Origin of the sequence: Paraglaciecola chathamensis S18K6, from assembly GCA_000314955.1 — a bacterium.
Taxonomy (GTDB): domain Bacteria; phylum Pseudomonadota; class Gammaproteobacteria; order Enterobacterales; family Alteromonadaceae; genus Paraglaciecola; species Paraglaciecola chathamensis.
The window spans coordinates 173015-230685 of the sequence record BAEM01000034.1; the positions used below are offsets into that span (position 1 = coordinate 173015).

Annotated in this window: 50 protein-coding genes (1 of these 50 cut by a window edge); 26 read left to right on the plus strand and 24 right to left on the minus strand. The window is 42.2% G+C overall.

Annotated elements, in window-relative coordinates; translation table 11 throughout:
- The 13 genes from GCHA_RS13355 to GCHA_RS13420 form a co-directional block, all read left to right on the plus strand.
- Positions 1-17 carry the 3' portion of a GNAT family N-acetyltransferase gene (locus GCHA_RS13355; protein WP_007989051.1) on the plus strand. The gene continues 1051 nt to the left of window position 1, outside the view, so the window shows 17 of its 1068 coding nt (coding positions 1052-1068); its start codon lies beyond the left edge, outside the window; it ends in the stop codon at positions 15-17.
- A 74-nt stretch (positions 18-91) separates the two neighbouring features.
- Positions 92-2005 carry an asparagine synthase (glutamine-hydrolyzing) gene (gene asnB / locus GCHA_RS13360; RefSeq protein WP_007989053.1) on the plus strand — a complete coding sequence of 638 codons (1914 nt, stop codon included), beginning with the start codon at positions 92-94 and terminating at the stop codon, positions 2003-2005.
- A 6-nt stretch (positions 2006-2011) separates the two neighbouring features.
- Positions 2012-3127: a glycosyltransferase gene (locus GCHA_RS13365; RefSeq protein ID WP_007989055.1), complete on the plus strand. Its 1116-nt coding sequence runs from the start codon at positions 2012-2014 to the stop codon at positions 3125-3127.
- 3 nt (positions 3128-3130) lie between these two features.
- A complete protein-coding gene (locus tag GCHA_RS13370; RefSeq protein WP_007989058.1) occupies positions 3131-4180 on the plus strand; it encodes a sulfotransferase in 1050 nt (349 codons plus the stop codon).
- Complete coding sequence (locus GCHA_RS13375; protein WP_007989060.1) at positions 4177-5331, plus strand: glycosyltransferase family 4 protein; 1155 nt, start codon at positions 4177-4179, stop codon at positions 5329-5331. Before GCHA_RS13370 ends, GCHA_RS13375 begins: the two co-directional genes overlap by 4 nt.
- A gap of 25 nt (positions 5332-5356) precedes the next feature.
- The gene (locus GCHA_RS13380) at positions 5357-6829 is read left to right on the plus strand and encodes an oligosaccharide flippase family protein (RefSeq protein ID WP_007989061.1); all 1473 of its coding nucleotides are present in this window, start codon (positions 5357-5359) and stop codon (positions 6827-6829) included.
- A 516-nt stretch (positions 6830-7345) separates the two neighbouring features.
- Entirely contained in the window at positions 7346-8428 is a 1083-nt protein-coding gene (locus GCHA_RS13390) for a glycosyltransferase (protein ID WP_007989064.1), read from the plus strand.
- Positions 8425-9891, plus strand: coding sequence for an oligosaccharide flippase family protein (locus GCHA_RS13395; RefSeq protein WP_039992480.1), 1467 nt, complete (start codon positions 8425-8427; stop codon positions 9889-9891). Before GCHA_RS13390 ends, GCHA_RS13395 begins: the two co-directional genes overlap by 4 nt.
- 2 nt (positions 9892-9893) lie before the next feature.
- Positions 9894-10811 carry a glycosyltransferase family 2 protein gene (locus GCHA_RS13400; RefSeq protein ID WP_007989066.1) on the plus strand — a complete coding sequence of 306 codons (918 nt, stop codon included), beginning with the start codon at positions 9894-9896 and terminating at the stop codon, positions 10809-10811.
- A gap of 140 nt (positions 10812-10951) precedes the next feature.
- Entirely contained in the window at positions 10952-12004 is a 1053-nt protein-coding gene (locus tag GCHA_RS13405; RefSeq protein ID WP_007989067.1) for an acyltransferase family protein, read from the plus strand.
- 57 nt (positions 12005-12061) lie between these two features.
- Positions 12062-13417 carry an O-antigen ligase family protein gene (locus GCHA_RS13410; RefSeq protein ID WP_007989068.1) on the plus strand — a complete coding sequence of 452 codons (1356 nt, stop codon included), beginning with the start codon at positions 12062-12064 and terminating at the stop codon, positions 13415-13417.
- Positions 13414-15006: a GMC oxidoreductase gene (locus GCHA_RS13415; protein ID WP_039992482.1), complete on the plus strand. Its 1593-nt coding sequence runs from the start codon at positions 13414-13416 to the stop codon at positions 15004-15006. Before GCHA_RS13410 ends, GCHA_RS13415 begins: the two co-directional genes overlap by 4 nt.
- Complete coding sequence (locus GCHA_RS13420) at positions 15003-15347, plus strand: hypothetical protein (protein WP_007989070.1); 345 nt, start codon at positions 15003-15005, stop codon at positions 15345-15347. The genes GCHA_RS13415 and GCHA_RS13420 overlap by 4 nt, the downstream gene beginning before the upstream one ends.
- Here GCHA_RS13420 and GCHA_RS13425 read toward each other — a convergent pair.
- The 3 genes from GCHA_RS13425 to GCHA_RS13435 form a co-directional block, all read right to left on the minus strand.
- Entirely contained in the window at positions 15340-16545 is a 1206-nt protein-coding gene (locus tag GCHA_RS13425; RefSeq protein ID WP_007989071.1) for a hypothetical protein, read from the minus strand. The two genes, GCHA_RS13420 and GCHA_RS13425, sit on opposite strands and share 8 nt — an antisense overlap.
- A 28-nt stretch (positions 16546-16573) precedes the next feature.
- Positions 16574-17389, minus strand: a complete 816-nt coding sequence (locus GCHA_RS13430; protein ID WP_007989072.1) for a sulfotransferase family protein — start codon at positions 17387-17389, stop codon at positions 16574-16576.
- A 132-nt stretch (positions 17390-17521) separates the two neighbouring features.
- Positions 17522-18448 carry a glycosyltransferase family 2 protein gene (locus tag GCHA_RS13435; RefSeq protein WP_007989073.1) on the minus strand — a complete coding sequence of 309 codons (927 nt, stop codon included), beginning with the start codon at positions 18446-18448 and terminating at the stop codon, positions 17522-17524.
- Between the two features lie 400 nt (positions 18449-18848).
- On the opposite strand from GCHA_RS13435, the gene GCHA_RS13440 reads away from it, so the two are divergent.
- The 3 genes from GCHA_RS13440 to GCHA_RS13450 are packed head-to-tail and all read left to right on the plus strand — an operon-like array spanning position 18849 to position 21830.
- Positions 18849-20090 (plus strand): TIGR03087 family PEP-CTERM/XrtA system glycosyltransferase, encoded by a 1242-nt coding sequence (locus GCHA_RS13440; protein WP_007989075.1) that lies wholly within the window; start codon positions 18849-18851, stop codon positions 20088-20090.
- On the plus strand, positions 20087-20668 hold the full coding sequence (locus tag GCHA_RS13445; RefSeq protein WP_007989077.1) for an acyltransferase: 582 nt from the start codon (positions 20087-20089) through the stop codon (positions 20666-20668). Before GCHA_RS13440 ends, GCHA_RS13445 begins: the two co-directional genes overlap by 4 nt.
- A gap of 28 nt (positions 20669-20696) precedes the next feature.
- On the plus strand, positions 20697-21830 hold the full coding sequence (locus GCHA_RS13450; protein WP_007989079.1) for a right-handed parallel beta-helix repeat-containing protein: 1134 nt from the start codon (positions 20697-20699) through the stop codon (positions 21828-21830).
- 35 nt (positions 21831-21865) lie between these two features.
- Here GCHA_RS13450 and GCHA_RS13455 read toward each other — a convergent pair whose 3' ends face one another.
- The 5 genes from GCHA_RS13455 to GCHA_RS13475 are packed head-to-tail and all read right to left on the minus strand — an operon-like array spanning position 21866 to position 27586.
- Positions 21866-22882, minus strand: a complete 1017-nt coding sequence (locus GCHA_RS13455; protein ID WP_007989081.1) for an acyltransferase family protein — start codon at positions 22880-22882, stop codon at positions 21866-21868.
- Between the two features lie 17 nt (positions 22883-22899).
- Entirely contained in the window at positions 22900-23799 is a 900-nt protein-coding gene (locus GCHA_RS13460) for an FkbM family methyltransferase (RefSeq protein WP_007989083.1), read from the minus strand.
- 11 nt (positions 23800-23810) lie between these two features.
- Positions 23811-25304: an exosortase A gene (gene xrtA / locus GCHA_RS13465; protein WP_007989085.1), complete on the minus strand. Its 1494-nt coding sequence runs from the start codon at positions 25302-25304 to the stop codon at positions 23811-23813.
- 21 nt (positions 25305-25325) lie between these two features.
- The gene (locus tag GCHA_RS13470; RefSeq protein WP_007989086.1) at positions 25326-26171 is read right to left on the minus strand and encodes an XrtA system polysaccharide deacetylase; all 846 of its coding nucleotides are present in this window, start codon (positions 26169-26171) and stop codon (positions 25326-25328) included.
- A gap of 2 nt (positions 26172-26173) precedes the next feature.
- The gene (locus GCHA_RS13475; RefSeq protein ID WP_007989088.1) at positions 26174-27586 is read right to left on the minus strand and encodes a TIGR03013 family XrtA/PEP-CTERM system glycosyltransferase; all 1413 of its coding nucleotides are present in this window, start codon (positions 27584-27586) and stop codon (positions 26174-26176) included.
- A gap of 171 nt (positions 27587-27757) precedes the next feature.
- Between GCHA_RS13475 and GCHA_RS13480 the strand changes: the two genes are divergently transcribed.
- The 4 genes from GCHA_RS13480 to GCHA_RS13495 are packed head-to-tail and all read left to right on the plus strand — an operon-like array spanning position 27758 to position 32512.
- A complete protein-coding gene (locus tag GCHA_RS13480; protein WP_007989091.1) occupies positions 27758-28393 on the plus strand; it encodes an XrtA/PEP-CTERM system exopolysaccharide export protein in 636 nt (211 codons plus the stop codon).
- A gap of 29 nt (positions 28394-28422) precedes the next feature.
- Complete coding sequence (locus tag GCHA_RS13485; protein ID WP_007989093.1) at positions 28423-30006, plus strand: XrtA system polysaccharide chain length determinant; 1584 nt, start codon at positions 28423-28425, stop codon at positions 30004-30006.
- A complete protein-coding gene (locus tag GCHA_RS13490; protein WP_007989095.1) occupies positions 30003-30902 on the plus strand; it encodes an XrtA-associated tyrosine autokinase in 900 nt (299 codons plus the stop codon). The genes GCHA_RS13485 and GCHA_RS13490 overlap by 4 nt, the downstream gene beginning before the upstream one ends.
- Complete coding sequence (locus GCHA_RS13495; RefSeq protein ID WP_007989097.1) at positions 30902-32512, plus strand: porin family protein; 1611 nt, start codon at positions 30902-30904, stop codon at positions 32510-32512. The genes GCHA_RS13490 and GCHA_RS13495 overlap by 1 nt, the downstream gene beginning before the upstream one ends.
- Here the strand turns inward: GCHA_RS13495 and GCHA_RS13500 are convergent, their stop codons facing one another.
- Positions 32513-34273, minus strand: coding sequence for a monovalent cation:proton antiporter-2 (CPA2) family protein (locus GCHA_RS13500; protein WP_007989099.1), 1761 nt, complete (start codon positions 34271-34273; stop codon positions 32513-32515). It abuts the gene before it with no gap.
- A gap of 159 nt (positions 34274-34432) precedes the next feature.
- On the opposite strand from GCHA_RS13500, the gene GCHA_RS13505 reads away from it, so the two are divergent.
- From GCHA_RS13505 to GCHA_RS13515, 3 genes are all read left to right on the plus strand, one after another.
- A complete protein-coding gene (locus GCHA_RS13505; RefSeq protein ID WP_007989100.1) occupies positions 34433-34990 on the plus strand; it encodes a hypothetical protein in 558 nt (185 codons plus the stop codon).
- 432 nt (positions 34991-35422) lie between these two features.
- Positions 35423-36049, plus strand: a complete 627-nt coding sequence (locus tag GCHA_RS13510; RefSeq protein ID WP_007989102.1) for a peptidylprolyl isomerase — start codon at positions 35423-35425, stop codon at positions 36047-36049.
- A 191-nt stretch (positions 36050-36240) separates the two neighbouring features.
- Entirely contained in the window at positions 36241-36420 is a 180-nt protein-coding gene (locus GCHA_RS13515; protein ID WP_007989104.1) for a DUF6435 family protein, read from the plus strand.
- Positions 36421-36994: 574 nt separating this feature from the next.
- On the opposite strand, the gene GCHA_RS13520 is transcribed toward GCHA_RS13515, so the two are convergent.
- A complete protein-coding gene (locus GCHA_RS13520; RefSeq protein WP_007989109.1) occupies positions 36995-37951 on the minus strand; it encodes a histone deacetylase family protein in 957 nt (318 codons plus the stop codon).
- Between the two features lie 66 nt (positions 37952-38017).
- On the opposite strand from GCHA_RS13520, the gene GCHA_RS13525 reads away from it, so the two are divergent.
- Positions 38018-38710 carry a YceH family protein gene (locus GCHA_RS13525; protein ID WP_007989110.1) on the plus strand — a complete coding sequence of 231 codons (693 nt, stop codon included), beginning with the start codon at positions 38018-38020 and terminating at the stop codon, positions 38708-38710.
- Positions 38711-38789: 79 nt separating this feature from the next.
- Here the strand turns inward: GCHA_RS13525 and GCHA_RS13530 are convergent, their stop codons facing one another.
- Both GCHA_RS13530 and GCHA_RS13535 read right to left on the minus strand, forming a co-directional pair.
- Positions 38790-39251: a GNAT family N-acetyltransferase gene (locus GCHA_RS13530; RefSeq protein ID WP_007989112.1), complete on the minus strand. Its 462-nt coding sequence runs from the start codon at positions 39249-39251 to the stop codon at positions 38790-38792.
- Positions 39252-39330: 79 nt separating this feature from the next.
- A complete protein-coding gene (locus GCHA_RS13535) occupies positions 39331-40167 on the minus strand; it encodes a helix-turn-helix domain-containing protein (protein ID WP_007989113.1) in 837 nt (278 codons plus the stop codon).
- A gap of 357 nt (positions 40168-40524) precedes the next feature.
- Here GCHA_RS13535 and GCHA_RS13540 point away from each other — a divergent pair, with 357 nt between their 5' ends.
- Positions 40525-41508 (plus strand): hypothetical protein, encoded by a 984-nt coding sequence (locus tag GCHA_RS13540; protein ID WP_007989117.1) that lies wholly within the window; start codon positions 40525-40527, stop codon positions 41506-41508.
- 481 nt (positions 41509-41989) lie between these two features.
- Here the strand turns inward: GCHA_RS13540 and GCHA_RS13545 are convergent, their stop codons facing one another.
- The 3 genes from GCHA_RS13545 to GCHA_RS13555 all read right to left on the minus strand — a co-directional run bounded on the left by GCHA_RS13545 (position 41990) and on the right by GCHA_RS13555 (position 45440).
- Positions 41990-42883, minus strand: coding sequence for a sugar phosphate isomerase/epimerase family protein (locus GCHA_RS13545; protein WP_007989119.1), 894 nt, complete (start codon positions 42881-42883; stop codon positions 41990-41992).
- Between the two features lie 87 nt (positions 42884-42970).
- The gene (locus tag GCHA_RS13550) at positions 42971-44698 is read right to left on the minus strand and encodes a GMC oxidoreductase (protein WP_007989120.1); all 1728 of its coding nucleotides are present in this window, start codon (positions 44696-44698) and stop codon (positions 42971-42973) included.
- Between the two features lie 73 nt (positions 44699-44771).
- Positions 44772-45440, minus strand: coding sequence for a gluconate 2-dehydrogenase subunit 3 family protein (locus tag GCHA_RS13555; protein WP_007989121.1), 669 nt, complete (start codon positions 45438-45440; stop codon positions 44772-44774).
- A gap of 403 nt (positions 45441-45843) precedes the next feature.
- Here GCHA_RS13555 and GCHA_RS13560 point away from each other — a divergent pair, with 403 nt between their 5' ends.
- Positions 45844-46590 (plus strand): AraC family transcriptional regulator, encoded by a 747-nt coding sequence (locus GCHA_RS13560; RefSeq protein ID WP_007989122.1) that lies wholly within the window; start codon positions 45844-45846, stop codon positions 46588-46590.
- Between the two features lie 70 nt (positions 46591-46660).
- Here the strand turns inward: GCHA_RS13560 and serA are convergent, their stop codons facing one another.
- From serA to GCHA_RS13605, 9 genes are all read right to left on the minus strand, one after another.
- The gene (gene serA / locus GCHA_RS13565) at positions 46661-47890 is read right to left on the minus strand and encodes a phosphoglycerate dehydrogenase (RefSeq protein ID WP_007989123.1); all 1230 of its coding nucleotides are present in this window, start codon (positions 47888-47890) and stop codon (positions 46661-46663) included.
- Between the two features lie 132 nt (positions 47891-48022).
- Positions 48023-48748, minus strand: a complete 726-nt coding sequence (locus tag GCHA_RS13570) for a TlpA family protein disulfide reductase (RefSeq protein WP_318248978.1) — start codon at positions 48746-48748, stop codon at positions 48023-48025.
- A gap of 116 nt (positions 48749-48864) precedes the next feature.
- Complete coding sequence (gene ruvX / locus GCHA_RS13575) at positions 48865-49296, minus strand: Holliday junction resolvase RuvX (RefSeq protein ID WP_039992509.1); 432 nt, start codon at positions 49294-49296, stop codon at positions 48865-48867.
- Positions 49297-49378: 82 nt separating this feature from the next.
- Positions 49379-49936, minus strand: a complete 558-nt coding sequence (locus GCHA_RS13580) for a YqgE/AlgH family protein (protein ID WP_007989126.1) — start codon at positions 49934-49936, stop codon at positions 49379-49381.
- A 30-nt stretch (positions 49937-49966) separates the two neighbouring features.
- Positions 49967-50929: a glutathione synthase gene (gene gshB, locus GCHA_RS13585; protein ID WP_007989128.1), complete on the minus strand. Its 963-nt coding sequence runs from the start codon at positions 50927-50929 to the stop codon at positions 49967-49969.
- Between the two features lie 294 nt (positions 50930-51223).
- Complete coding sequence (locus GCHA_RS13590; protein ID WP_007989129.1) at positions 51224-52060, minus strand: LytR/AlgR family response regulator transcription factor; 837 nt, start codon at positions 52058-52060, stop codon at positions 51224-51226.
- Positions 52057-53196 carry a sensor histidine kinase gene (locus GCHA_RS13595; RefSeq protein ID WP_007989131.1) on the minus strand — a complete coding sequence of 380 codons (1140 nt, stop codon included), beginning with the start codon at positions 53194-53196 and terminating at the stop codon, positions 52057-52059. The genes GCHA_RS13590 and GCHA_RS13595 overlap by 4 nt, the downstream gene beginning before the upstream one ends.
- 27 nt (positions 53197-53223) lie before the next feature.
- Positions 53224-53952, minus strand: coding sequence for a LytR/AlgR family response regulator transcription factor (locus GCHA_RS13600; protein WP_007989133.1), 729 nt, complete (start codon positions 53950-53952; stop codon positions 53224-53226).
- A 487-nt stretch (positions 53953-54439) separates the two neighbouring features.
- Positions 54440-57463, minus strand: coding sequence for a TonB-dependent receptor (locus GCHA_RS13605; RefSeq protein ID WP_007989135.1), 3024 nt, complete (start codon positions 57461-57463; stop codon positions 54440-54442).
- Positions 57464-57671 lie beyond the last annotated feature (208 nt).

The window sequence follows — 57671 nt, forward strand, 5'->3', positions numbered from 1 at the left end:
AACATATCAGTTTATAAGCGAGAGTATCCATTTGGTCATATCCATCTGGGGCCAAACAACAAAGAACATTAACAACAAGGCCTAACGATCTATGTGCGGTATTGCAGGGTTTACACAATTTAGTGGGTACATGGGTAACCAGCAAACCCTTAAGAAAATGGGTGACAGTATATATCACCGTGGCCCAGATGCCGGAGGTGAATACATAGACGATCACGTTGGTTTGGCGCACCGCCGCCTAGCCATAATTGACTTGTCAGAAGCGGGAGTGCAGCCCATGTATTCCCACGACGAACGCTATATCATTGCCTTTAACGGGGAAATATATAACTTTCAGGAGCTGCGTGACGCGCTTTCCAAAGAAGGCTACCCATTTAAAACCCACACAGACACCGAAGTTATTCTCGCTTTATACGCGGCTCATGGTGAAAGCATGCTTAGCATGCTAAATGGCATGTTCGCTTTCGCATTATGGGACACCACCACCAAGCGTTTGCTAGTTGCTCGGGATCGTATGGGCAAAAAACCGCTTTATTATCTTAAAACTGACAGCCAGTTTGCTTTTGCTTCTGAAATTAAAGCGTTGTTGACCCTTCCTGATGTATCAAGGAAAGTCAGGCTTGACGCAGTGCACGACTTCTTTGCTTACCAGTATGTGCCCGACCCGAAAACGATTTTTACCGATATCCATAAATTGCCCCCGGCTCACTACATGTGGGTATCACAAGAAGGCATTCAGATAGAACAATATTGGGATGTTTCTTTTAAACAAACCAGTGATAAATCCCAAGTTGAGCTGACAAAAGCACTGTACGATTTAGCAGCAGAAAAAACCTGTTCACGCATGGTCAGTGATGTACCTTTAGGGGCATTTCTAAGTGGCGGAATCGACTCTAGCGGCGTGGTCGCTATGATGGCACTCAACAGCGCGACTCCCGTTAAAACCTGCTCAATAGGCTTTGATGAAAAGCGATTCAATGAAACCGAGTTTGCGAAAATAGTCGCTGATAAATATAACACCGAACACCACGAATTTACCGTTCACCAGAATGTAAAAGATAACCTCGAAGAGATCGTTGGTTATTTCGATGAACCCTTTGCCGATCCATCCCTAGTACCTACCTATTTTGTGTCTCAATTAGCGCGCTCTCAAGTCACGGTAGCGATTGCCGGAGACGGGGGCGACGAAGTGTTCGCAGGCTATGAAAAATACACCACAGACGCACTAGAAAACAAATTACGTGAGCGTTTTCCTGAAGCCCTACGTAAAAAAGTGTTCCCTAAACTGGCAAATCTGTTTACTAAAAGTGAGCACCCACTTTTTAGAAAAGCAAAGTCACTGCTGACAAGCTTAAGCCTAGACCCCGCCATGGGTTTCTATATCACCAATTCGATGATTGATGATCGTCTTTGGCAGCGTTTGGCCACACCGGAGACGAAAACAAAACTAGGGGCCTATCATCCAAGCGAAGTGACGCTGGAAAATTATAATAAAGCCGATGGCAATGACCATCTATCGAAGATTCTGTACACCGACATGAAAACCTACTTACCAGGGGGGATTTTAGTCAAGGTCGATCGCATGAGTATGGCCCACTCATTAGAAGTACGTGCACCACTGCTAGATAAAGACGTGGTTGAATTTTCCGCAACCCTGCCGTCTGATTTAAAGTACCGAGATGGCGAGAAAAAGTTCATCCTCAAAGAAGCATTCAAGCCCGTGTTGCCAGACGATATCCTATATCGTAAGAAGATGGGCTTTTCCGTTCCCCTTGCCACCTGGCTTAGAGAAGAAATTAAAGAACTAACGGAAGACTACCTGTTCAGCAAAGCGCAAGGTATACAGCAATATTTTGATATGGATGTGGTTAAACAACTTTGGCAACAACACCAAGAAGAAAAAGCCGATCACAGTACCGTATTGTGGAGCATGTTAATGTTTCAAATGTGGTGGTTCCGCTATATTCAATCACAACAAGAAACCCCAAATCCGATGGTTAACTAGATTTTGATGAATATTCTTCACCTCACTTATGATATGCGTATAGGCGGCACCGAGCAGGTTATTAAAAACCTTATTTTAGGCACTGATGCCTCACGTTTCACTATGTCGGTTTTGTGTATCGAATCCCCTCTAGGTCCGTTTGCTGAAGACTTAGTTAATCAGGAGATTCACATAGAAGCCCTAAGCCGCAAACCCGGCTTTGATGCCAGCCTGATAAGTCAAATACGTCAACACATCAAAGCGCACAAGATTGATATTATCCATTGTCACCAATATACCCCGTACGTTTATGGTGCGTTAGGTGCGCTAATGACTCCAGCGAAAGTCATTTTCACCGAACATGGTCGCTTTTATCCTGATTCTACCACTTGGAAGCGTAAGGTAATTAACCCCCTCTTGCACCGATTCACTCATGCAACGACGGCAATATCAGCGGCAACACGAGACGCTCTGGTAGAATTCGAGTTTATACCCAAACGCGATATTGAAGTGGTATACAACGGCATTATCGGCGTGGAGCCAGAACCGTCGCAATTAGAAAGCTTGAAACAACAATATCCCATAGCAGAGCAATGCACTCTCTTCGGCACGATTGCGCGGCTAGACCCAATAAAAAACCACAGCATGATGCTGCGCGCTTTCAAACGTGTCATTGAAAATGGCATAAACGCCAAATTGATGATTGTAGGCGATGGTGATGAGCGAGCAAATACTGAAGCGCTGATAAACGAACTTGATTTATCCCAACACGTATTCATGACTGGGTATGAGCCAAAGCCCCATGGTCATTTGGCATTAATGGACATCTATTTACTGCCATCACTAAGTGAAGGCACTTCCATGACACTACTAGAAGCCATGTCTTTGGGTAAACCTTGTATTGTGACTCACGCAGGCGGCAATCCAGAAATCGTAATACAAAATGAAACAGGGTTCGTCACGCCAAATGACGACGAACAGGCATTTGCCGATGCAATGATAACGCTTGCACAAAACAAACCACTACAAGAAGCGTTTGGCCGCGCGTCTAAAGAGCGGTTTATAAATACATTCGGTATTAACAATATGACCCTCGAATATGAACGGCTTTATTTGCGATTACTTTCAGGTAGTCAGGAATAGACTATGAAGAAAACACTTAAAAAAGTAATGGTCAATGTGGCTGCAAAACTATTGCAACAACCCTCAATAGAAAAACAGCTTGAGGACAATGTGCTGCAATGTGCCCGATCCTTACCTTCACTAAATAACATAACCTCACCATATGCATTAGAGCCAACGACACCTATTAGTAGAGCCTCTGAGCGAGACGATATTATTTTTATCACCAGCCGCTTTAGAAGTGGTTCAACGCTTCTGTGGAACCTATTTAGGCAGACCCCAAATTGCAGTGCCTACTATGAGCCATTTAACGAGCGACAATGGTTCAATGAAAAACTACGCGGCGACAATGTTGATAATACGCATCGGGGCGTAGATGATTATTGGGCGGAATACGATGGGCTTAATCAGTTAAGTAACACCTACAACGAAGATTGGATCCGTAAAAACTTATATATGTCAGCCCAGTCATGGGAGCCGCAGATGAAACTATTTATTGAGCAAATGGTTGAAGCTGCGCCAGGGCGCCCCGTATTGCAATTTAATCGTATCGATTTTCGTCTGCCCTGGATAAAACAGCACTTCCCTAACGCAAAAATTTTACATCTGTATCGCCACCCAAGAGATCAATGGTGCTCATTTCTGACTGATCAGCACCTCATGAATAAAGATGATGTTCAGCATACTTATCGAGATGCTTTTTATTTAGACGTGTGGTGTCGCGATCTGGCGAAACATTATCCTGTGCTGGACAAAAGAAACACACCTCATCCTTATCAGCGCTTTTATTATTTGTGGAAACTTTCCTATCTATATGGTCTAACACTTTCAGATATGAGTTTTAGTTTTGAAAATCTCACAACCACTCCTGAAACAGTCATTTCAGATATGTTTAATAAATTAACTATGGACACGAGTAACGTTGAATCCTTAGTCAGCGTCATTAAAGCGCCTCCGGCTGAGCGCTGGCGTAAATACGCCGATGAAAGCTGGTTTGCCAAACACGAACATATATGTGAACAGAATTTGTCAGTGATGCTCAATGAGCGTCCAATCCCGGAACAATTACGATGAAAAAAACCTTATTATTGAGTGAAATATTTCCCCCCGTTAAGGGTGGGACTGGCCGTTGGTTCTGGGAAGTCTACACACGCATAGCAAAAGGTGATGTGGTTGTAGCTGCAGGGCAAGATGATAAAAGCGATGACGTCGATACTACGAGTCCACTCAAAACATATCGCTTACCACTTAGCTCATGGAGCTGGGGCTTGAAAAGCCTGACGGGGCTAAAATACTATTTTAGCGCGCTGCGAGCGGTATTAAACGTTATTAAGCAAAATGACATCGAGATCATTCACTGCGGACGCTGTTTACCTGAAGGTTTTATTGGTTTCCTTATCAGTAAAATAAAGGGTATCCCGTATATTTGCTATGTTCACGGTGAGGATGTGGAAACAGCAGCGACCAGCCGAGAATTAAGCTGGATTGTTAATAAAGCACTTGGTGGCGCGACTCGACTTATCGCTAATAGCCAGAATACGGCTGACATATTACTCGATAAATGGCAAACCGATCCCGCAAAAACCATGGTATTCAATCCCGGTGTAGACGCAAGTTTATTCATCCCTGCTCCCCACTCACAAGAGGTAAAATCACAATTGGGCTGGGAAGATAAAAAAGTGGTGCTCACTGTTGGGCGCCTACAAGAGCGTAAGGGGCATGACAAACTCATCGAAGCATTGCCTAGCATCATAGAACGCATTCCTAATACCCTATACGCGATAATAGGCGAGGGCGAACGCAAGAGCGCCTTACATGATCTTGTTAAAGAACTAAAACTTGAAGAGCAGGTACTGTTCATGTCTGAGCTGAATGATGAACAAATGATCCAGTGCTATCAGCAATGTGATGTATTTGTTCTGCCAAATCGCACCGTAGGCAGCGATATCGAAGGTTTCGGTATGGTGCTAGTAGAAGCGCAAGCATGTGAACGCCCCGTCATCGCTGGGGACTCAGGAGGCACTGCGGAAACTATGTTAGTAGGCGAAACAGGATTTATAGTAGATTGCACTCAGCCTCAAGCATTAGCTGAGAAGATATGCCACCTACTCGAAAACCATTCTCTGAGAGAAAATATGGGCATAGCAGGCAGGAAGCACGTTCAACAAACGTTGGATTGGTCCGTGCTGAGTGAAAAGATAGCGACAGAGTTCAATAAATTGTGAAAAATCCGACGGATAACGTCATGTTATGAACAATGCATCCAGCAAACTTATTAATAGTGCATCTCTGTTAATAGCCGGTAAATTCTTTCAACGCTCTGTTGGTTTAATCAGCATTGTGATTTTAGCGCGCGTACTCACACCACAAGATTTTGCTATCGCTGCAATCATATCTATGGTGATTTATTTCTTTGATGTCCTCTCTGACTTAGGCAATGAACAGTATATTATTCAGAAAAAAGAGGTTTCTGATAAGGATTTAGACGCAGCCTGGACCATCAATATACTGATAAAAAGTTGCCTTACACTCCTCCTCGTTCTATGCATACCATTCATCAATAGTTTCTACTCTGAAATGCAACTCACTGGCGCACTTTTGGTTGCGACGTGCGTTTTGCCGATACGCGCGTTGCGCAATTCAGGAATACTACGTTTTCAACGTGAATTAGTGTACAAGCAATTATTCTTCTTAACGATATTTCAGCGTCTTGGTTCATTTTGTGCTGTGATGCTAATGATTTGGATTTATCCCAGTTTTTGGGCGCTCATTATCGGAGATATTACATCGGCGTTGATTTTTACATTCGGCTCTTACATTGTGCATACTTTTCGGCCATCTTTTTCACTGAAAAATATAAAGCAGCAATGGTTATTTTCAAGATGGATATTAGCTAAAAATATTATCGGATATACTCGTTCACAAATTGATACGTTTATTGTATCGAGCCTTTTTAACGCTCGTGATCTTGGCAGATACTACCTTTCTCGTGATATTGTAATGTTACCAAGCCAAAACTTATTGACCCCTGCAATCCAGCCTTTACTCGCGACGTTCAGTGCCAAACATCATAGTGGGAACAGCTTAGGCAGACAGTTAGAATTTTCTCTCTTAGTCACAACTATGCTCACAATTCCCATCGTTTTTTATATTTGGTATTTTCCAGCCCCCCTTATCGATACTATTTTGGGAGAACAGTGGAGCGACAGTTACATATTGCTCAGTCGATTATCTTTACTGGTGCTTTATATCCCCTTTATCGTATTGTTCGAACAAATCATGATTGCAAAAGGATGGGTTGCTAAATTACTTGTGTTTGACATCGCAAGCCTAATATTAATATGCTCCGGATTATTAGTGCTCGGCGACACAGTTTTATCCGAATTTGCAATGCATAGAGGACTATTAGGTATAGGTGCTACATGTGTATTAATTTTATTTATACGTGTGCAGATGAACTTCTCCCTGTTCGCTTGGGGCATATGGTGTTTAATTTGTGCAGCAGTGTCCTATTTAAGCGTCTTAGGGGTACAATATATCAACCGCGTTAGCGACTCATCAGGCGTTGTTATACTTCTTATATCTGGAGGGGTGTTCACCTCTTTATATGCGGCCGCCATGGCATTAATCGTGCGAATGTTGGCTCCACGGAACGAAAACTGTCTCTTTCTTAAACGTTTAATGACCAAATATATCGCCCAAATAAGAGAAAAATTAGGATGAAAGCGTCATACGAATTACTATTCGTGCCTAAGCTGCGTTTAGTGTCGAAACTGCTAGTTAGAATGCAGGTGGGCATTTGTAAGGTGCAATGGAATTATGACCAACATAAAAATAAAAAAACGCGATATATTGCCAATTTAATAAGCAATTTATTTGTTTTCGTTGGCTCCTCGCATGCTCATAAAGCTCATATAAGACAATTAAAGGACACCCCAGATTGCCCCGCTAGAATGAGGCAGTTTTTGCACTACGCAGCTGCGCAAGAAGACAACGCGAACGAAGAGCCTGTATTTATATTCTCAGCGGGCGGGCGCGTCGCAAGAGGCACGGAGTGCGCGAGATTTAGTACCCAGTATAAATATTTAGCAGACAGCTTCGGTTGCCATAAAATGTCTTGTTTAAATAAAGAGAGTGCTAAGCGATTTTTAAAATACTTCTCAGATGCAAGATTATTATTAAAACAACAACGCTAATGAATCTAAATGATGTGTATTGAAATATTAAGAAAATGGCAAAATGAAAAACAATAAAACTTATGCTGTCCATTTACCGGACTACCGTAACGCTAATCCATATCAATCCCTTCTGGCTAGCGCTCTAAGTAAGGAGCACGTAGAAACGACGTTCATTCCTTTTTCGCGTTCACTTTTGCCCTTAACCAGAAGCATCAAAGGACTGAAAAATATAGATGTCGTTCACGTACACTGGATTATAGATATACTCCAGCCACTGATGTGGACCAAGTCAAACTTAGTTTTTTACATCAAATTTTCACTCTTAATAATCGATGTCTTTTTGGTCAGATTAAGAGGTAAGAAAGTCGTATGGACCGTGCATAACAAATTGGCACATCAGCAGTTAAATACTAAACGAGAGTTACTCGTTAGAAAATGGTTCGCTAAATCGGTAAATCGCGTCATTTTTCACAGTAACGAAGCACAAGAATTAGTTTCAAATATGCTTAATATTGATATCCGTTCGAAGTCAAAAATCATTTTTCATGGTAACTATATAGGCAGTTACCCAGAACCAAGCAATAGCAAAATGAACATGCGAGATCACTATGGTCTGCCAAATTCAGGTACATTGATCAGTTATGTCGGCGTGCTAAGGCCATACAAGGGCATAGAAACCTTAATAGAGGCTTTCACCAAAGTAGAGGGCGATAATACGCGCTTGCTTATCTCTGGCAATCCGAATTCGATACAATACAAAGCTCAATTAGCGCAATTGACTCTAGCAAATAGTAGAATAAGCACTGACTTTCAGTTCCTCCCAGAGCAGAAAATGATCGATTATTTAGCAATATCAGACATTATTTGTTTACCCTTCAGCGATACCCTTACTTCAGGCTCGACAATTTTGGCCATGTCTTACGCTAAGCCCCTAATTTTGCCAGAATCGGCAAAGGTGTTTGGCTGTGTTCCAACAAATGGGGCATTCTACTTTGGAGAAGAAGAAAGTCTTGCCAATGTCTTGAATAAGGTGTCTAAACTCACCGATTTAAAGCTACAAAAAATGGGAGAGGCTAATTTTTTGCAGGCTAAAAAGATGTCTTGGGAAACGGTTGGTAAACTGACTACGGTGGCTTATCAGTGAGTAAATCAAAACATGAGGGCTCTCTTAGATCCGCCCTAGCGTATTCGTTTATAACAAAGTATCTAAACATCGCTTTGCAACTTATCAGCACTATTGTTTTAGTAAGGTTGATCACCCCTGAGGAATATGGGCTCTATACTATAGCCTTTATATTCATGGTTACAGCTTCAATCATAAAAGAGTTCGGTGTTAATAACTATCTGATTAAAGAAGAAAATTTAACCCAAGAAATAATTCAAAGTGCCTATGGTACTCTGCTCGTGATCTCATTTATTTCTGGAGCCGCCCTGTTTTTTAGTGCCTCTCCTATAGCAAATTTTTATCAACAGTCTGAGCTAATCAATATACTACAATTGCTCTCATTGAATATATTCCTTGCTCCCTTTGGTTCCATTATTGATTGCTTATTAAAACGCGAGTTGAACTTTAAGCCCGCGCTAATCACAGGCACTTCGAGTCAATTTATCAGTGTGTTGGCTATGATATTAATGGCTTACAGTGACTTCGGTGTGTACACATTAGTATACGGCTCATTAATTCAAACCGTGGTTCAAGCTTTGTTACTACAGTTTTACCGCCCCGCCAATATGCCTTTAATGCCCAAGTTAAGTCAAAGTCGTAAAATACTTAGCTATTCAAAATTTGTCGGTGTTTACGGGATCGTTGGCCATTTCGGTACATATATTGTGGAACTCCTTTCTGGTAAATTTTTCACACTTGAGATTACAGGGCAATTTAATCGAGCCTCATCAACAGCCTCTCTCTTTAATAAGCTTTTTACAGAGGCACTGAATCCGGTTATCTCCCCCTATGCTTCAAAGTTAAAACGCAGTGGTGAAGGGTTTATGCAACGCATGAGAGTCATCATCGTTTTGGCGTTAAGCTGTGCATGGCCTTTTTATGCTGTACTAGGGTTATGCGCGGAGCCAGTGGTATTGATTTTGTTTGGCGAAAAGTGGATGACCTCTAGTTACTTTTTGCAAATATTTTGCGCATCGCGTATTTTATCCTCCAGCGTGCAAACTATTGAGCCGATTCTAATGGGGCTCGGGATGGCGAAAGCGCTAATGAAAATAGTATTGATTATCAACGTTTTGCGAATACTTATCAGTATATTACTCCTGCAATACGGACTTATGGTAATGATTATATTCACTTCACTGACCTTACCTTTGTTAAGAGTGGCGCTATTTGTCCTCGTATTACATCGTAAAAATCTGGTCGACTGGCATACCTACCTATCTTGGTTAAAGCCACCAGCCGTATTACTCATAGTGAGCGCGGCTCCATTGTGTTTAATAAAACTATATTTAGGCCAAAACTGGTGGCAAAGTTATAGTTATGTAATTTCGTCAATCATTTTATCCGCTACTTTGTGGTTAACCTTATTGTCGAAACAAGAAGACTCTGCGATTGTGATCAAGGAAGTCAAAAGTAAATTATTTAATAAAGCTAAAACGTAATAATGAATCCAAAGTGTATTGACCAAGAAAAGTTAGATGTATCTATCGTGGTACCAGTTTTCAATCGTTACGAACGCTTGCAGATTGTTGTTGATTCTTTAATGTCGCAAGATTTCACTGGCAGCTACGAAATAGTTATTGTAGATGACGGTTCAACTGATGGGACGGGCAATAACTTACACGACGTTGATGGGAAAATCCGTGTCATCAGGCAAGAAAATCAAGGCGCAGCTGCGGCGAGACATACGGGTGTCGCTCATGCCAAGGGAGATATTGTTGTTTTTAACGATTCAGACGATATTGCCTACCCAGATAAACTGCAAGTTCTATTTGACGCCCTACAAGCAAATCCCCTTTGTGTTGCGGCTATCGCGGTTGTCAAAAACCCGTCGAAAGTAGATTGGTCTGCACCTCTGTGGGTTAAAGAAATGGATGGAAGCTACCTAGTAAATAATGCTCCATTAGATCACTTTTTCGATAATTATTACCCCATAGCTGCTGCAATGAACATCGCTGTAAAAAGAGACATAGCTTTTTTTGCATCGAAAGAGTCTGAATATTACCGCGCAGCTAACGATTTCCATTTTCAATTTAAGGTTGCGACCAAGGGTGCGATAGTCTGTGTATCAAAGATAACCAACGAATATTTTGTGGGGCAAGGAATAACGACAGTTCAAGGGATTCATACGCAAGCGGCATACGCATTAATCTCTTTGGCTGATAACTATAGTGCGTTAGGCAAGCCCCCGCAATTTGCTCTATCGGTACAAAAGCGTATTGAGAATGGGTCATCACATGTTTTAAAGCCGTTACTCAAAAGCCGTAAATTTGGACTTTTATTCGCGGTATGCAAAAACATGCTGAGATACTCTCGCTTAAAGCAAATCCCGAGAACCGTATGGTGGGCTATATCCTCGTAACCCCAATCGCAAATTTATTTTTGTAAGGAAACAATAATGCGCAACTTTTACTATTTCGATCTTAATTCAACTGTATACTCGACGTTTAAGGACGTTATTGGTGCTCCTTGATTGAGTATAAACGCCATAAGGAATAGTTTATGTTTGGGGCATACAGGACAGTATTAGCATTGATGGTCGTTTTTTATCATATTGGCGGCATTCCACATATTGGCTCTTACGCTGTATTTGGGTTTTATGCACTTAGCGGTTACTTAATGACATTTGTGATTCAAAAAACCTACGGTTACAAGGCAATTGGGTTAAAGAAGTACGCATTCAATCGGTTTTTACGTATTTACCCTATGTATTGGGCTTCCATTATATTTTCCATAATATTGATCATGTTAGTTGGCGAACAAAATTCGGCCGAATACCATAAGGCCCTGTTTCTGCCAGATAATCTAATCGACTCTCTAAAAAACTTATTCTTATTTTTTCCATTCAGGGAGACACCTAGGTTAACTCCTCCAGCTTGGGCCCTTACAGTAGAAGTTTTTTATTATATTTTAATAGGTGTGGGACTTTCGAAACATAAAAAAGTGGTCATTTGCTGGTTCGTATTAAGTGTTATTTACCATGTTGTCATAGGACTTTTTCAATTCGGCTTTGAGCATCGCTACTACACAATACCAGCCGCATCGCTTCCTTTTTCAGTGGGAGCACTCATATTCCATTACCGAGAGTCGCTGCAAGCGCTCATGAATAACAATCGGCTGACCAAGAATTCCTTTTTTCCCTATTCGTTAGGAACTGCTATCTTGTTCAACTGGTACTTAGGCAGACAAGTGAAACAAGAATTTTTTGACTTAGACAACTTGTTTTTTTATTCCAATTTCGGACTTTGTGTTCTGATGATCATCGTTTTAAAAGAAAAAAAATCACTACCATTTATAAGTAAAAAACTAGACAACTGGTTTGGCAATTTTAGCTATCCAATTTATCTTATTCACTACCAAGTTGCGTTGGTGGTTCTAAATGGGATGGATTTTTTTGGTCAACAGTATATTCGCCCAGACTTTACCCTAATGTTAATAAGCCTTCCGTTTTTATTTTTGTTTTCTTGGCTGTTAATATTTGTTCTTGAGAAGCCCATAGAACACATTCGTCAGAAGATTAAACAAAAGAGAAAATTAGCCCTGCACACTCAGTAGCAAATAATCGCGTAGAGCACTAATTATCAACAACACGAAAAAGAAGACCAAATTTTAATGCGCGACATTATCGTTTTACTCATTTCGATGATTTTAATAATCACAGCACTGACGAGCCGTTTTGCGGGAGCCGTTGGTTATTGGTGGTTTGGAATATTTAGACCTCAAGATTGGGTTTGGGGAAATATAAACAGCCTTAAGCTCCCACTTATCGCGATCGCATTATTCGTCATCCCTTGTTTCTTACAAGGGCTGTGGCCAAGGTTCAAAGACCCTATAAGCAAATTACTACTTGGTTACTTAGTCCTAACCGTAGTGACTCAATTTACATCATCTTGCATACCTATTGGATTCAGAATTAGTTATTTTCAACAGTTTGCTGTATTACTACTAGCTATTTTCCTCACTATCAGAGTGACAGATAGCGAACAGCGTTTTTGCTGGATTGTTGCAGTTGTAGGCTTATCCCTAGCGTTTCATGCTGGTAAAGCTGGTTTGCTCGGAATGCTAGGCATGGGCGGCACCTATTACGGAGCCTCTACAATGCAGGGATTGTTTGCCGGCAGTAACGGTTTTGCATTTGGTTCTGCAGTATTACTATTCTTTAACCTTTTCATCATAAAAATGGCTTATGCCAAAAATGCGCTATTTTACTTACCAAATTTGGTTCGCTCACAAAGAACACTGAAACTTATAAAATTATTCGGTCCAATCGTTTGCATAGGTATCATCTATAACGTGATAACCCTATTTTCAAGGGGCTCAGCTTTAGCCATGTTCTTAGGCCTTGCTCTTTGGTTTAGCTTATCGAGCTTATTGAAGTTTAAACACATTCTCATCATGGGCATCATTGGTGTTTTAGGTTTGAGTGTCATCGGATTACCAGATGGCTATAAGGATCGCATTGCGAGTGCATTCGTCGAAGATGAAGAATTAGATGATTCAGCGGCTTCTCGGCCTCACTTTTGGGGCATAGCAATGGAAATGGTTGCCGATAATCCACTAGGTGTGGGACCTGGTTGCTATAACACCTACTACCCAATTTATGACAGCTCATTTGGTAAATATGGTATGTACAGAACCGTTCACAGCGCTCACTTTGAAGTGATATCTGAGATAGGTTATTTAGGCGCTCTAAGTTGGATCCTTTTGTATGTCATCTCCATTAAAAAATTATTTTACATTCGAAAATCGGTGAAGCTAACCCCTATTAATAAGGAACAAGATGAATTTTATGTTAATGCTGCAAACCTACTTATTGCCGCCATTACGGTCTTTCTGATTGGTTCTTCATTTTATGCAATGGCATATAACGATATTATTTGGTTACTGTGGGGGCTTACTGCAGTTTTAATCACCTTATTTAAGCAATATTCATCCCAGTCTCAAAAGGAACTGAAGGTAAAAACATGATTATCGACGCAAACACTTTGTCCGACTCTACAAATCACGTATACGATTATTGTATCCTCGGAGGTGGGGTTGCCGGCATCACACTTGCCAATGAATTATTGGCGTCGGGCAAACGCGTATGTATTGTCGAAGGAGGAGATGAAACCTTTACAATGGAGTCGCAAAATCTATATTCGCCCGCTGTGCAACCCACCGAATATGAAGATCCTACTTATGACCGATTACGGTTTCTAGGTGGCTCTAGTAACCATTGGGAGAATAGCACGTCTGAATTCCGCCCCAGCGACTTTAAAACAAAAGATTGGATTGCCCACAGCGGATGGCCAATCAGCTTCGATGAAGTTAAGCCTTTCTATAGCCGTGCAGCACTTTACTGCGGGACGGGCAGTGACGGATATAAAACAACTCATTGGTCTAAGCACTTTGGCAAATCAGACATCTTCGAGTCGTCGCAAAAAATCAACGCTAATATAGTGAAAGCAGCTATTCCTCCTGTACATTTTTTCTCCAAATACGGCGTGCCTCTAAAAGAATCGCAAAATGTCACCATATTTAAAAATGCAAATTTAGTCGACTTAAGCTTTAATGCGCAAAGTTTGACTGTTGAATCCATCGACTTTTTTAATTATTCAGGTGTGAAACATACTGTTGCTGCAGACACCTTTATCTTATGTCTAGGTGGTATTGAAAATGCGCGTTACATGCTGATATTCAACGAAAAATATAAGGACGCTTTAGGGAACAAGTCTAAAAATGTTGGGCATTATTTCATGGATCACCCCGTTTTACGTGCCGCGAAGCTCTATCCAAAAAAGAAAGAGGACTTTGCTCTTTTCACTATGCGCGAACAAATTGACAAGCGCTTTATCAATGGCTTTATCGAGATGAATGAATCCACACTTAGCCAAGAAGAAATCAGTAATATACGTGTTCCACTTTTTGAAGAGTCAAACTTCGTTATTTCAGAAGGTATCGAATCGTTTCATGTTTTGGGCTCAGCGATAGAGCAAGAGACTATTCCTGACTATTTTGGTCAACACATGATAAATGTACTGGGTGACATAGACATGGTGGCTGAGGCAGTTTCGCGTAAAACATTCAGTAGTAAATTGTTTGATTACGCTGATGACTTTGGTGGATATGATTTAGCCATAATGATTGAACAGACACCTAAGTACGATAACAAGGTATTTTTATCCGATGAGGTAGATAAGTTAGGATTGAAAAAAATTAAAATCGAATGGACTCTGCATGATGATGACATAAGTAGAATGTGGAAGGCCCTAGATGTGATGGCTAAAGAAATAGGAAGATTAAACGTTGGAAGGCTGAAAGTGATGAAGGAATACGAAGAACGTTTACGCAGTGAAAAACTTTTCTTCAGTCATCACCACATGGGTACAACTCGAATGGCAGATAACGTTCAGAGCGGTGTGGTAGATAAAAACTTAAAAGTTTTCAATACGAGCAACTTATACATTGCAGGTAGCTCTGTGTTTCCTACAGGAAGCCACGTGCCGCCAACCTTAACCATAACTGCGTTAACCATCAAACTAGCTGAACACCTACTAACAGAGGCTATCGTATGAAAAACGACCAACAAGTGAATCGTATGCGTCGAGCGTTATGTCTTGGTTCATTATTAATAAGCACTTCAGGAGCCGCATTTACCTCTGCCGCTAAGCAATCCAATGCTCTGCCAAAGCAAGCGAAAAACCTAGATTACTACCAGTTTTATCTCGCATGGCAACAACTTTCTAGCCTTTCCCCTCAAGAGTATATAAACCGGCGTCAGTACGAACACAGCGGATTGAAGAGCTCGGAAATTGTCAAATTGGACTTCGAGCATCAGAACGTAGTAGAAATAGAATCATTTATTCTGAGTAAATACGAAGCCGCTTTTATTGCACATATTGGTTCATTTACTTAGCGGATTGCAGAGGAGGAAGTTGATATATTCTCATCACTGGCAATATTACATATTTGCTTTTACGATCAGCATTTGATTCTAGTAAATAAAGTCGATTACTTGCTGAATCAAAATACCCACCTATTACCAGTCCATTGAGATGGGGCAGTGTCAGATTACCATAGCGACTAGGTTGAATATTGTGACTTGAGGTCATTGCATCATCTCGCTTAATGAGACGATCCATTTCCCATATCCAAAAATAATTATACTCGTCTTTTGGATCGAGCGGACATGGCCCACCGCATAGGCGCCCATTGAGTTGTTTTATTTTATAACCTAATCCCCTCTTATGACCCGCCGACGAGCCAACAACTATATATTCTTCCGTTTGGGATATAAAACCCACGAAAGCCTTAGAGGTAATTGTCCAGATATCATTGCTTTTTTTCTCATTATACAAATCTGCATGCATCGGATGCTTTAAAGAAAAATCCAATACCGTTTCAGTGATTATCATTCCACTGTTAATACTTTTATCAAGCACACCAAAAGGATTAAAGGTAAATAAAGAAGGGCCAACACTACTGCGACTAGTGATGGGAAAATTACTGGCATTGCCTACTAAATATTCACTTTTAAGTGCCATTTGATATTGTTTCGGAACAGGCGAAATCCAACCTGTAGTATGGGCAGCCCCCCTTGTTTCAAAAAAGCCTGCTACTTTTGAGGCCTCTAAATCATCCGGCGTTCTTAATATTAGGGTAGTGTGAGTGTTATCCGAGCCACCATCGTAGTAGGTCATCGCATTCACAAATAACTGTCCCTCAATAACTTTCATGCCAGTAATACGATTAATCTTCTGACTATTCCTATCTCTTACCTTCGTAAATAGTTTGCTAAAGCCCTGTTTGAATGAAGCTCTTTTCATGTCTTTAATATTGCCTCGACCAGTAAATTCAGGAATGTTTAATTCAGCAATAGCTTGGTCACGCGTATGGCCCACAATAAAAACTGAATTACCGTCTTCACTTATAGCAAATGCGCCAGCGGCATAACTGAAGTTCGATATGGGATCATTGGGAACGTGCGGCAGAGTAAATCCACCCAAATATTTAACGTTTTCCCAAATTAATTCCTGGCCCAAGGCTTTAGGAATAGAAAAAAGAAGTGTTATTACTATGAATACTACATTGAGGGTACGACGTTTAAAATTCATCCACCTAGCTCCTTCGAAAGATAACAAACTAACGCCAATGATTTAAGTTGATGTCTAATTGCTGTTCTATTAGTTTTATATCGTCATCGAATCGACCTCTAAGAGCGTCAGGAAAAGCAGATTTTCCTAGCTTGTCTGATTTTTTGTGCGCAACCTCTTTCACCCACTCGGCTATTGGGGATGCTTTAACTAATTCGATCACCCAAGTCAGCTTCCATTTGGCTAATCGCGCTTGCAGATCAGGCAAAACAACTCTATTGATCCGTTTATTCAAAGTACTTGGCATAAAATTAGGATCTACTTGCAAAAATGTAAAAACTCTTTTTAGGAAAGTATCCGGTGACTGAGATAACTCATCATAGAATAAAACTAGCACCTGAGACCTATCGAACAATGAATATAGCCGCTGTAAATGCTTGCCCTGCATACTCAAATCCGTAACAAACTCCTTATTTGCTATCACTTCCTCAAAGCTCATCCCAGAAAACTGACCTTGCGAATAAAGTTGATACTGAGAAAATGCGCGTTCCGCCGGCTGCCGTAGGATATAAATAATTTTCACATCAGGAATGTCTCGCTTTATACGCTCAAGAGCTTGAGGTTCTTGATAATAATTGGGTGTTAGTTCTCCCCAAGTTTTAGTCGGTCCTCGCTGTGCTAGTGTAAAGCGCTTTGTATAGCTCGCTAATCCAGTATCGTAGAAGCGATCAAAAAAGTGCAGCTCCTTCTCTGCAGGTACAAATACCTCAGGGTGCTCATCTAAACAGTTATGTAGCCACGTTGTACCTGCGCGCTGTGAGCCTATACAGATAAAATTGGGCAAGTCTTGGTCCTTTAAATTCATTTATCCTTCTCTTTCGGTCTGTGATCCACTTCAAATAAAGCTGAAGCGAAATATTAAACTAATTTTGCGCTGACACCTAAAAACCCTGTTTCGTGTTTTAAATGACGTCTCGCTAGAATAATTCCCTCCAATCTAAGACTTCTGAAACCGCGCATTCATCATTCTGAGTCTATCTTTGATTGAGAGTTTGATATTGCTTTCCTTGGCATAGCTAACAGACTCTCGATGCTCTCCTTGCCAATAGAGGTGTCTGAATGCTTGGATTTTAGATTGGTTAATAGTTGCTACTGTCCGAGACAGATATCTATCAGGTACAATACCTTTTGCCACTATATCCTCAAGAATCAAAGCTTTGCCTTTCAAATTAGCAACGAAATTATCAGACATGTTTTTTCCGTGACGACGTAATTTAACCGTTTTTTGACTTGTGCATGCCCCCTGCGTTGCTAGTAATATGCGCCTTGTAAAATCAGAATCCTCTGAATTCATTCGACTGTATTTATCATCTATCCCTCCAGCCTTGAAATAGGCCTGTTTAGTAAACGCCCAAGCGGATGGGAAAGAAGGATTAAATGTTAGAAAGTCTAAAAATGCATCTTCCGTTAGCAATATTTTATCCATATCAACACATTGGGAAACACCTTCCCACCATCCAGATGGCGCTGTAGCAAAGTGATCGTAATTTGCTATTGCTCTGTCGCCAAATTGCGTGTGATTGGAAAAAACATATTCTGCTTTTGGAAATGACTTAATCGTATTAGATAACGATTCTAAATGCGTTGGTAACCAAATATCATCGTCGTCATTGCATGCGATCCATTTATTCTGACAGTACTCAACCGCTACTTTACGCGATGTCCCGCAGCCTACATTCGCTATTTTTTTGTACACAATCCGATCTGAGTATGGTTCTAGGACAGCCTCTGTATTGTCGAATGAGCCATCGTCTACCACAATGACTTCTTGCGGTGCTAATGTTTGATTTAAAACGCTTTCAACTGTTTCAACAATAAATTCTTCTCTATTGTATGAGTGTATTGCGACAGAAAAATCGATCATTTTTCCTTTAATCCTTAACCTTATCAGAGTAGTTTATCTACTTGGAATCCTTAGAAAGCACTGAGTTCTACTTTCTACTGGTTCATAATATTTTACTTAAACAGCGATTATCTACAGGAATTCATTAAATCGAACTCAGTACAAAATCAAACAACAACTTGTGCCCTTCAAATTGCCATCTTAAGTGGTTCGATAACGTAATACCAGAAACAGTTGATACTCTAAAAGCGATCTTTGTTTCTGCTTAGTCAATAAATTAAACTTTTTTCGCGATTATTAAAATAAAGGCAATTTTAAGGGAGTTTTGCAAACTTGAATTGTACTTTAATATGCTGAACACTCCGGTTAATATACGTCTAATCTACTGTTTTTCCGCCATTTTACGAATCGGAACTCTATTTTGAAAATACTATATTTGTCCCATCGCGTACCTTTTCCGCCGAATAAAGGCGAGAAAATTAGGACCTTTCATCAAATTGAGTATTTGCTGCAAAAGGGCCACGAAGTAACCGTGATTTCTCCCTATGAAGAAAGCGCTGAGGTGCCCTACTTCACTGAATTAAAGGCTCAATACGGTGTTAACGTCCACAGCTTCAGGCTCCCACCAAAGCTTCTCCGCCTTATGTCGGGTTTTGTGCAAGGAAAGGCGTTGAGCGTCGCTAATTTTTCCAGTGCAGATCTACAAAAAGGCTTAGATAAACTGCTGGACGAACACGAATTTAGTGCCTTAGTGTGCACAGCATCGAGCATGGCTGAGTATGTTTTTAATAGCCAAGCTAAAGTAATTAGGGATAGAAAATTGAGACTTTTCATGGATTTTATGGATTTAGATTCTGATAAATGGCGGCAATATGCTCAGCGCTCTTCTCTGCCTATGAAACTGTTGTACACCCGCGAAAGAAATCTCATTTCAACATTGGAGCTACAGGTTGCAGCTCACTTCAATACTTGCTTTTTCATAACAGAGACTGAAGTCGCATTATTTAAGGAAGGAGCACCAGAACTAGGAGATATTTGCGCAATTGAAAATGGTATTGATATAGTTGGATTTTGCCCCCCTGATGCTCCTCGTTTTCGTGAAAGCCCGATATTATTGTTCACGGGTGTAATGAATTATTCCCCTAATGTAGATGCTGTCCTTTGGTTCGTGGAAAATGTTTGGAAAGATATTGTGCATATATGGCCCAGTGCTGAATTTATTATTGCCGGCATGGACCCAACTGATAAAATAATAGCATTGGGAAATATGAGAGGGATAACCGTAACAGGATTCGTGGACGATATTAAACCGTATTTTAACAGAGCAAATGTGTTCGTTGCGCCTTTTAGAATAGCAAGGGGAGTGCAAAATAAAGTACTTCAAGCCTTTGCCTGTGGCCTACCTGTTATATCTACTCCTATGGGGGCTGAAGGGATACGTTGTTCTGATAATCAAAGTATTCTATTGGCAGAAAAAAGTAGCGATTTTATACTACAGCTCGAAAAATTATTTCAACTTCCTGATCATTACACCCGTATTGCTAATAATGCGCTGCAATTAATTCAACAACACTATACTTGGGAAAGTATATTGCACCCTTTTGAAAAAAAGCTTTCAATGAATCAAGCCGATTCCTTCTCACCGAGCCAAACCGACAAATGAAAACATTCTTAAAATGGGCAGCAGGAATAGTCTGCAAGCTTCTTGTTGCCCCGATATACCTGTCCTACCGCTTGACTTGCACTATCATGAATAATGACCGTGTTTTTTCAAGTTACTCGCACTTTTTTAGTCTTTTACCCGGTTTCGTTGGCAACCAAATACGACTCGCCTTTTATAAACTATCGCTCGCCAGCTGCGGTCATGATGTCGTATTTTCTTTCTCCGCATTATTCTCTCAATCAGACATCGAGATAGGCTCTGGTGTATACATAGGGCCGCAGTGTAATATTGGTACCTGCACAATTGGAGTGGACACCTTGATAGGCAGTGCTGTGCACATATTAAGCGGTAAAGGCCAGCACAATTTTGATGACCTAACACGTCCCATAAAAAATCAAGGAGGCGTCTTTTCCAAGATTTCTATTGGAAAGGATTGTTGGATTGGAAATGGTGCGCTCGTTATGGCAAATGTGGGCAACAAGGCCATCGTCGCAGCAGGCTCAGTGGTCATAGAGGATGTACCTGATTTTGCTATTGTTGCTGGAAATCCTGCGAAAGTAATTAAGATGCGTAACTAACGCGCAATACAAGTAAAGGTTCATTACCATGCCATCCATGACTCGCTTCAGTATCAGAGAATTTACGTTGAATAAGGTCAGGCATCATTTTTGCCTATTTTTACTTATTTTAAGCATTTCAACCGTTACATTCAGCCAAAATAGTAGTGTAGACACGGAGTTATCTACGATCGAAGTATCGGATGTTACATCTCTGTACAACGCATTGAATTTGGCTAATAAAAATGGAAAAACCAAAATATTACTCGCCCCGGGCAATTATCAGCTGAGCAAGCCGCTGTTCATATCAGCCGCACACATCAGACTAATAGGCGATCCATCGAACCCTACTAGTACTCGAATAACAGGCCTAGGCATGCGTAGCCGGGGTCAAGTAGAGAATATCATCACCGTTCACGCAAAATATTTTACACTCGACGGTATCGCCTTAGCTGAGGCGGGCAATCATCTTATCCAAATTTCTGGAGAACGCGATGCTGACTTCCCTACCCTCAAAAATTGTATTCTGCAAGACAGTTATCAACAATTAGTTAAGGTTTCATCCGGTGGAAAATCAAAAAATAGCAGCGACTACGGTGTGGTCGAAAATTGTGAATTTGCTTACACCAAAGGGATCGGCCCAAATTATTACATAGGTGGGATCGACGCACATGGTTCGCGCGGCTGGATGGTCACGCACAACCGTTTTAAAGATATTGCCAGCCCAGATAAACGCGTCGCAGAGTTTGCTGTCCATTTTTGGAATGGAGCAAGCAATAATACTGTACAAAACAATATAATTATTAACTGCGACCGTGGGATCGGCTTCGGTCTTAAGGGTAAACCAGCGTCCGGCGGGGCCATCATTGAGAATCTAATTATCCACTATGATAAAAATGACCCCAACGCAGATGTGGGAATTTCACTAGAGGAATCACCAGATACTCAGATTCTAGATAACAGAATATACCTCGAGCACGGCTACCCCAACGCGATAGAATATCGCTTTGCTGATACGCAAAATATTGTGATAGCAGACAATATTACCAACAAGCCTGTGCGCAAGCGAAATGGTGCACAAGCGATGCTGATAAACAATACAAGGGTTAAAAATTTAAAAGAAATGCTTAGCAAAGAAGAACGACGTCAGTTCGATGTTTTATCTTGGTCCGAAAATCAGTGACCCCTGACATGGAACAAGAGAAAAATTTAGTGAAGCTAGCCTTGTCTAATGCGGGCTCTTATCCTCTCAATGCTCTCATTAACGTATATATTAACCAATACGGATATAATAACAGTAATGAGGAGTCCCAAAGTAAATACAAGAGCGCCTTTACTCATATCCTCTGTGATTAACCACGAAGCCAAGGCCGCTCCTGACCAATGAAATAAATAAATGGGAAATGATAAATCCCCAAGAACTCTATCAACCTTTTTACTAAAAAAACGAGAACCCTGCTCAAACAACAACACGGTCATTAAGGTGCTAAGCCCTAAATTTAGCCAACTTCCAATAAGACTTACGAACCAAGCTTTGTCAGCTATCAGAACTTGACACAGCACCACAATCGCAATATTTCCTATGTAAAGGCATACGATCAAGGGCATACCAATTTTATAAACTACGCTGGTGACCCATTTTCGGTAATGATAGACCCAAGCTCCTAATGAAAACGGCAAGGCGGCCTGCAGTACATTTCCATATCCTGTTGAAAATGAACCTGTCTGAAACATATTTCCCCCAACCCAACACATACTAGCGAATAGCCAGATCAAAGTAATCATACGAGTTCTGGATATACCCAATCCAATCAATACATAGAACAAAATTTCAATACTCAAGGCCCAAGTAGCGGGAGAAATACGCACTGGATAAGTCACAGGCTCAAATGCAGGATAGATCATAGTGACGTTTGCTATCGCGCTTGCAAAGTCATTAGGTAAAATCATTTTAGCGTGAAATACGCCTGAGACCTCATTTCCAATCAATAATATTATGCAGATACCTAATAGCAAGAGGCACCAGTAGACAGGATAAAGACGAAGAAATCTGTTTAAAGCATAGCGCTTAAAACCATCTAATGAATACCCATAGGACTCATTCATTATCATGGTCATCAAGAAGCCGCTGAGCACAAAGAAGCTATAAACCGCGTATGGACCAATAGAAGCGACGTCTAGTACGTGATATATCACCACATTAACCGCTAATATAAACCGATACACCCCGAACATAGCTTTTCCTTTGTTATCTATTGTTGCTCAACTGGAATCGAAATACCGATCACATCGTATTGTTTCATTTCGTACTGCTTGAAAAACGCTGTCGTTCTATCGACCTTTTTATCTTTGGAGACGATAGGTACATACCAATCGAACCCTCGTAATGCTTCAGCTTGGCGAAACAATTCTTCGGGCGTAATGTTCGTTTTAACGAGCACGTCAGGGTGAATTTCAAGCAGCAAAATGACTGAATCTACACTGGTTAATAACTGAGCCGCACCGGCCAGCACTTGTTGTTCTTGCCCTTCGACATCAATTTTAACGACCACCCGGGAACATAATTTCACCTGGGGATTCAATCTAAACCAACTATCTAAACTGACGACATCGACAGCTCCCGAATCAGCTCTGATTATCTGGCCTTCATGGTCGTTAGCACGGCTCATATCAGCTTCAAGGTCAGCCTTACCGTTAAAGTCAGACACCGCTGAATTTAGCGCCATTACATCGAGCGCAAATTGAGAAAAATTATGCTCGAGTACAATGAAAGAGTTTGGGTTTGGTTCAAATGCAATAATGTTACTTAAGTTCGTGCAGCGAGATGCAACTAAAGACGAGACTGTGCCGATATCGGCCCCTAAATCTAAAAGAGTAAAAGGCTTTTCTAAGTCACTCAGTAAATCGCAGAAGGGTATAAACTCTTCTAAGTAGTAATTATTAGGCCCACCTTCCAACCAAAAACACAATTCGGCCAATGGGACAGAAAAGAAACGTTCTTTGACTTTATAACGGATCAGTTTTTGCGGAAAATTAGCACTCATCCATAGATAAAAATGATGCTTTCCGCGCCATTCATGAGTTTGCGCCCAAACCAAGCAACGATTAACAAGAGGATTAAAGTACCGCTTAGCAAAATTGAAAGATTGCATATTATTACTAGTTACGGAAATATTTGATTGATAGCGCTAAACTTGCTGCTCATCATTCTACTGAACCATGCCTTATCTGTGTTTAACGTACTATATTCAATTTCTGCTGAGACCATAACAAGACCACTTCCATAATGTTGCCCTAACATTATTTGATAAATTTCATATAACTTTGCATGATTTTTATTAGAAAATATCTCACCATCAACGAAATACCAATACCCAAGCAAGCGTACACCGCGCGCATTAACTATTTGCTCAACGTTAATCTCTGTCTTTGTGTTCATAGGGACTGAATAGACCGACTCTAATGTCCAAAAGTCTTCCAAATACATACGGTTAGCAAAGCTCACCAATTCTCCGCGTCCTTTAGGGTACCAAACCGCATGCATATCAACCGCCTTGCTTTCGAACATGAATCGAGAAGCATTTTTGTCAAAATAATCGACAAACTCAGGCGACCAGTTAGCTGTTACTTTTTCCCCCGTAAAAGGCAGTGCTTTGAGACGCTCAGGTGAGGTTCCTGCCACTAATTGGCTTTGAATAAGTTGGTACCAGAATAGGAAAAACAACATAGCAACCGATATTGTCACACTTGCCTTTATATAAACTTGATTAGAGGGTGCGAAGGGGATTGCAAGTGGTGTTTCTGATTTCAGATCAGAAGACTTTTCTCTTATTAACTCGCCCAGCCCTATTAAGCATATGATCACCAAACTAAAAAACACCCATCCATAGATAAGGTGATCAGCGCCGACAGCATGTTCCATATTCGTTAAATGGCCTGTTAAAATGATGCCGAAAACACGAATAGCATTTGCAATAATGGGAAATATAATCGCGATAATGACGAAAGAGATTCGTCGAATGCGCGACTGCATATTCATATAGGCATACAACGAACCAATCACAATCGAAGCAATAAAAAAGCTGATACCTGAGCATGCTTCTGCAACTAGAAACCGTCCCTCCGGGATCTCTATGTATAAACCACTGCGATAGATTGGCACATTGACCCACTGCAACATCATGACAGACAGATCTGCTGTAACAGCTTGCAACGTAGGAATTAACTCTTCACCAACCGGAATACAAAAAACGATAAAGAATAATGGGAATAGGATTCTTTTAGCTTGCTCGTTTCCTAATAGAAACCAAATGCTAAAGGGTAAGAAGGTAAATGTAGCAATATGCATGAAAAGCTGAACACCACCAGAAAGCCCAACACCATAAAGCCCTAAGCTACCAAAGCATAAAATTAAAACCCAGTAATTGGGTTTAATCGCAGAGAGCGAGAGTTGCTCTTTTTTACAATAAATAAAATAAATGCTGGCGGGGATAACAAATAAACAGTGATTAAAAATATCTGAAATAATCCAGATATCGATTGCAGTGACAATACCTTGCCAAAATGTCAACACCCAAAACGTGACAACAACTAGCAGTGCTATAATCCCTCTTGTTGAATGACGTTCTTCAGGGGCATGCATACTTCCATCATTCATTGGAAAGACTCCGTCCTATTCCTAGCTAGTTTTATCAATATTATAAACACTCTTCATGGTGTCCCATGAAAAATCATTAAGTAAACGCTCCAGTTTTCCCTGCGTTTTATTTAAATTCACGTAGTGTCGGAATTTGGATTTAAGAGGAGCATTGACCATACGAGGTTGGTCAGCATCAATCTCCCACGGATGAAAATAAAAAGAATAGGGCTGCTTTTCTTTTTTAAGATAACCACTAATCAAAGATTTCGTTAATGTATAAGGATACAAGCGAAAGTAGCCTCCTCCGCCAATTGGAGTTTGGCGTCCCATCACTTTATGCGTAGGTATCGGAATCTCTATGATCCCTTCTTTTCGCATATAAGCAAACCGTGGCCAATCTGGCGTGCCATATAAATCATGCTTCACTGGATAAGTACTTGAACTGTATTGAAAGCCTAACTCTGCCAATACTTCAAATGCCCATTCATTATCATAACCAATTGAAAAACTGGGTGCGCGGTAACCTGTTAACGCCTCGCCAAGTAAATCTTCAAGATGATTTTTAGAGCGAGTCACGTCAGCGGTGAATTCTTCTCTAGTTTGCTCGGTTGCTCGCCTGTGAGCGTACCCATGGCTGGCAACTTCGTGTCCCTGAGCATGTATCTCTTTAATCAATTCGGGATAGCGTTCAGCAACCCAGCCGAGGACAAAAAACGTTGATTTGACTTTGTGCTTGGCAAACATGTCAAGCAAGGTACGCGTATTCTTGTCAACCCTGGGCTGATAGTCCTTCCATTGCTCTGGCGAAATGACCGACTCAAAGGCTGAAACATGAAAGAAATCTTCTACATCGACTGTCATAGCATTTAATACGCTATCCGACATGGTTATCTCCCTTTACCGAATAGCACGACTTCAACGGTACGGATTAAAATAAGAATATCGAGCATTAAACTTTGATGTTTAACGTAATACAAATCAAATTTTAACTTTTCCATTGAATCCTCAACACTGGCGCCATATGGGTAGTTTAACTGCGCCCAACCTGCCAAGCCCGGCTTCACATTATGCCTTTGATTATAATAAGGAATTTCACGAATAAGCTGCTCGACAAACTGCGGGCGTTCTGGTCGCGGTCCGATAAAAGACATTTCACCACGAAAGACATTTAATAATTGGGGCAATTCGTCAATTCGGTACTTACGTATAAACTGGCCGACTTTCGTCACGCGATCATCATTCGTTGTCGCCCATTTGGCACCGTCTTTTTCTGCATCTGGACGCATACTTCTGAACTTTATAATGTTAAACAACTTTCCATTCAAACCAACTCGCTCTTGTTTATAAAAAACAGAAGCTTTGATCCCATTATTATCTTCAAAATAAATAATCAGTGCAGTAAGCAGCATAAATGGCCAAGTAAACATCAATACGACGAAAGCTAAAAGGCTATTCATTCCGTAATCGAGTGCATCTCGCAGGTAGTTTTGCGAATTAAAACCGTTGGAGTAAATAACCCAGCTAGGGTACATGAGATTAACCACAATCTGCCCGGTTTCGCGCTCCATGAAATCAAGCAAATCGGTGACTTCAACACCGCGAAGACGGCAATCAAAAAGTATTTCGACCGGTAGCGTTCCACGCCTTTGGTCACATGCGATAACGACTTCGTCAATATCATTGTCCGTAATAAAATTGCGAAAATTTTCATCAACTTTAACGTGAACTAATTTCTCGTTTTGAATTCCTTCTTCACGGTTGTCGCCAGGAATAGGGATAAAACCTAAGAGCTCAAAGCCGAAGCGGTCTACCTCACGGCGCATACGCTTTTCAATAATCGACGCTCGTTCACCAGCTCCAATAACAACAATTTTAGTTTGGCCTAAGCCCAGAAGACCAAGCCGATTGATGAAATAGCGAAAGATAACTAAGGCAACGATGCACAAACCCGCTGCGATTGGCAGGAAGTACTGATGTAAATCGATATACCCTAGAACCGTGTTCCCCAAGATTTCCATAACGAAATACCCGAGAGCAACACTGACGAAAATTCGACGAATAATCCCGCGAAATGTCTCACGTAGCTTCGATTCGTAGAGCCCGACAGAAAGTGCCGAAACAATCACTAAAAACGTAAATAAACCAATGTAAAGTGATACATCTCCTACTTGCGGTGTAGATGACCCAGTGATTTCACTTACAATCCCCAAGGTTAAATACAAAATATACGCGACTACTGATGCTTCTAAAATCATCAGTATGTTAGAACGTCTTACTTCCTTTCGATTAACAAAACTCATTAATCTCTTTCCTCTATTCGTAACGACTTAATCATTTACTATTCTCAAATATAAATCAGTATCTGAGTCCGATTAACTTTTTATTATTGTTCATTATTTTATGTTTTGAAATAAGTCTAAATCTTGTTACATTGATGATCGATGAGTTCAACACACGGAGCTACAATTTACATGAAGACTAACAAAATAGCATTCTTCAATTTAGTATTTTTATCAATTCTAACCCTGGCAGGATGCTCAAGCAGTAATAGTAGCCTTCCTAATGCGTCAACCTACCCCTCTTTGACTACTTCTGTAGATAATTATCAGTATCTAATCGGTCCTGGCGATACATTATCAATATTTGTATGGCGTAACCCCGATATCTCTGGCAGTTTTATTGTTCGACCAGACGGTAAAGTCACTACTTCACTTGTAGAAGACATTGAGGTTACCGGAAAAACGCCCTTCGTACTTGCCCGAGAATTGGAAGAATCTTTGGGTAAATTTATTAACAGTCCTCGCGTTACTGTCAGTGTCACTCGTTTTGCTGGTCCATTAAGTGAGCAAGTGCGAGTTATTGGGGAAGCCACAAACCCCAGTGCAATTAATTATACTCAGCAAATGACATTACTGGATTTAATGATTTCAGTGGGTGGTCTGACAGAATATGCAGCTGGTGATAATGCCAAGTTAATTCGTACTGTTAACGGCAAGCAGCAAACTTTTGGTATTAATATCGATTCGCTGATACGCGACGGCGACATTGCACAGAATATAGATATATTACCCGGTGACATCATTATTATCCCTGAAGCTTGGTTCTAGGCAACATTTAGAAGGATACGGACATTTAGATGCAAGATTTACACAAAACGATCGAGCTGCTGCTTGATTATATTAGGGGCGTTTGGGTAAAAAAACGTTACATCATGATTTGTTCATGGCTTATTTGCCCCTTAGGTTTTGCCTATGTGGTATCTATGCCTGACACCTATGAGTCCCAAGCTCGCGTGTATGTAGATACACGTTCTGTTTTACAGCCTTTGCTACGTGGTTTAGCTGTTCAAACGAATCCCCAGCAAGAGATTTCTATGATGGTTAAGACTCTGTTGAGCAGACCTAACCTAGAAATAATTGCTCGAGAGTCTGATTTAGACATAACTGCGCTTACCCCTGGAGACTATGAAAAGGTTATAAGTGATCTAGATAGTAACTTACAGTTACGGGCTGTAGGTCGAGATAATTTATACACTATTTCTTATAGCAATAGCGATCCACAAATGTCGAAAACCGTCGTTCAGGAGACGCTAGATTTGTTCGTGGAGGGAGCACTTGGCAGCTCTAGAAAGGACTCAGATTCGGCGAGCCGATTCATTGAAGCGCAAATTTCCGAGTATGAGGCTAGGCTGACCAATGCCGAACAACGCGTTGCTGATTTCAAACGTAAGTATGCCACATTACTTCCGAATAAGGGTTCTTTCTATCAAAACTATACTCAGTTAAAAGAGCAAAAAGAGCAAACTGAACTCACAATAAAAGAAACTGAACAGCAGATCAAAGCATTAACTGGAGAAATAAACCAATCTAGTTCCCGTGTCGACGGTTTTGCTGTCAAGCCGTCCGATTCTAAGTCTTCTTTATCTACACGTTTCGATGCCAGAATTAGAAGTTTAGAAGAGCGTCTCGATGAATTAAAACTCAAATACACTGACCTGCACCCTGACGTGATTGAAGCTAATTCGTTACTAGAGTCACTTCAAGCATCTAGACAAGAGGAAATAGACGAATATTTAGCATCAGCCAATGCAGGAGAGAATGGAGGTGGAAGTTTAAATGCTCTATCCACAGAAATTAGGATTGAAATAAGCCGCTTACAAAGCAATATTGCTTCCTTGGAAGTGCGAAGGGACGATTTTGAGCAAAAAATTGAATCACTGCAACAAAAAATTGATTTGGTGCCTCAAGTAGAAGCTGAATATACTGCTTTAAATCGTGATTACGGAATCACTAAGCGAAAGTACGAAGAACTCCTATCCAGAAGAGAATCAGCAGATTTAGCTCAAAAAGCTGACGTATCATCTGAAGATGTCCAATTCAGAGTAATTGACCCTCCCCTTGCTCCATTGAGCCCAAGCGGGCCCAACCGTTTAATTGGTTATACTGCAGTTGTATTTATCGGTTTTGGAGCCGGTCTGGGCATCGCATTTTTAATCAGTCAAATTAACCCCATCCTTATCCGGGGTAGTCAGCTTACTACATTAACGTCTTATCCGGTTTTAGGCGTTGTTTCTCATCTAAATGTCAAAGGGATCCGCAAAGTTAATCGAGCTCGGATCTTGGTATTTGCGTTTTCTTCGGGTGTAATTTTAATTTTATACGGGACCTTGATGGCCACTGAAATAATGAACATCGATGTCATATCGAGGGTATTAGCATGAACACAATAGAGCGTGCTCTATCCAAACAGGAAAAAGATAAGAAGGCCAAATCTGATGATGTTAGTTCATCACAAGACTCAATGTCGAAAGACGAGGTTTTTGGCTCTAATCAGGTAGCTACTGCCAACACCGCTAAAGGTGCATCTAATGCATTGCCCCCCCCTGAGAGCATTGAAATCGATCTGTTCAAAATGGAAGAGAAGGGCTTTGTTTCAACCAGTGCCAAACGTCGACTAATTAATGAAGAATATCGCGCGATAAAACGCAAAATCCTTGATAACGCTTTTGGTCCATTGTCAAAATCATTGAATAACAGCAATATTATCATGGTCACCAGTTCTCGTCCGGGTGAGGGTAAAACATTTACCGCAGTTAATTTAGCTTTGAGCATTGCTCTCGAACAAGACAAAACCGTTTTACTCGTGGATGCTGATGTACTTCGCCCTAACGTTATGCGCACCCTAGAACTGCAAAACCAAGATGGACTAATGGAATATCTGCTCGGTGAAAAGTCTGATATTGCCGAAGTCATGTGCCAAACCAATGTACCAAATTTACGTATTATCCCAGCTGGTAAATCTCACCACCTTTCAACTGAATTACTAGCCAGTGAGAAAATGTATGAAGCAGTACAAGAGTTTGCAAATCGTTATCCGGATCGTGTCGTTATCGTAGATACGCCTCCGTTATTAGGCATTAATGAAACGGCAATCTTGGCTAACCTAGCCGGTCAAGCGATTGTCGTGGCAGAAGAACAGTCAACTAAAATCACGGACATACAAGAAGCAGTTGGCCATTTAAACCCTGACATGGCTATTGGTTTTGTAGTAAATAAAGCACAAAAGATTAGAAAAGATGGAACAGGTTACGGCTATTACTATGCAGGAGCAAATTAATGATGCGCACGACAGCGTTCTCCAAACCTAATAAACTTGTAATCGCTATTTCTGTTGCTTGTTGGTTCCCAGGTGGCTTGTACGCTGCCGACCTTAAATTTCTACCTTCTATATCGACCACTGGTTATGTATACGATACTAAAACGGGAAATGAGCCTAGCACAGGCACTGAAGCAGTGTCTGTTTCTCCTAAATTAGTTTCTTACTTTGCCGGAAAGCGTGCCAGCGGTTCTCTTGTACTTGAAAATACAACAGTTGAACAAAAAAGCAGTGAGCCGAATACGGACAAGAGCTTTACAGAACTTTCATACTCTTCAGGCATTAGCATAATCGAAGATGTCTTGTCTTTATCGTTGGCTGGAAGCCAAAATTATCGAGTTATTGATACCTCGCAAAGTTACATAAGTGACAAAGTTCTCAGTAGCGGTGCTCTAAGTAAAGTATCGAGCCATAATGCACAATTAAGCTTTGTCACTCCTAATCCGCGCTATATTGGTATGGCGGTTCAAAGTGGGTATTCAAAAACAAAGTCAAATGAAACCCTAGGCAGTTTAACCAACCTCAACAGCGAAGGTTACACTGCATCCGCACAGATATATCAAGGCCGTCGGCTGCAAAGCTTAAGTTTTCTACTCAGCTCTCAATTCAGTGACACTAAGCGTGAAAGCACGAGTGATCTGACGTCAACTTTAACGAGCGCCAACATTGGCTTCAAATTCACCGATGACTACTCATTGATTGTTACCGCGACCGACAGAAAATACGACATTGATGAGAATTCAATAACCACTGCAAATAGGCAGAACTTAGATACCACGTCCTACGGCGCGGGCATTCGTTGGCAACCATCGGATGACCGTTTTATCGATGTCACTTATAACAATTTGGACGAGGGTGATAATAATAGCAGATATGTAGGATTAAATACCCAATGGGCATTTTCGAAGCGCACTTTTTTGGGTTTTACCTATGATAAAAATTTTTATGGCGATGCTTACGACATGGACTTCGCTTATAAGTTAAAGTCATTTAAGACCCAAGCTAGCTACTCGGAAAGTGTGACGTCTTATTCAAGATTAAGCATTGTAGAAGGGACTAGTAGCTTATTTGTTTGTCCTATTGGCTCTACTGAGTTTGCTGAGTGTTTTCAACCGACATCAATAGAATATGTTTTACAAGCGGGTGAAGAATTCCGCAGCTTGAATAGTTTCACTACGGACATTACCGACGAAACCTTGTTTAGAAAAAGTGGCCAGATTAGCTTCGGTTTCAACAAACGTCGTCTCTCAGCCTCTTTAAACCTAAATTATAATAGAACTGAATATCTTGAATCAGCCAGAGAACAAGACAGTAGAGTCGCTACCTTGAATATTGCATATCAATTGGGCCGCCGTAATGATATCAGCCTTACAACGAGTTATTCGACCATAGATTACAGCGACACCGACCGACAAAATGACGTGTTGAACATCAGAGCTAGTTTCACAAGAGCGCTAAGTAGAGATATGAAACTTACTGTATCTGCACGCTATGTTGACCGAGAAACAGAAGACGACAGTCGAGATATCACCGATTCTCGTCTTACAGCAAGTCTCAATTACCGCTTTTAATTAACGATCAATCCCTTTTTCGTCTTTCTCAAACAGGGATTGTAGCTCTGACTTTCCTTGTTCATTAATATCAATCATTTGCTGTAAATTTAAGTTCTTCGTCGCACTGATATTGACCAGCTTATCATCATGTTTCGCAAACACCTCAACTGTGCGGGTCGCTCTATCCTCGTCAAACCCATACGCTTGAAGCAGCTTCTCTGCTGCTTTTAATCCTGCAGGAAATACCTCTCGTACATAAGTATTAATACCGGCCCTTGCATAATTAATCACACTCATTCGATTACGCGCCCTAGCTATAATCTTAATGTGCGGAAAATGATCACGCACTAAGTAGGCGATCTTCAGCGCTTCTTGTTCATTGTCTATGGCTATCAGCAACACCTTCACTTTGCTGATACCAGCTGTTCGTAATAAATCTAGGCGACTAGCATCGCCATAAAACACTTTACTACCGAACTTCTTCAAAAACTCTATTTGTTCAGGGTCTTTGTCCAGTGCAATAAACGGGATTTTATTCGCCGTTAAAATACGTGCTGATACCTGTCCAAATCGTCCAAGCCCCGCGATTAAGACTTTAGGCTCTTTTTCATCCGGCTCTGCGTCATATACCGCAGGGCAATTCTTACTGTTAAACCAAACACTGTGCAAAATAACTAATGGTGAGGTCAGCGCCATAGAGATGCCCACAATCAAAGTCACTTGCTGAGAAATCAAAGTTTCAATAACCCCAGTCACTTCTGCTTGAGACATCACTACAAAGGCGAATTCTCCACCTTGGGAAAGCATCAGCCCTATTCGCACGGCATCCGTGGTATTTTGCTTAGCTACTTTTAAGATAGCGAAGATTACTCCACCTTTAACCACGACCAAAAGCACGCTAGCCCCCAAAATGAACAAGGGTTCGGATACCAACAAAGCTAAATTTAAATTCATCCCGATAGCGATAAAAAACAGCCCTAAAAATAGTCCCTTAAAAGGAGCAATTTCCGTTTCAAGCTGGTGTTTAAAGCTTGAGTTGGCTAATAAAATTCCTGCAACAAATGCCCCCATCCCCATTGAAAGTCCGGCATCTTGCATGCCTAACGCTGTCGCTATAACTATAAGCAAGGCCGAGGCAGTCATTACTTCTGAATTGCCATAAAGTGAAATCAAGCTCAAAAATGGATTTATAAGAAAGCGGCCTATCACAAGCACAGCACACAAAGCTAATACGCTTACCCACCAAGCAGGTCCACTTGCTACATCACCTGGGGACAGGCTCGCTACGAGCAGTAATATGGGGATGACAGCGACATCTTGCATCAACAAAATAGAGAACCCCTGTTGCCCAGGAGGTGTTTTCAATACACGGTGTTCTTCCATTAACTGTACCGCAAATGCGGTCGATGACAGTGCAACAGACAAACCTACCACCAAAGCGGTGACAGGTGATAAGGAAAGAAGCAACAAGCACATAGCCCCAATAAACACTGTGCTAAATAGCAGTTGTGAGCCCCCTGTCAGCATAATTTTTTTACGCATGTCCCATAGTTGCTTTGGGTCAAGCTCGAGACCGATTATGAATAACAGAAAAACGACGCCCAATTCCGCTATGTGTAGAATAGTCTGCGGATCATTCACCCAATCCATAACCGACGGACCGATAACCACGCCTGCTACAAGATAGCCTAATATGGCCCCCAACTTTAATTTCCTAAAAATAGGAACGGCCACCACAGCTGCTACTAAAAATACTACCGCGGATCCCATTAAGCTCATCTGACTTTCCTAAAACACATATTAGGCATGATCATATCAGACCATACCTCGCGAACACATCAGCTTAGCTAAGCCTAGATAGTCAAAATAATTTACTTTTCACAAGCGCTGCTATACTTACCACGTTAACAAGTGGTTAATAAACAGTCGGAGAAACCAATGTTTAGACATTACTACATAACAGATGATTTAGAAGACCTAAAACAGGTTGAACAAGAACTATTAGATAGTGGGCTAACCGTCCCCCAGTTTCACGTTTTAAGCGAGAACGATGCTGCTCTTGAAAAGCACCACCTGCATGCTATTGAAGCGGTTTTGAAAAAAGACGTCGTGCACTCCACCCAGCGTGGTGCGATCATCGGCGTGGTTGGCGCACTACTTATACTAGTCGTCGCTTATTTCTTTGAGTGGTACACCACAGCAGTAGGTTGGATCCCATTCGGCTTCTGTGCAGTGGTTATTCTGGGCTTTTGCACCTGGGAAGGTGGCCTAATCGGAATACAAACCCCAAATTATCAGTTTAAACGCTTTCAGCAACTTCTTAATCAAGGAATGCACATATTCTTTGTTGACATAAACCCCGAGCAGCAATCGATTCTGCGAGACGTTGCGAGTAGCCATCCTAGTTTGCAATATGCAGGTTCAGGAGAAGCCACCCCAGGCTGGGTAGTCAGCGGCCAGAATAAATTCAGCCAAGTCATGAAGTCTATGCCATAACCTTGGTAAGGGTTTTATGGACGTTTGGTATAACCAAAGCCGTAAGTACGATACTCACTTCTCGTATTTATGGCTTTATTTTTACAAGGTCGCTGTACATTAGATATCGTTTCCATATCATTTATACCATTCCACTTTAATAATCTGAACACACATCAAGAGTGTAAAAGCCTTAGACAAGGCGCATGACTGGTTGGGGGCAATACACAAATAGTTATTCTCTTTCGAAGTCTTACAACTCAGTGTAAGCTCTTTTAACACCCGCCTGAAAGGTATGGCCCCAGCGACTTTTGCTCTGCGTTTTCACTATTTGAAAGGGCAACCATTACTGTATAGCGACGCCTTGTTCAAAAAACGCTAGACGCATTCTGAAGGGGCACTCATTCATGCGGATTGGTATTCGTTTACTCTTACTCTTTAAAAGGAATTTTCATGTACATACGTTTAGCGCATTTCTATTTAATATTGCTTATCTGCATTAGTCCAATAGCATTACAACAAGCCCAAGCGCAGACTAAGCAGGTAAACAAACAGGCTACAATTCAGACCTCGCTCGGCGTCATTGCTATCGAGCTATACTCGCAACAAGCCCCAGCCACGGTGAGCAATTTTATTGCCTATATCAAGGATGCCGCTTACAACGGAGGCGATTTTTACCGTGTTGTAGGGCCAGACAATGATCAAGGCACGCCACAAATATCAGTGATTCAAGGTCGAACAAATTTACACCACAAAGATTTCCCCCCCATTTCGCTCGAAACAACAAAGTACACATCCCTCAAGCACCAAGATGGAACTTTATCAATGGCACGAGGCGGCCCAAATACTGCGACTCAAGAGTTTTTCATTTGTGTTGGTGACCAACCAGCGCTCGATTTCGGTGGTAAACGCAATCCCGATGGTCTCGGTTTTGCCGCTTTTGGAAGAGTGATTTCAGGAATGGATATTGTTAGAAAAATACAGCGTAATAGGCAGACCAAAGCCGTGGAAGATCCTTATATAAAAAACCAGATATTAGCTCAGCCCATCGAAATACAATCCATAATATTGAGTAAATAATAAGGCAACCTCCCTGATGCTTCACGTTTAGCATACAAAAATAAGAACACTGTATAACCTAAACCGATAAGCGCTCGCGCGGATATGTATATGCTGTTCTCAAACGTAAGCGAATTTGATCTTAAATGCGGCTAAAAGAGTAAAACCTTGATATTCGGATAACCATTTCGGCACAAGCAAAAGGATAATGTATGTTTGATTTCTTAAAATCGTCTCCCGTAAAAAAGCTCAAGAAACAATATAACCAAAAACTTGAAGACGCTATGTTAGCGCAAAGAAAGGGCGATATTCGGGCCTACGCGACATTAACAGCTGAAGCTGAAGCACTGTGGAGCGAAATCGAAACGCTTGAAAAAAACGAAAGGCGCTGAAGAACCTGAACTCCAACCGGACACTTATTTTTGGAGCCTGTAATTAATTTTGTGGTGCGACACGAAGTTGCTCCTGTGATTATTTAATCCAATGGATTGGATGTTAAACCTACTGTCTCACCAGTAGTTCCCTACTCAGCTGTGCGTTGACGGTAACATTGAGGTGCAACCTGTAAAGGTAGCTCCGAAACTGCTAGCCGCAAGCGGTGAAGGCGCTAAGGATGTTGGTAAGGTCAGCAAATGCAAATCTCGAAAAGCATCGCAACTGTTAAGAAGCTAAAGCGGCTGACAAGCTTCAACCAAATGGTAAGCGATCAAGAATACCCTTTCACAGATGGGATATCCTGAGTATACGCATCGCCGGTGTAAAAGAGAGACCTAACCCATCGAGTCACAGGAACGAAACGTGGAAACCCCGTATAGCTCCGAAAGGTAGTTTGGCCGCAAGGGTAAATAATGGTTATGCGGGAATGGGAGGCCGGAAAAAGCCAATGGTTGTCGGATCCGTACAAGAGTTATTAAAGAAAGCCCCCTAATTCCAACCCCGGTAAATCATTAACCACTTAGAGAAAATCTAGGCTACAACCCCCGCTGCTCGGTATAACTGTAAGTGCACATCAACAAGCGCGCTGATGTCCCGTTGATACCCACCGCCTATCACAGCCGCCACCGGCACTCCCTGTTTACTGCAAGCGTCGAACACCATACAGTCTCTGGCGTACACCCCTGGGGTAGATATATGTAAATGCCCTAAGTCGTCATTAACGTGGATATCTACACCAGCATCGTATATCACTGCATCAGGCTGAACGGTGCTAAATGCTTGATGCAAAGCGCGCTCAACCACAGTTAAATATTCATCGTCTGTTGTTCCCTTCGCTAATGGAAAGTCTAAGTCAGAAACCTGCTTGCGATGTGGGAAATTCTTCTCGCCATGCAGAGATACAGTAAAAACCTTCGGGTTGTTAGAGGCTAATTTAGCGGTGCCGTCTCCTTGGTGAACGTCACAATCGAAAATCAATACTTTGTTAATAGCTGAGGCCTGCAACATATTCAAAGCGGCTAAATACAGATCATTAAACAAACAAAACCCTGCGCCAAAATTCGCAAATGCATGATGATAACCACCGGTCAAATTCAATGCTTTGCCCTGTTCAAGGGCTAGGGTTGAAGTCATGACTGTGCCTGCAACAGCCGTTAACGAGCGCTGAATCAGTTGCTCTGACCAAGGAAAGCCGATCCTACGCATGGCTTTAGGGTCAAGCACACCTTGGGTAAGCCCGTTGACATAATCGGGGCTGTAAACGCGTTTTAACTGACTTGGTGTGAGCGCATCCGGTTGGTAAAACTGCGCTTTGGGTACGCCTAAGCTGATAAGCCTATCGTAGATAGCTTGATACTTCTCAATGGGAAATCGGTGTTTAAAGGGTAAATCTAGCTGACTGTAAATGGGATGAAAAACTAAAGGTGTCGACAAAAGATGGCTCTCATTCATATACTTAGCTTCAGCCCAATATTCGGACCAGAGCATTATTTACCTTATTGTCTCGTCGGTTTTCCTTCGCTGCAAGGCATATTTATTTTCTAAGGAGTTATCTTGTTAGTTACCTTAACCCAGCTGCAAGCGCGCGTAATCGGTGTACTACTTGAAAAAGAAGTCACCACACCTGAGCAATACCCACTTTCATTGAACAGTATCACCACCGCCTGTAATCAAAAAAGTAACCGTGAGCCGGTAATGGAGCTCACCGAGCTTGAAGTGCAAAATACCCTTGATGAGCTGCGCGCAAAAAATATGATATTTGAGCAAAGCGGTAGTCGCGCCACACGCTATAAACATCGTTTTTGTAATACTGAATTTAGCGATTTACAGTTAACGCCACAGCAATTGGCCATCATTTGCGTGATGTTATTACGTGGTCCGCAAACACCTGGGGAGCTACGCACCCGTGCCCAGCGTATGGCTGGTTTTAGCCATGTGGATGAAGTCGAGAAGGCCCTAAATGAATTAATGGATTTTAACGGTGAGCAATTGGTCGTGCGCTTAGAACGCGAACCTGGCAAACGAGAATCACGCTACGCCCAGCAGTTTTACAAAGACACCAACGAAGCGATTAGCCACGAACCAGCAGTGGACTATTCGGCCAGTACGCCTAGCACTTCAAGTGCCTCATTCACGCCCAACAGCGCCTCGCAAGAAGCACGTATAGCGGCGCTAGAAGATACCGTCGAGCAATTACGTGATGAACTACAACAGCTTAAACAAACCCTAGATGATTTGACCGGATAAGGTACTTTGCGCTATTACATATAGATGTATAAGCGCAGCCTTAGGGTATCGCTAGTGCGATTGGGTCAATGGCTAGTCGCTATCGACCCATACGAGGCGCATCTGCATTAGCAGTGAATGTTAGGCGCAAAATTTGTTTACCTGTAGGGGCATGTAGTTTTTCTTCTATTTGTTTGAAGCCGTACCTAGCATAAAAACTTCGCCCGATTGAGTTATCTTTAAACACCTCCACATCGAGATCGCCGTGCAGCTCTTGAGCCTTATCCATTAAGGCTTTGCCGATACCTTTTCCATGACAATATGGCTGCAAAAATATTGCGCCTACTTCGTTGCCCATCAGCGCAATGAAGCCTTCAACAATATTGTCGATTTCTGCTACCCATGTATTCGTATTTGGCATATATACTTCAGCGACATTTATTCCTTCTTGGTCGATGAATTCGTCAGTCATAAATGGATGTGCTAAACGTGTTGCCGCTTCCCATGAGCTAAGTACTAAGGGTAAATCTGAAGCCAAATACTGGCGAATGTTTACTTTCATTGTTTTCTCTTCTCTCTCAAGTCAATCACGCTGATGTTACTGACTTACGAAAGGCTAAGATTGAAGAAAAACGACAGTTTTAGGTAATTTCGAAATTACCGTAAATATCTATCGTAAGATCCCGTTGTTGCGCATAACGCGCCGGTGTACTTCCAATCGTGCTCTTGAGTTGACGAATTAAATGAGATTGATCACTAAACCGATACTTATAGGCAATTTCTACCCAATTAATATCGCTTTCATCGCGCTGATATAAATCATTAAGCAAATTCTCTAACCGCAGCATAGACTGGACTTGTTTCATGGATAAGCCCGTCACCCTATAAAAACTACGCTCAGTGGTACGTTGTGAAAGATGTAGTTGGTTGCCAATTTCATTAACTGGTGTGTGACTCAATAAAGGTAAGATTTGGCGCACCAAGCGGCTATGTTTATCTTCGTAATTATCTATTAGCCACGGCGACAGTAATTGCTCTAACTTACAAATGGCTTGGTGTTTGTTATCTTCAGCGGCAATTAAAAGCAGCTCTGAATCGAAAATGTCAGTGCCACTAAGGCAATTGACTTCAACCTCTTCAATTTTATCCAGACAAGAAGTAACACTATTTATATCTAAAGAGTAAAGCGCCCCAATCTTAAATTTAACACCGAGAATCGCGAAAGGAGCTGAATGATCCAGCATAAAGGTATTCACATGCGGGAAAACCCAATGACTTCCTCTAGCGTTTTGCACAATAGAGCCATGTGTATACGCATAGGCTCGGTTTGAACGAGCAATAATTAAATGAGAGGAAGGATCTGGATATAACTTTGGAAAATTAAAATTTTGGTCGTGAGGTTCTTTTTCTAAAAACCAATAACACTCAATATATTTAGCAAGATGTTCTATTCTCGGCAATAGCCTCCAGCTTTTCATTCACTATACCTTTCTCGTTACTCCCCACACGACTGTAAAGCCACACTTTTGCCGAACTTCACACAAATGTAAGCGCAAAGCCTAATACTGACAAGTATAATAATGACACCCATAGCAATATAATAATGACATCCATAGCAACATAATAATGCCCCCCATAGCTATATTCGTCGCCCATTCTCAATAACAAACACCTCCCCCAACAGAAAACCGCCCAATCCCAATATATAAAGCCCAAATATGAAGACACCCATGATAAAACAGAATATAAAATATAATGACACCCATTATAAAAATGGTTAATTTTCATCCCTCAACTATACTTGTTGTGTGTTCCATTTTATTGAGTAGACTGTTATGCCTCAGTCACGAAAAAGCCAAATCAGTTTAATCGATACGCCTTATTATCACTGTGTGTCCCGTTGTGTTCGCCAGTCTTTCTTATGCGGTACAAGCACGCTGACAGGGAAAAGCTATGAACATCGTCGTGGCTGGGTAGAAGTGCGTTTATTGTTTCTAGCGACAGTATTCGCAATAGACATTTGTGCCTATGCGGTCATGAATAATCACACTCATGTGGTGCTTAGTGTGGATAAAGCCTTGGCTGATAATTGGGATAGCGATGAAGTGTTGAGGCGCTATCACAAGCTGCATAGAGGCACATTGCTGACTCAAAAATTCATGAATGGCGATACGCTGAGCCAAGGAGAGCTAATCACCTTTGATGAAACCGTTGAAATCTACAGAAAACGTTTATACGACATCAGCTGGTTCATGCGTGACTTGAATGAGCACATTGCCCGTCAAGCCAATAAAGAAGATGACTGCACAGGCCGGTTTTGGGAAGGGCGATTTAAATCACAAGCTTTGTTAGATGAAAGTGCCGTGCTGGCTTGTATGGCCTATGTGGATTTAAACCCGATTAGAGCGAAAATAGCCAAAACACCTGAAACAGCAAAACACACCAGCATCAAAAAGCGTCTTCACGCCGCTAAACATCATCAAGCTCAACCAAGCACGCTAATGCCCTTTGTGGGAAGCTCAAGGGAAAACATGCTCGAAGGAATTGCTTACTCACTCAAAGACTACTGTGAGCTTATCGATACCACAGGTCGCTGTATTCGTGATGATAAGGCAGGTTATATTGATAAGACTCAAAACCCCATTCTAGAACGACTAGGATTAGACTCAGCACAGTGGTTAGCCTTAACCACTGAGTTTGAAAAACACTTCTGTTACGCCGCAGGTGCAGAGCAAATAATGAATGCCTTCAAGCGCCATACCCATCATCAACGAATACGAGGGATGGGCAAAGCAAAAGAGCTGCTAAAGCGCGCTTAAATCAATCTCAACAAATACACTTAATGCACAGCTTGTGAAGCGGACGCTCGCCTAACTTTACACCTTACTCGCCGTATTCTTTTTTTAACACCCTAAATGCAAACAAAACCCCTGACGTTCAACGAAAAAGTACCTTAGTGTCTTTTTAGCGACCTTCTTGAAGATGACGAAAGCGATAACAATTCATGGATGTCTTTATAATTTCCTCTATGTCTCATCTATAGCATGGCTGTTTTAATAAATTGGCTTGGCTGTCTTGATAAGTTGAGCATGGCTGTCTTGATAAATTTCTTGTAAGCATGGCTGTCTTTATAAATTTTTGGAGAGCCTGGATGGGCTTTGGTATGGAAAGCGAAGGCTTTTCGTTCTGATTATGTGAGTTTAGGCAGGGAGACTACGACCTAATTAGCGCAGCGTTTTTTCTATATTCTATAAAATATCCCCGCGAGCATCACGCGCACGGGGTCGTATTGATTTAGCATTAGCGCACTTCAAGATATTCCATTAATCCTTGTTTGGATATTTTAACAGCCTCTAAAGGTTTTAAATCATTGGGGTATTCTTCTTGTTCAACCACCAGCCAATGCGTTCCGCCTACTGACATATTAGCTTCAATCAAACTCGGCCAGTCTATGGTGTCTTGGCCAATTAATGGCAATTTATCTTGCGCGTCATCCGGCAGTTTAACTTTATAATGAGTGGTGAAAGTGCGACCAGGATAGCGCTTAACATACTCAACAGGGTCCTTACCTGCATAGGTCGTCCAGCCAACATCTTGCTGCAAAATAACGTTTTCATTGGTGTTCTGTGCAAGGTAATCCCAGTAAGTACTTTGCTGGAAATCATTAAACTCTTTTTCGTGATTATGATAACCAATCTTCATCCCTTGTGGGGCAAGCTTTTCCGACAAGCGATTCAAATCGGCCACAACAGCCTCAATCTGTTGCGGGTCAAATGCGCGTGCATCATAAGGTACAATCAAACTTGTACAACCTAAGGCTTTATAAAAGGCAACCGTGTCAGCAAATTGTTGCTCATTAAGCTTTTCAAAGGGAATGTGCGCACCACTCACTTTAAGCCCTAAACCATCAAGAAATCCCTTAAGCGCCTGAGGGTCATCTGAGTATTTACCAAAATCTCCTGCAAATTCAACACCGTCAAAGCCCATGTCAGCCAGTATAGTCAGTGTCCCTTCAAAATCTCGCTTAACCTCATCTTTCACAGACCACAATTGCACACTCACTTGTGGTGCTATGCCTTTTTCATTAGGACTTTGGTTTTGACTTTCATTCTGGCCACAGCCGTATAACCCTAGTGTAATAACGATGGCACCTATCATCGATATTAAGCGCATGCTTACATTCGTTAATCTCATTTTTGCTTCCTTTTAAAACAGCTAATCATATCCCCTCACCTTCTCGATTTATAAAATACCGACATTAACTGTGCGAGGTTTTCATACTTATATTCGACCTTGTTTCATCTCACTAACGGCATAATCGACAGCTCTTGCAGTGAGTGCCATAAAGGTTAACGAGGGATTTTGCACGGCCGAGCTACTAAAGCTCGCACCGTCTGTTACAAATAAATTATCTATATCGTGCGTTTGATTAAAACGGTTCAACACAGAATCTTTAGGATTGCGTCCCATTCTAGCGGTGCCCAACTCGTGAATCGCCAACCCTGGAGGGCCTTGGTTCACATAACTGCTGACGTTTTCTACACCCGCTACCTTGAGCATTTCCTCGGCTGTATCGGCGGCATCTTTCATCATGTCTAATTCGTTATCAGACCAGCGACAGTTGATTTCTAGCTGAGGGATCCCCCATTTATCCTTTAACGAATGATGTAGCTTCACCGTGTTCTCATAGCGTGGAAGCATTTCTCCTTGGGCATGCAAACCGAAGCGCCACTTGCCAGCTTGGGTCATTTGCTGCTTGAACTTCTCCCCAAAACCCTTGGTTGACGCGTTTTGTTGCCAGCCTTCACGATAGGCACCACCAGCCAACGCGTAACCCCGTAGGTAATTCTTCTTGCCACGCTTAGGCTCATACTGGAAATTCGGAATAATAATGCCCCCAGGCCTTCTTCCTCGATAGTATTCATCCTCGTAGCCAGGTACATCGCCTGTGGCCCCCGCGTTGTAATTGTGATCCATCAAGTAGTGGCCCAATACACCAGAGCTATTGGCAATACCATCAGGAAACGCGCGAGAAGTAGAGTTGAGCATAATTTGAGTGCTCCCGAGCGTTGATGCGCACAGAAATACAACCTTTGCGTAATACTCGCGCTCGGCCAGCGTATCGTTGTCGATAACCCGCACCCCTCGCACTTTTTTACTTTGCTCATCATAAATCAAGCTGTGCACCACGCTGTCAGGAGCGATATGCAAATTTCCCGTGGCTGCGGCGGCAGGTAATGTTGAGCTTTGCGTTGAAAAGTATGCTCCAAATGAGCAACCTTTTTGGCACTCATTTCGCGCTTGGCATTGTACCCGTCCTTGCTTTATATGTAGTTCAGAAGGTTGAGTTAAATGTGCCATTCGCCCCATGATCATTTTGCGATCGGGATAGACTTTTTCAATGGCCGCTTTAATATCCACTTCAGGCTTTGTCATGTCAAAAGGAGGTAAAAACTCACTATCTGGTAACTGCTCTAAGCCTTCTTTTGCACCACTGATGCCAGCATGACGCTCGACATGGCCATACCACTTTTCTATATCTGCGTAGCGTATCGGCCAATCATTGCCGTGGCCATCGAGACTATTTGCAGCAAAATCATGGTCACTCAAACGATATGATTGTCGATGCCATAACAAAGATTTTCCGCCCAACTGATTAGCCCGGATCCAACTAAACGTCGTATCATCTTTAGTGGTATAAGGTAAATCTCGGTCGTTACCAAAGAAGTGCTTAGTGGCATCATTAAAGGCATAACATTGCTTTTGAATACGATAACGTTGCTCAAGTAAAATATTGTCTACTTTGCCGCGCATGGGCATATCCCATGGCGCTACGCCCTCACCGATATAGTCTTTTCTGTGTTCTACCACGCGGCCCCGCTCAATCATCAGGGTTTTCAAGCCCCGCTCACATAGCTCTTTGGCAGCCCAGCCACCGGACAACCCCGAACCGATCACAATGGCATCAAAGGTCTCATCAGTGTCTTTTATGTACATCTGGTCACTCATTACATCTTCCTGTTCTAAATACTTTCGATTTGCGCTTGAACTGCACTGTGGTGCTCATTGAAGCCTGATAAGACTACTGATTCACAAGCCATGCCTTGCCGACTGATGAATACTCAATGGAGCCTTTAAAGCCGCCTGGCACAGGTAAATAGGCTAACTCCTGAGTCGCACCTACCTCTGACGTGAAATAGCCAAATACAATCATGTGTTTCAAAAAAGCAAAGTGCTCTGCGTCATCTCGGCCAAACTCTTTTTCGGCCTCTTCAATCGCGCTAAGCAAGGCTAGCTGTTGAGATTCGCTTGCTTCACTGAAGCTTCTCTTGAAACGTTTCTGCGCTGCCGCGTCAATGCGCTTTAGTAAATCAACCACTTGTGTTTGCTGCCAATTTGCATGACAACGCACCAATTGGTTATCGATAAACCCATGGGTATCTACATCACCTGCACCAGCTGTATCGGTTTTAGGGATCACCAACTGGCAAATGTCGCGCAATTGTTGCATCTGCTTTTGGGTAAACAAGCGTCCAGCAGACTGCCAACTTTGTGGGTTTCCTTGATACGCCATGGCCACGCTTAAGCCTCCGCCCCCCAGTAAATTTGCAGCTCCTGCAGCACCAATCAAGGCTCCTAAGCCAAGTAAAAATGAACGCTTTTTAGGGTTTTCAACCTCGAGATGCTCATTCGAGCTAGTATCAGATAATGCCACTTGTTCATCAGAAGACGAGTTTTGTGATCCGCGCATGAGAAATACCTTTAATTATGAAATTGAATGTCGCTGAGCCTAACCAATGCAAACCGTAATTACAGGTCCTTTGCCAACCCACGGAAAGAGCAGTCCGTTTAGTCTGTACTCAAACCCTACTTAGCTAAGTAATCATTACTTAGGTTTAGTTCAACAAGACAGCAGATATGCTGTCATTGACGCCATCCAAGTTAATACCTTGTTAATGATTGTAAGAGGAAATCGTTAATGCTAGGTAACGCAAAATCGGTTTAAAGTAGGATTATTTCGGCGTTTAAAAATATAAAAATGGTTAAAGTAAGCTAATCTTCTAATACGCAATGGAATTAAGCGGTGTACAGTTCAACCTTATCTGATTATATTATTGGCACGTATAACACTGCAAAACCCGAGACGCTAGCGCATGGCAACCCAGCATTTTAGTAGCGAACAAAGCGCTCAATTCATTCAGCGCAGCAACATAAGCCAGTTATTGGCCATGTTTGACCTACTGCCAGATATCTTATTTTGGATTAAAGACACCCATAGCCGGCTAATCCACGCCAATCAATGTTATTTAGAACATGTGGGCATTCCCACCCTTGAGCAAGCACGTGGGCAAACCGACGCAGATTTTGCGCCTCGTCATATTGCCAAGCAGTTTTTGAATGATGATCAACGGGTGGTCAAAGGCGAAACCGTGACAGAACGCCTCGAGATGAATGTGCTTGAATCCGGCGAAGTGTGCTGGTTCACCACGTCTAAACGCCCACTCTATGATGCAGACGGCGAGATCATTGGCTCCTATGGCACATCCCGTCACCTTGAAAAAACCTCTGTTGCCTTAAACAGTATGGACGCCTTAAAAACCCCAATGAACCATATTCGCCAGCATTATATGCAAAACCTGTCGATGCATGAATTAGCGTCCTTGTCTCACCTATCGATCAGCGCACTAGAGAGACGATTTAAAAAGTACTTAGGCTTAACACCTAGACATTACATTATTCAAGTCAGGCTTGAAAATGCCCGGCGCTTGTTGGTGGAAACCACTCTCCCGATTAACGTTATTGCGGCAGAAGTCGGCTTTCAAGACGCCAGTTATTTTAGCCGTAAGTTCTACCAATTATTTGAAACGAAACCGTCAGAATTCAGATTGAGCTACCAATGATAAAGACATAAAAAAAGCGCTAGGCATTGACCATAGCGCTTTACCCGTTTTTAAACAGGTCGTTTATTTATTACAACAAAATACGTGATTTAATGGTGCCATCAATCATATTTAGTTGCTCCAATGCTTCATCAGCATCGTCAGTTTCAACATCAATCACCACGTAACCAATGGTGTCGTCTGTTTGCAAATACTGAGCGGCAATGTTGATGTTTTTCTGGGCAAACGCTTGGTTGATCTGGGTTAACACGCCCGGCGCATTTTTATGAATGTGCAACAAACGCGAACGGTCAGCATGAGACGGTAGCGATACTTCAGGGAAGTTAACCGCAGACAAAGTCGAACCATTATCACTGTATTTCGCTAGCTTTCCAGCCACTTCAATACCAATGTTTTGCTGTGCTTCTTGGGTACTGCCCCCAACATGCGGAGTTAAAATCACGTTGTCGAACTGGCGCAAAGGTGATTCGAACTCTTCTTTGTTTGACTTAGGTTCAACGGGGAACACATCAATCGCTGCACCGCTTAACTTGCCTGCTTCAAGCACGTCAACCAAGGCGGGTATGTCAATCACAGTACCGCGTGCCGCATTAATTAGAATGGCACCCTGTTTCAACCATGATAATTCGGTAGCGCCTATCATGTTTTGCGTTTGTGCGGTTTCTGGTACGTGTAAGCTCACCACATCAGAGGTACTCATAAGCTCTTTCATCGTTTTAACTTGTGTCGAGTTACCCAATACGAGCTTGTCTTCAATATCAAAAAACTGAACGCGCATACCCAAATGCTCAGCCAAAATGCTCAGCTGCGTACCAATATGGCCGTAGCCAATAATGCCCAAGGTTTTGCCACGGGCCTCAAACGAGCCAACAGCACTTTTGTCCCATTCGCCACGATGGGCTTTGGCGTTACGCTCAGGCACACCACGCAATAATAAAATCAGTTGCCCAAGAACGAGCTCAGCCACAGAACGCGTATTAGAGAACGGCGCATTAAAAACGGGAATACCGCGTTTCTGGGTTGCTTTTAAATCGACTTGGTTGGTACCGATACAGAAACACCCTACCGCCACCAATTTATTAGCTGCTGCGATAACGCGCTCAGTTAATTGCGTACGCGAGCGAATGCCGATGAAATGTACGTCTTTAATTTTTTCGATCAATTCGTCTTCAGGTAACGACGTTTTCAAGTACTCAATATTCTCATAACCATTGGCTTTCAGTGTATCCAAGCTGCTCTGGTGTAAACCTTCGAGAAGTAAAATTTTAATCTTGTCTTTTTGAAGCGAAACTTTGCTCATTGCGGTATCCAAGTTGATGAAGAATAAGAAGACATCTGGACGTCTATTTGCCAGCGCAAAAAATAGCAGAAATCGCGCTTATAAGGAAGCTTATCCCGTAAAATCTGTGATAAATAATGAACAATACAGTGATTAATTTACCATTAACGATTTCACCACTTGTTCTAAGCGTGGATCATTCGGATCAGACAACCGTGTTGCAACAACGACCTGCCCTTTCGCGTTGATAAAAAAGGTCGTGGGTGTGCCCCGCACAAAGAATTTTTCCATCGCTACTGAGTCTCCGTCCACTAGGGTTTTAAATGACATACCTCTGGCCGTTAACAATTCTTGAGGTTTTGCTCCTTCTTCTTCTAGCAAGCTGATGGCAATCATTTGCAAGCCTTGATCTTGATACTTTTCAAAGAGGCGATCTAAGCCTGGAAGCAGCTTCTTACAATACGGACACCAAGTCGCCCAAAAATGAATAATCAATGGCTTTCCCGCAAAATCCTTTGAGGACACCAAATTCCCCTCAGCGTCGAACAAGCTCCAACTCGGTGCCATTTTAAGCGCTGCTTGTTGTACCGGACTTTTCTGTTCTGTTTTATTGGCTCTAGCAGTTTTATTGGCTCTGGCAGTTTTGCTGGCTCTAGCAGTTTCAATAGCTCTAGCAGTTTCGGTGCTTCTGGCAGTCTCAGTAGTTCTATCAGTCTCAGTGGCTCGTGCGGTAAGCGTTGACAAGGTCAATAGCAATATAAGCAACGTAAAAAACATATTAGCCCGAGCCTTGTGTGGCTTGCTTAAATGAGTAATGAAAGATGAATAAGAAGGTGAATAAGAAGACAGATAACGAAGAATAGAAGTTAGCGTTTGCATAGTGCTTGCTCAATAGACTGTAATGCAAACAAGAAAGCGCCAAGCCAATAAAACTTTCAAATTCGGGACGATGTCATACAGGGTTCGCCATTATAAAGCGGAGTAACGCGGCACTTTTAGCTGTAGCTTTGCTCTACCCAACTCTCGAAAATTAAACACGCCGATGCGCTATCTATTTTCCGTTTATCGAGTTTTTTAAAACCGCCCATTTCAAACAAACGCGCTTTGGCGTCAACTGTGGTTAGGCGCTCGTCAACCGTTTCGATTGGCACTCTGTACTTGGCGTTCAATCGATTAGCAAATTTTTTCGCCGCGAAAGTGACCTGCTGAAAGCTGCCATCCATGTTTAACGGTAATCCTACTATGGCCAAGTCAGGTTGCCATTGCTCGAAAACCTTCGCCACGATGTCCCAATTAGGAATACCATCAACCGCATCAATGGCATCAAGCGGAGAGGCGGTGCCTGTCACCTCTTGGCCAACGGCCACACCAATACTTTTAGTACCAAAATCAAATGCTAGAACGGTGCGCTGTACAGACTTTGTCATTGTGTGACTCAAATAGGTTAAGCGGCTGACATTAATGGCCATGCCGCTTTAAAGTAAAGAAAAGGAGGCATAATAATGCTGATTAAGCATTACCAGCATTAGGAGCGATTTGCCATGTATCGATACCTAACTTGTGCACAGCGGCTTCCCATTTTTTGTGAATAGGTGTGTCGAACAATAATTCGGTATCTGCTTCAACCATTAACCAAGAATTTTCACGTATTTCCTCTTCCAACTGTCCCGCTGACCAGCCCGCGTACCCAAGGGTAACAATGGACTTCTCTGGTGCTTCACTATTGCCTAAAGACGACAAAATATCTTTAGAGGTGGTCACCATAATCTCAGAAGTCAAAGCCAAACTCGCGCTCCAGCCGGGTTGAGTTGTGTGCAGGATAAAGCCTCTATCTTGACTGACAGGCCCTCCTGCAAGGACAATCTCTTGCGCTTTATCGGCGTCCACTAGAGCGTCTTTATTGGTCTGGTTGATCAATTCTTTTAAACTCATTCCCGCAGGTTGATTGATCACCAAACCCATAGCGCCCTGCTCATTGTGCTCGCAAATGTAAGTGACCGAGCGAGAAAAATACGGGTCTTCCATGCTCGGCATCGCAATTAGCAAGTAATTTTGAAAACTGTTCATCCTAACGCCACACTCGTGCTTATTAACATATTAATGGTTGTCCCGCGCACTTAAGCGCTTCTCGATAGCATCAAATAGCATACCTACAATATCAACTGGGTAGGCCGCTTGAATCTCTCGAACACACGTCGGGCTGGTAACGTTTATTTCAGTAATACGATCACCTATCACGTCTAAGCCTACAAAAATCAATCCTTTTTCTACCAATAACGGGGCAATGGTATTAGCCAGCTTTAGGTCACTTTCAGACAAAGGTTGTGCGCGGCCCGTGCCACCTGCTGCCAAATTACCCCGCGTTTCGCCTTTTTGCGGTAAACGCGCTAATGCATAAGGAACAACTTGACCATCAACAATCAAAATACGCTTATCACCGTCTTTTATTTCAGGCAGGTAGCGCTGGAACATGGCATATTGAGTACCCAGTTTTGTTAAGGTCTCGATGATAACGCCAAGGTTATTTCCATCAGGCTTTACACGGAAAATAGACGTGCCGCCCATGCCATCTAGCGGCTTACAAATCATGTCTTGGTGGGTTGCATGGAACTCACGGATTAGCTTGGCGCTGCGTGTTACCAAGGTATCGGGAATTAATTCAGGGAACCAAGAGGTAAATAGCTTCTCGTTAAAATCACGTAAGCTCTGCGCCTTGTTCACAACTAAAGTGCCTGTTTGCTCTGCCAATTCAAACATTTGAGTGGCATATAAGAACTCGCTGTCAAAAGGGGGATCTTTACGCATTAATATGACATCAAGCTCACCTAGTCCGCGATTCTCTTCTGCTTGCAGCTCAAACCAATTATTGGCATCTTCCTGCACAGTTAAGCGGCGCATTTGGGCCATAGGCTTGCCATTGTTTAAGTACAGGTCGCCCATTTCGATATAAAATATTTCGTAGCCGCGCGCTTTTGCCCCTAATAGCATGGCAAAACTAGTGTCTTTTTTGATATTGATCGATCCAATAGGATCCATTACTACGCCAAGTTTAATGGTCAAGGGTCAGTCCTTAAAAACGTTAGAAGGCAATCAGAAAAAGGATATGCCATAGATTAAGCTAATTTTGAGGTAATTATCGTAATTTCAAGTATGCGATAGCTAATCAGACAGAAAATAAAGAGATTTGCTTACACGAAGAGGCAAGTTTTTTGATGACAGAAACTGAACGTAGTCTCCGAAACTTGCCTATTTGCTTAAACCAAACCGCATTAATGAGTGCAATGCTTTCAAGTAGAATCGAACTATCGCCTTAGCTAAACGGCACACAAACCGCTGAAAAGCGCAGAGCAAAGATCAACACGCCCTAGGTTTGAGCTCTTCAATACAAAACTTGTACTTACGGCCAACCTTCACTTGAACGTTATTCCCTAGTTCTGCTACATATTCGCCGTTAGAATTCGGTGTTAAGGTTGAAAGCTTGGCAATATTGATGATGGCCGAGCGGCTCACCCGCGGGAAATGCACGCTGTCGAGTTCTTCTTCAAATTGTTTGAGAGTTTTGCGGATAATATGAGTGTCGTTAATCGTATGCACACACATGTAATCACCTGCGGCTTCTATCCATACGATGTCATCTAACTTTACTCTTATCCACTGAGAGCCACTTTTCAGGGATATGATCTGCTGTAACTCGTGCAATTCGTTGTTATTAGATAACTCATTAGACACTTCTAAACTATGAATGAAGCTATCAATTGAGTTTCCGGTTTTGCGGCTCAGCAGTGTTCCTAGCTTTTTATGTTGATCGACTACTTGAGTCATATCCATAGCGCTGGATAACTTTTCGATACACTCTTTTAACCGTTCTTCTGAAAACGGTTTAAGTAGATAATCAAAAGCTTGAAAATCAAACGCATTTACTGCAAATTCGCGAAATGCGGTAACAAAAACAATCGTTGCCGAGTTACCTTCTTCGCGCAGTTGTTCGGCAAGCTCTAGTCCGGTTTTACCTGGCATTTCAATGTCTAGAAAGACTACATCTGGCTGGTTAACACTTATTGCATCGTAAGCTTGCTTTGCGTTATTACAGCAGCCTAATACAGTGATGTTCTCATACTCAGCTAAACGTAGGGCTAGCCCTTCTCTTGCTAGGGGTTCATCGTCCACAACTAATACTGAAATTCCACTCATGCAGGCAATTCCATTGGCAATACAATTTTCACAACACACCCTCCATAAGCGCCCCGACGGATAGAAAATTGGTAGTTTTCAGCATAAAGCACACGTAAACGCTCCACTACATTTTTCAATCCTACTCCACCTCGTTGGCTTTCTTTGAGCAATTGCGCTGTTGATGTGGGAATACTATCTGTATTCGGCCCGTTATCTGCAACCGTAAGATGTAACAAGTTGTTGAGTACCTGCGCGCGAATTTCTATCACCCCATCCGCTTCCATTTGGGCAATTGCGTACTTGATGGCGTTTTCTACTAAAGGCTGCAGCAGTAGGCCTGGCACCAACAAACGTTCAGCTTCTAGCTGAACATCAAAATTTACCTTCAACCTGTCGGCAAAGCGTGTTTTCTCAATGTCTAAATATAACATCAGTGCTTTTAGCTCATCGTACAAACGAATTTTCTGTTCCGGGTCATTATCCAAAGAGAAGCGTAAAAATGTCGCTAAGCGAGACAACATACTGTTAGCCGTACTTTTATCGCCACGCAACACCAAGGTTGATATGGCATTTAAAGTGTTAAATAAAAAATGCGGGTTAATTTGATAGCGCAGCATTTTGATTTGAGCAACATGAGACAAACGAGCAGCCTCTAAGTGCAGCTGTTTTTCGCGCAACAATTTAAAATGGTAATTAATGCCAAAATACAAACAGCTCCACACCATGATCATAAAGAACGAATAGGTCACGGTTAAAAACAATTCGCCATAATGAAAGTCCTCAGGCTGATTGCCTAAATACAAATCATACAAAGTGACGTGGTCAAAGAAATACATCAGCAGTAAGTTTTTAATCGGGGTCCAAATCGCAGCGATTAAAATGCACATCACAACGATGGTGACCATCACTTGCAAAGGAGCACCTTTTGAAAAGTAGCCATAAATACTGCGTAACGGCCAGGTCAAAATGCCACCCACGGCGCCCGAAAATATCAGTGGAAGTAAGATTAAATAGCCGGTTTTCGCTGTGTAGGGGTTAAACGCAGCGTATTCAATGGTGAAAATCAGCACGTAAAACGCCCAACCAAGCACATGCAATGTCCAAAAACTGGGTTTGGTGTCTCCCACATTGGCAAAAAACTGTTTAATACTCACGGCTTTTCCCTACCCCAAACAACATTATTAGTCTGCATCTACACCCAAAGCAGAAAGTAACTGCGCCTTATACGATTGGCCAATTTTAACTTCTTCGCCATTGTCTAATTGCAATAAAGAAAAGCGCCCTAACTCACTGTTTAAAGAGCGCACATATTCGATATTAACGATTGCGCTGCGATGTACCCTAATAAACTGCTTGGGATCTAATGTTTGTTCCAGCGCCGACAGTGTTTCTCGATGCAGGTGCATTTTTCCCTCACAATACAACTCAACGTAATTGGCTGAGCCTTTGACCCACATAATGTCTTGAGTATTGATAAACGTGACACTGCCCACTGATTTAACAGGCAATTGGCGGCGCACTCTGGATGCAGAAGGTGCAGAAAGCACCGACTTATTTGCCTTGTGAATTTTGGCAATCACCTGTGCTATGCGGCTGTCTTCGAATGGTTTTAACAGGTAGTCCGTGGCGTCTAGTTCGAAAGCCGTTAATGCGTGTTCACTGTATGCGGTAGTAAATACCCAATGACATGAAACGCAATTTTTAAGCTCTTTTGCAAGTTCAACACCGCTACCGCCTATTATTTGAATATCTAAAAAGCAGATATCGGGTTGCTGCTCAAGAATAAGCTGCTTCGCGCTCGCATAATTACTCGCTTGTGCAACGACCTCGCATAAAGAGGATTGTGAGAGATAGTGCGTTATGCGCTCACGTGCCAAAGCCTCGTCGTCTATAACAATACACCGATACATCAGAGTTACTCCATAAACCCTACAAAAAATGAAAACGGAATATACAAGCTAGGGTACGAATAAAGAACTGTGGTGAGATAAGCGACGGCAAAACAGGGTGAAATGTAAAGAAACGTAAAATAAACGTAAAGAAAGAGCAAAAAAGGGGCAAAAAAGGAGCAAAAAAGCGCGAACGGGGTAGAAAGAAAAGGACAATGCCAATGGCAAAGTCCTTTGTCCAGGAAGCGATACATGTTCACTAAATGTATCAATCGGGTCACTACTCCGACGCCACGAATTATAGTCTAGCAAGGGGCTCTTTTAGTAAATTTTGTGACGAATCTCGCATTTTTTGGGACAAACGTACTCAGTTACCTGCGGAAACACTTAGCAATATTTCAGTACCTATACTGTGCGATATTTCAGCACCAATACTGTGCGACCTATCTGAAAAACAAAAACGGCAACCTAAGTTGCCGTTTGAATTCACGATAAGTATCCGGCTAAATTAAAATCTAGCTTCGAAACCTACTTCAACATATCTAGGCGATTGCCAGGTATATGCTGCACCGTAATATTGGTTAAACGAGCCCTCAGAACGTCTATTTTCATAGTGCTCATTTTGTGATGTAACCGCTTGGCCATTCAATACGTTATACACATTAAGCGTAGCGCGCATATCAATATCACTCACGGTAAAGTTATAGTTAGCAGATAAGTCTAAATTGAACGTCCAAGGTGTACGTCCTTTTGAACCACGTGGGCTATATTGATAAATTTTCTCACTTTGCTCACAAGTACCATTGCCATTGGCATCTGGACACTCATTTGTGTATAGATAAAACGTATCGCCGTAGCTACCATAAATCGCGGGGTCATCAGAAGGATACCCTTGACCAAAGGCGCTCAGAGGACGACCACTAGAAAGAGTTGAGTTAAAGCCAACGGTTAAGGCCTCAGTGACGTCGTACGAACCAAAGAATTTAAATACGTGGCGTCTGTCATTAGGCTGATAACCATCAGAACCATCCATTAATGCAGGGAAGTCGAAATCTTGCGTTACGCCAGCGTCCGCTTGCCCAATATCAGACTTAACTGCCCCTTCAAAATTCCCCACGCTTCGACTCCATGTGTATATCAACGACATACGCATGTTATCCCCACGATAATTAACCTGCGGTTGCAAAGCCGTATATTCATTTTCCGCTTCCGGTAAACCAATTTCTTCAGCCGTGTACGTTCTGCGGCTATCTGGATCGGTCACACTGTCAAAATCATTATCTAGCTGCCAGGTTGAAGACTTACCCGGATTGAGCAATGTACACGTAGCTTGCGAGGCCAACGGTCCGCAGTAGTCATCTAACGCGGTGGCAACTTCGCGATAAATCGCACGGACTGAGAATGAGAATTCGTCATTAATTTGTTTTTCGTACCCGACGATATACTCGTCTTTACTAAATGGTTCAGCCTCTTCCGCTTGGAAAGTTTCTTGCGTGGCAGGGTTAGGGACCGAGTTAACAATTTGCGAAGCATCTACGGTGCCTGATACTGGCGAAGTACCAGTAGGCGCACCCGTTGCGTCAGCGCCATCAAATGTGTAGTAGGTAGTGGTATCGCTTAGTCCTGACGCAGCACGGTAATTGGTGTTGTTTGCTACCGGTAAATAGTACGTACCATAGGTACCGTAAACTTTCGAGTCCCCTTCTCCTGTGGGATCCCAGCTGAATCCTAAGCGCGGAGCAACATCTGTTTTAAACGATGAGAAAACTTTGCCCGTTACACCAGAGTTTTCGAACTCGTCGCGACGAAGACCTATTGATAGCATCAAGTCTTCTGTTACTTGCCATTCATCTTCAATGTACCAAGCATTTAAGTCGGTGCTAAAACCACCGCCACCCGTAAATATACGATCAGCCACAACATCAATTGCTGCACCAGTCGTATTGGTAAATAGAGGACCATCGTTACCGGTTATAACGCCGTTTGGATTAACCGATGAGTATGTCCAGCTATGCCCAGTAATCGGCGCTGAGGTATGAAAAGTCTCGCGCTCTTGTTTGTCGTAACCCACTCTTAGTAAGTGATCTTCAAAAGCATATTCGATATCAATACGCGTTTGTTTGTTTTTATCTTCATTTACGCCTGTCGTTCCGCCTGAGCCACAGCTCGTGATTTTCTGGCTGTCAGACACGTTTCTTGTATCGAGTACGGTTGGGCAGTCTAAGTTACTCGGTGTATTGGTGTACGAGGTTTCAATCTCACCATACATAGCTGACACGGTTAATTCGTCAGTGAAGTTACCCGTATAGCTAATACTTTTAAGATCGCCGCCTCGTTCGCGAATAGTGGTTTGTAGCGCATCACCCACTTCCCCAGTGCTGCGATCAAATTCATAAGCGGTAGATTCAGTGTCGCTCTTGTTTGAATAACCAAATAAACTAATTTTATGATCGTCGGTAATAAACCAGTCGACTTTCGCCCCCCAGAACAAATTATCTGAACCACTTGAGTCGCGCTTTATATAGTTATCATCGGGCGCGTATTGCTGGGTGCCACTTGATTGTGAAGCAAAGTTATTTTCAACATCGCGAGGATTAACTAACGCATAGAAAAACAAGGTATCTTCAATTAATGCGCCAGATGCAGAGAGTGTAAATTCACTTTTGCTGTATTCATCTTTAGATTGATTTCTGAAAACCACTGGGCCACCAGCCCCACCTGCAGAATATGAAATTTGGCCATCTTCGCGAAGTGATTTAGGGGTAAACAAGGCGGTAGCAGTAAACTCCCACTCGTTAGAACCACTTTTGGTAACGGCATTTAATACCCCACCGGTTGTTCTACCGAATTGAGCAGAATAACCACCGGTTTTAACTTGGAATTCTTTATAAAATTCAAAAGGAACCGTACCACAACCTAAGCCTTGGCTGGTATTTGTAACTTCCATACCATTGATATAGCAGGAGTTTTCAGCGACTGACGCGCCGCCAAATGAAGCTGTACCACCTGAGTTAGGTGAACTAAAGCTTGAGTCGCCCATCACTGTGCCAGGTGCAAGCAAAGCGACAGCGGTGATGTTACGTGACACTGGCATCCGATCCAGCTCTACTTCATCAATAATCAAGCCGGAATCCGCCGAGCTTAAATCAATCGCTGAAATTCTAGCGCCAGTGACTTCAATTCGCTCAGTGCCATCGTTTTCGATGAAATCAAATGCTAAAGAAGTATTAGAACCTAAGCTGATACGTGTTTTTTGTTCGGCTACAACAGTATCACCTTTTATTACTGATATGTCATACGTACCAGTAGGTAGCTTAGCGAAACGGAAGCTACCTTCATCGCTAACGGCAATAACGCGCTCTAACCCTGTGGCGGGGTCTTTGGCAATCACTGTGTATTGCGAGTAATCATTTGCGTTAATTGAACCAGAAATATTTGCGGTAGTGTTATCTGCAAAGGCAGGTAGAGCAAAACCCAGTGACGCAGCCACCGCAAGCGCGGTAATACTTCGTCTAAATGTTGTATGTTTCATGTATGACTCCCTGAAATGAATTTTAATTGTTATTAATCGGTAAATTGCGTGCGCAACAGCCCGATAATTTGAAATTAACAAAAAGTTCAACTTGGGAAGCAGATTAGGGATGAAACAAACAGTCGGTGGTGTAAAAACAGCATTTTTACCATTTATGCAGATAAGAGCCGCTGGAAATAACCAAATAGAAAAAGAGTGGAAGTTACTG

Excerpts from the sequence above, each read along its gene's own strand:
- GCHA_RS13380 (WP_007989061.1), top strand. The coding sequence starts at position 5,357 with ATGAACAATGCATCCAGCAAACTTATTAATAGTGCATCTCTGTTAATA.
- GCHA_RS13410 (WP_007989068.1), top strand. The coding sequence starts at position 12,062 with ATGCGCGACATTATCGTTTTACTCATTTCGATGATTTTAATAATCACA.
- GCHA_RS13545 (WP_007989119.1), bottom strand. The coding sequence starts at position 42,883 with ATGAGATTAACGAATGTAAGCATGCGCTTAATATCGATGATAGGTGCC.
- serA (WP_007989123.1), bottom strand. The coding sequence starts at position 47,890 with ATGAGCAAAGTTTCGCTTCAAAAAGACAAGATTAAAATTTTACTTCTC.
- GCHA_RS13430 (WP_007989072.1), bottom strand. The coding sequence starts at position 17,389 with ATGAATTTAAAGGACCAAGACTTGCCCAATTTTATCTGTATAGGCTCA.
- ruvX (WP_039992509.1), bottom strand. The coding sequence starts at position 49,296 with ATGACAAAGTCTGTACAGCGCACCGTTCTAGCATTTGATTTTGGTACT.
- GCHA_RS13490 (WP_007989095.1), top strand. The coding sequence starts at position 30,003 with ATGAACACAATAGAGCGTGCTCTATCCAAACAGGAAAAAGATAAGAAG.
- GCHA_RS13555 (WP_007989121.1), bottom strand. The coding sequence starts at position 45,440 with ATGCGCGGATCACAAAACTCGTCTTCTGATGAACAAGTGGCATTATCT.
- GCHA_RS13420 (WP_007989070.1), top strand. The coding sequence starts at position 15,003 with ATGAAAAACGACCAACAAGTGAATCGTATGCGTCGAGCGTTATGTCTT.
- GCHA_RS13400 (WP_007989066.1), top strand. The coding sequence starts at position 9,894 with ATGAATCCAAAGTGTATTGACCAAGAAAAGTTAGATGTATCTATCGTG.
- GCHA_RS13375 (WP_007989060.1), top strand. The coding sequence starts at position 4,177 with ATGAAAAAAACCTTATTATTGAGTGAAATATTTCCCCCCGTTAAGGGT.
- xrtA (WP_007989085.1), bottom strand. The coding sequence starts at position 25,304 with ATGAATGATGGAAGTATGCATGCCCCTGAAGAACGTCATTCAACAAGA.
- GCHA_RS13510 (WP_007989102.1), top strand. The coding sequence starts at position 35,423 with ATGTACATACGTTTAGCGCATTTCTATTTAATATTGCTTATCTGCATT.
- asnB (WP_007989053.1), top strand. The coding sequence starts at position 92 with ATGTGCGGTATTGCAGGGTTTACACAATTTAGTGGGTACATGGGTAAC.
- GCHA_RS13370 (WP_007989058.1), top strand. The coding sequence starts at position 3,131 with ATGAAGAAAACACTTAAAAAAGTAATGGTCAATGTGGCTGCAAAACTA.
- GCHA_RS13600 (WP_007989133.1), bottom strand. The coding sequence starts at position 53,952 with ATGTATCGGTGTATTGTTATAGACGACGAGGCTTTGGCACGTGAGCGC.
- GCHA_RS13500 (WP_007989099.1), bottom strand. The coding sequence starts at position 34,273 with ATGAGCTTAATGGGATCCGCGGTAGTATTTTTAGTAGCAGCTGTGGTG.
- GCHA_RS13550 (WP_007989120.1), bottom strand. The coding sequence starts at position 44,698 with ATGAGTGACCAGATGTACATAAAAGACACTGATGAGACCTTTGATGCC.
- GCHA_RS13505 (WP_007989100.1), top strand. The coding sequence starts at position 34,433 with ATGTTTAGACATTACTACATAACAGATGATTTAGAAGACCTAAAACAG.
- GCHA_RS13530 (WP_007989112.1), bottom strand. The coding sequence starts at position 39,251 with ATGAAAGTAAACATTCGCCAGTATTTGGCTTCAGATTTACCCTTAGTA.
- GCHA_RS13435 (WP_007989073.1), bottom strand. The coding sequence starts at position 18,448 with ATGATCGATTTTTCTGTCGCAATACACTCATACAATAGAGAAGAATTT.
- GCHA_RS13445 (WP_007989077.1), top strand. The coding sequence starts at position 20,087 with ATGAAAACATTCTTAAAATGGGCAGCAGGAATAGTCTGCAAGCTTCTT.
- GCHA_RS13605 (WP_007989135.1), bottom strand. The coding sequence starts at position 57,463 with ATGAAACATACAACATTTAGACGAAGTATTACCGCGCTTGCGGTGGCT.
- GCHA_RS13515 (WP_007989104.1), top strand. The coding sequence starts at position 36,241 with ATGTTTGATTTCTTAAAATCGTCTCCCGTAAAAAAGCTCAAGAAACAA.
- GCHA_RS13425 (WP_007989071.1), bottom strand. The coding sequence starts at position 16,545 with ATGAATTTTAAACGTCGTACCCTCAATGTAGTATTCATAGTAATAACA.
- GCHA_RS13475 (WP_007989088.1), bottom strand. The coding sequence starts at position 27,586 with ATGAGTTTTGTTAATCGAAAGGAAGTAAGACGTTCTAACATACTGATG.
- GCHA_RS13405 (WP_007989067.1), top strand. The coding sequence starts at position 10,952 with ATGTTTGGGGCATACAGGACAGTATTAGCATTGATGGTCGTTTTTTAT.
- GCHA_RS13450 (WP_007989079.1), top strand. The coding sequence starts at position 20,697 with ATGCCATCCATGACTCGCTTCAGTATCAGAGAATTTACGTTGAATAAG.
- GCHA_RS13485 (WP_007989093.1), top strand. The coding sequence starts at position 28,423 with ATGCAAGATTTACACAAAACGATCGAGCTGCTGCTTGATTATATTAGG.
- GCHA_RS13540 (WP_007989117.1), top strand. The coding sequence starts at position 40,525 with ATGCCTCAGTCACGAAAAAGCCAAATCAGTTTAATCGATACGCCTTAT.
- GCHA_RS13415 (WP_039992482.1), top strand. The coding sequence starts at position 13,414 with ATGATTATCGACGCAAACACTTTGTCCGACTCTACAAATCACGTATAC.
- GCHA_RS13535 (WP_007989113.1), bottom strand. The coding sequence starts at position 40,167 with ATGAAAAGCTGGAGGCTATTGCCGAGAATAGAACATCTTGCTAAATAT.
- GCHA_RS13520 (WP_007989109.1), bottom strand. The coding sequence starts at position 37,951 with ATGCTCTGGTCCGAATATTGGGCTGAAGCTAAGTATATGAATGAGAGC.
- GCHA_RS13560 (WP_007989122.1), top strand. The coding sequence starts at position 45,844 with ATGGCAACCCAGCATTTTAGTAGCGAACAAAGCGCTCAATTCATTCAG.
- GCHA_RS13570 (WP_318248978.1), bottom strand. The coding sequence starts at position 48,748 with ATGCAAACGCTAACTTCTATTCTTCGTTATCTGTCTTCTTATTCACCT.
- GCHA_RS13480 (WP_007989091.1), top strand. The coding sequence starts at position 27,758 with ATGAAGACTAACAAAATAGCATTCTTCAATTTAGTATTTTTATCAATT.
- GCHA_RS13580 (WP_007989126.1), bottom strand. The coding sequence starts at position 49,936 with ATGAACAGTTTTCAAAATTACTTGCTAATTGCGATGCCGAGCATGGAA.
- GCHA_RS13470 (WP_007989086.1), bottom strand. The coding sequence starts at position 26,171 with ATGTCGGATAGCGTATTAAATGCTATGACAGTCGATGTAGAAGATTTC.
- GCHA_RS13460 (WP_007989083.1), bottom strand. The coding sequence starts at position 23,799 with ATGCAATCTTTCAATTTTGCTAAGCGGTACTTTAATCCTCTTGTTAAT.
- GCHA_RS13365 (WP_007989055.1), top strand. The coding sequence starts at position 2,012 with ATGAATATTCTTCACCTCACTTATGATATGCGTATAGGCGGCACCGAG.
- GCHA_RS13495 (WP_007989097.1), top strand. The coding sequence starts at position 30,902 with ATGATGCGCACGACAGCGTTCTCCAAACCTAATAAACTTGTAATCGCT.
- GCHA_RS13590 (WP_007989129.1), bottom strand. The coding sequence starts at position 52,060 with ATGAGTGGAATTTCAGTATTAGTTGTGGACGATGAACCCCTAGCAAGA.
- GCHA_RS13390 (WP_007989064.1), top strand. The coding sequence starts at position 7,346 with ATGAAAAACAATAAAACTTATGCTGTCCATTTACCGGACTACCGTAAC.
- GCHA_RS13455 (WP_007989081.1), bottom strand. The coding sequence starts at position 22,882 with ATGTTCGGGGTGTATCGGTTTATATTAGCGGTTAATGTGGTGATATAT.